Origin of the sequence: Melaminivora jejuensis (assembly GCF_017811175.1) — a bacterium.
GTDB classification, from domain to species: Bacteria; Pseudomonadota; Gammaproteobacteria; order Burkholderiales; family Burkholderiaceae_C; genus Melaminivora; species Melaminivora jejuensis.
Genome location: NZ_JACWIJ010000002.1, coordinates 3,282,501 through 3,340,171, shown reverse-complemented (window position 1 = coordinate 3,340,171; position 57,671 = coordinate 3,282,501). Strand labels below are relative to the sequence as shown.

The following is a 57,671-nucleotide window of genomic DNA, read 5'->3' as shown; positions in this document are numbered from 1 at the left end:
CGGGTGCTGGTGGAGACGCCCACCTACCTGGGCGCGCTGCAGGCCTTCGCGCCCATGCAGCCGCGCATTGAGGCCGTGGCCAGCGATGAGGACGGCATCGATGCCGACGACCTGGCCGCCAAGGTGGGCAGCGGCGCAGACAAGGCACGTTTTCTGTACGTCCTGCCCAACTTCCAGAACCCCACGGGCCGCACCATGACCGAGGCGCGCCGCCAGCAACTGGTCGAGCGCGCCGCGCAGCTGGGCCTGCCCCTCCTGGAGGACAACCCCTATGGCGACCTGTGGTTCGACCAGCCGCCGCCGGCGCCGCTGTCGGCACGCAACCCCGAGGGCTGCATCTATATGGGCTCGTTTTCCAAGGTGCTGGCGCCGGGCCTGCGCCTGGGCTTCGTGGTGGCGCCGGCGCACATCTACCCCAAGCTCCTGCAGGCCAAGCAGGCAGCCGACCTGCACACGCCCAGCTTCAACCAGCGCCTGGTGGCCGAGGTGCTGCAACACGGCTTTCTGGAGCGCCATGTGCCCACCATCCGCCAGCTCTACCAGCGCCAGTGCCAGGCCATGCTGGCCGCGCTGGAGCAGCACCTGGCGCCGCTGGGCGTGAGCTGGAGCCGGCCAGCGGGCGGCATGTTCCTGTGGCTGCGCCTGCCCGCCGGCCTGGATGCGCTGGAGCTGCTGCCACGCGCCGTGCAGCGCGGCGTGGCCTTCGTGCCCGGCGCAGCCTTCTACGCCGAGGATGCCGACGCGCGCACGCTGCGCCTGTCGTTCGTCACCGCCAGCGAGGAGCAGATCGGCACGGCGATTGCCGCGCTGGCCGATGCCATCCGCAGCGGGTGCGCCTGAGATTTTTCCCCGCCCCACACCCACCCGCAGGAGTTGCCCATGCGCCAGCGCCCCTTCAGCCAAGTCGATGTCTTCACCGCCACGCCCTACCTCGGCAACCCGCTGGCCGTGGTGCTGGACGGCGAGGGGCTGACCGACACGCAGATGCAGCAGTTCACCGACTGGACGAATCTGTCCGAGGCCACCTTCGTGCTGCCGCCCACCGAGGCGGGCCGCGCCGCCGGGGCCGACTACCGGGTGCGCATCTTCAGCCCCGGGCGCGAGCTGCCCTTTGCCGGCCACCCGACGCTGGGCACCTGCCACGCCTGGCTGGCCGCCGGGGGCGTGCCGCAGGCACAAGCGCACATCGTGCAGGAGTGCGGCGTCGGCCTGGTGCGCCTGCGCCGCGACGGCCCGCGCCTGGCCTTTGCCGCCCCGCCCCTGATCAGGAGTGGCCCGCTGCCCGAGGACGAGGTGCAGCGCATCGCACGCGGCCTGGGCCTGGCGCGCAGCGACATCGTGCGCCACGCCTGGTGCGACAACGGCCCGCGCTGGCGCGGCGTGCTGCTGGCCTCGGCCGAGCAGGTGCTGGCCCTGCAGCCCGACGCCGCCATGCTGGCCGGGCTGGACGTGGGCGTGGCCGGAGCGCGCGGCAAGGTCGGCGTCATCGGCGCGCAGGCGCCGGGCACGGGCACGGGCACGGGCACGGGCACAGATGCGGATACGGATATGGACACGCATTTCGAGGTGCGGGCGTTCTTCAGCACCGGCGCCGGGGTGCTCGAAGACCCGGTCACCGGCAGTCTGAACGCGGCCCTGGCGCAGTGGCTGATCGGCGCCGGCCTGGCGCCGCCGCGCTACGTGGCGGCGCAGGGCGCGGCGCTGGGCCGCGCCGGGCGCGTCCACGTCGAGCAGGCGCCGGACGGGCAGATCTGGATCGGCGGGCACACGGTGGCCTGCGTGCGCGGCGAGGTGCTGCTGTGAGCACGCCTGCCGCACCCCGCCTGCCCACCCTGGCCGAGATCGAGGCCGCCGCGCGCCTGGTGTACGGCCAGTTCCAGGCCACGCCGCAATACCGCTGGGGCTTGCTGGAGCAGCGCCTGGGCACCGAGTGCTGGCTCAAGCACGAGAACCACAACCCCGTGGGCGCCTTCAAGATACGCGGCGGGCTGGCCTACTTCGACGCCCTGGCGCGCAGCGGCCAATTGCCGCGCGAAGTCATCAGCGCCACGCGCGGCAACCACGGCCAGAGCATCGCCTGGGCGGCGCGCGGGCGCGGCGTGGCCTGCACCATCGTCGTGCCGCTGGGCAATTCGCTGGAAAAGAACGCCGCCATGCGCGCCCTGGGCGCGCAGCTGGTCGAGCACGGCGAGGACTTCCAGGAAGCGCGCGAGCACGCGCTGCAACTGGCCCGCGAACGCGGCGCGCACATGGTGCCCAGCTACCACCATGACCTGGTGTGCGGCGTGGCCACCTACTGGCTGGAGCTGCTGCGCGCCGCCCCGCACCTGGATGTGCTCTATGTGCCCATCGGCCTGGGTTCGGGCGCCTGCGCGGCGGTGGCTGCCAAGCTGGCACTGGGGCACCCGGCGCGCATCGTCGGCGTGGTCAGCCGCCATGCCACGACCTACGCCGACTCGCTGGCTGCCGGCCATGTCGTGGCGTCTGCCGTCAGCACGCAACTGGCCGACGGCATGGCCGTGCGCGTGGCCGACGCGGCTGCGCTGGCCGTGCTGGCGCAACACCTGGAGCGCATCGTGCAGGTGAGCGACGACGAGGTCGCCGCCGCCATGCGCGCGCTGTTTGCCGACACGCACAACGTGGCCGAGGGCGCCGGCGCCGCCGCCCTGGCTGGCGCCTTGCAGGAGCGCCAGCAACTGGCCGGGCAGGCCGTGGGGCTGGCGCTGACTGGCGGCAATGTCGATGCCGGGGTGTTCGCCCGCGTGTTGCTGGGGGGCTGCCAGGCAGGGCAATAGGCGCAGCAGCGGCCTGGGCAGGCAGGTGCCGGCGCTGCGCCAGGCCCGTCACACCTGCGACAAACGCGCCGCGCCGGCGTCCGCACAATCGCCGCGCATGGGAACCCTCTACCTTGTGCGCCACGGCCAGGCCTCGTTTGGCGCCGACGACTACGACCGCCTGAGCGAGCGCGGCCACGCGCAGGCGCTGCGCCTGGGCCAGTACTGGCGCGAGCGCGGCCTGCGCTTCGATGCCGTGCTGGCGGGCACGCTGCTGCGCCACACGCAGACACTGGACGGCATCGTGGCCGGCCTGGGGGCGATGTGCCCCAGGCCATCGCCCTGCCCCAGCTCAACGAGTACGACAGCCTGGCGCTGATCCGCAGCGTCCATCCCTCGCCGCTGCCGCCGCCTGCCACGCCCGAGCTGTACCGGCAGTACTTTCGCCTGCTGTGCGATGCGCTGGCGCAGTGGATGGGCGGCACCATCAGCCCGGCGGGGATGCCGGACTGGGAGACGTTTCGCGGCGGCGTGCGCGGCGTGCTGGAGCAGGTGCGCCAGCAGCACGTCGGCGCCAATGTGCTGCTGGTGTCCAGCGGCGGGCCGATCTCGGCGGCCATCGGCGAGGTGCTGTCCACCCCGCCCGAGGTGACGATTGCGCTGAACATGCGCATCAGAAACAGCGCCGTGAGCGAGTTCAGCGTCGCGCCGAAGCGGCTCATGCTGCAGACCTTCAACAGCCTGGCGCACCTGGATGCGCCGGAGTATGCGGACTGGACGACGCACGCCTGAGTTCAGCCTGTTTCCAGTGCGAGGGGAGGCAAATCCCCCAGCTCCTGCAGCAGCTTCGCCAACGCCTGCCCGGCGGCCTCGACCACGGCGCGGCCCGCGTCCGCCGTTGCCCCGGCAGCATTGCCCACGGCGCCTGCCGGGTGGTAGTCCTCGATGGCCCAGCCCATCTTGGCGCTGCGGCCATTGCCCAGGATGGCGTAGCGCTCGACCCGATCCTGCGATGACGAGCGCCAGTGCTGCGCGCACTCCATGCGCACCAGCTGCGGCGCCAGATGCAGCATCATGGACGTCTCGATCTCGCCGCCGTGGATGCCGAAGCGGTGCTCCTGCGCCGAAAACCGCTGCTGCACGGCGTCCGGCAGCGGCAGGCTGAACCAGCTGGCGCTGTAGGTCAGCAGGCCGCAGCGCTGGCGCAGCTCGCGTGCGGCAATGTCCATGGGCGCGACGTTGCCGCCGTGGCCGTTCAGCAGCAAGAGCTTTTTCACCCCGGCGCGCGCCACGCACGCGCCCAATTCCGTCCACAGCGCCAGCAGCGTCGCCGGCGCCAGCGTCAGCGTGCCGGGATACGACAGGTGCTCGGTGGACAGGCCGATGTCCTGCGGCGGCAGCACCAGCACTGGCAACGACTGCGGCAGCTGCGCCAGGGCCGCATCCAGCACGCCCTGCAGCAGCAGCGCATCCACATTCAGCGGCAGGTGCGGGCCGTGCTGCTCGATGGCCGTCACCGGCAGCACGGCCACGGTGCGCGCGGCCAGGCCCGCCTCGCGCGCAGCGGCGAACTCGCGCGTGGAGAGCTCCGCCCAGAAGCGGCTGGAGTAGCTGGAGCAGGGCGACGTGGAGGGCGGGAGAGGAGGCGACGAGGGAGGCTGCGGCATGGCGGCGATGGTAGTCGCGCCCACGGTCTTGGAAGGTTGTGCGTTGCACGTGAGCTTTGTGCTCCCCGGCGTGGTGCGCTCGACCGGCGCGGTGCTGGTGCCGCTGGCCATCCGGGCCGCAGCCGCAATTGGAGCCGGAGCCGGAGCCGGCCTGAGAGCGTTTTCACGATCCCCGCGCGGCTTGCCCGGCCCGGTGCAGGGTCGGCGCAGCTTTCACTACCATCGATGGCCATCTCCGCGCCGCACCCCGCCCGCGCCGGAACCATCCACGCCCGCCGCTCTCCATCACCCATCATGTTGGCCCGACTGCACCAGCGACTGCTCCAAGTCGCTCTTTTTTTGATAGCTGCCTGCGCGCTCCCGACAACGGCTTTTGCCCAATTTCAGCTCAAAAACCTGGGCGCTGGAGCGCCCGGCGCCAGCACGCTGGCCACGCCCTACGTCAGTGCCGAGCTGGTGGCGCACGCGCCCGACGGCATCGGCCCGGGCAAGGCGCTGACGCTGGGCCTGCTGATCCGCCATCAGCCCGACTGGCACACCTACTGGAAGAACCCCGGCGATTCGGGCCTGCCAACCGAGCTGGCCTGGCAGTTGCCGCAGGGCATGGATGCCGGCGAGATCGCCTGGCCGGTGCCGCGCAAGTTCCCCCTCGGCAGCCTGGCCAACTACGGCTACGACGGCCAGGTGCTGCTGCCCGTGCCCATCACTGTCTCGCCCGCCTGGCAGCCGGCGCCACTGGCCAAGGAGGCCACCTTCCAGCTGCGCGCCTCGTGGCTGGTGTGCCGCCAGGAGTGCATTCCCGAGGACGGCGAATTCACCCTGCAGGTACCCATCGAGGGCACGACGGCGCTGCACGCTGCGGCCTTCCAGGCGGCCGCCGAGGCCCAGCCGCAGCCGTTGGCCGTGGGCGCAGGCAGCCAGGCGCGCGTCGTGGAGGGCGCTGGCGCACAGGCCGCGCATGGCGACGCTGGCGCGGCAGGTGCCGGTGATGCGCTGGAGCTGCGCGTGGCCGGCCTGCCCGCCGCCTGGCAGGGCGCCGAGCTGGGCGTCTTTGCCGAAACCCCAGACGTGGTGCAGACCGCTGCCACGCCCGTGCAGCAATGGCACGGCGGCGGCATCTGGACGGCGCGCGTGCCGCTGTCGCCCGACCGCGCGGCCTCGCCCGAGCCGCTGCCACTGGTGCTGACGCACGCGGGCGGCGGCGTGCAGATCGCCCTGCCGGTGCCGGGCGGCTGGCCGGCGCTGGAGCTGCGCGCCGGCGTCTCGCCCGCGCTGGCGGCGGCGCTGGCAGCCAATGCCGCGCAGGCACAGACGGCACCCACGGGGCCGGCACCGGCCAGCATCAGTCCGGCGCCGCTGCCGGTGTGGCTGGCCGCGCTGGGTGCTGCCGTGCTCGGCGGGCTGCTGCTGAACCTGATGCCCTGCGTGTTCCCGGTGCTGGCCATCAAGGTGGTGGGCTTTGCCCGCCACGGGCAGGACTTGCGCGCCCAGCGCCTGGGCGGCCTGGCCTATGCCGCTGGCGTGCTGCTGTCGTTCATGCTGCTGGGTGCGCTGATGCTGGCGCTGCGCGCGGCGGGCGAGGCCGTGGGCTGGGGCTTTCAGCTGCAGTCGCCGGTGGTGGTGGCGGGGCTGGCCGCGCTGTTCACGCTGATCGGGCTGAACCTGGCCGGCCTGTTCGAGTTCGGCCACCTGCTGCCGTCCTCGGTGGCCAGCGTGCAGGCGCGCCATCCGGTGCTGGACGCCTTTCTGACCGGCGTGCTGGCCGTGGCCGTGGCCTCGCCGTGTACGGCGCCCTTCATGGGTGCATCGCTGGGCCTGACGGCCACGCTGCCGGCAGCCCAGGCGCTGGCCATCTTTGCCGCGCTGGGCATCGGCCTGGCCCTGCCCTATGTGCTGGCCGCCTGGCTGCCGGCAGTGGCACGCGCCCTGCCGCGCCCCGGCGCCTGGATGGACACGCTGCGCCGGCTGCTGGCCTTTCCGATGTTTGCCACCGTGGTCTGGCTGGTCTGGGTGCTGGGCCAGCAGACCGGCATCGACGGCGCGGCCATGCTGCTGGCGCTGCTGGTGGCGCTGGCGCTGGTGGCCTGGACGCTGGGCCTAGGCGGGCGGGCGCGGCTTGTATTTGCTCCTGTTTCGATAGCTGCCAGCGCTTGGCTGGTATGGGTTTGGGGCCAACACTCATACAAATCGAACCACTGCCCAACACTGTGGCGGCCAGCAGCGCGCCCCAGCAGCAGGCCTGGCAAGCCTGGGCGCCCGATTTGCCGCAGCAGCTGCTGGCGCAGGGCCGGCCCGTGTTCGTCGATTACACCGCCGCCTGGTGCGTGACCTGCCAATACAACAAGCAGACTGCGCTGGCCGACGAGCAGGTGCTGCAGGACTTTGCCGCCAAGGGCGTGGCCCTGCTGCGCGCCGACTGGACGCGGCACGACCCGGCCATCACCGCCTCGCTGGCGGCACTGGGGCGCTCGGGCGTGCCGGTCTATGTGCTGCACGCGCCGGGGCGCGCGCCGCTGGTGTTCAGCGAGATCCTGCGCGCCGGCGAACTGCGCGCGGCCATCGCCGGTCTGTGATGCCGGCGCTGCGCATCGTCGATTCCATCACCGAGCTGCGCCCGCAGGACGCCGGCTGCGTGGCCGTCAGCGGCTCGCACGGCGGCCACAGCGCCTCGCAGTACGCCATTGCCGCGCGGCCACTGCTGTCGGTGTTCAACGATGCCGGAATCGGCAAGGACGGCGCCGGCATCGCCGCGCTGGAGCTGCTGCAGGCGCAAGGCCTGGCCGCTGCCCTGGTCGGCCACGACAGCGCGCGCATCGGCGAGGCGCGCAGCACGCTCGAAGACGGCGTGATCCGCCACGCCAATGCCCTGGCGCGCACCCTGGGCGTGCTGCCGGGCATGAGCTGCCGCGAGGTAGTGCGGCGGCTGTGCGGCGCTGCGGCCGGCGCCTGAACAGCCGGCTTCAACCAGTGAAATTGTCCGGCAGTGGCGGGCCGATCTTGAATACGCCGCTCACGCGCGCGCAGGGCGTGCCATCGGCGCTCACCAGGCCTTGGGCGAACACCAGGGAGCGCGTGGCGCGCAGCAACTCGCCCGTGCCCTCCAGCCAGCAGCCCAGCGGCGAGGGCGCCAGGTAGTCGATCTGCAGGCTGATGGTGGGCAGGAAATGCCCCTTGACCGGCCCCGGCTGGCCCAGCACCGCCATGGGCAGCAGCATGTCGCAAAAGCTGGCCATCATGCCGCCATGCAGGATGCCCATGGGATTGCAGTGGCGCTGCTCGACGCGCAGGCCAAAGCGCACCGCAGCGCCATCGCGGCGCGCGTACAGCGGGCCGTTGACCTGCATGAAGGGGCCGCCGGCCTGCAGGAGCTCAAAGCCGGGCGGCGGCATTGGTGCATCGGTGGGCGCGGGTTGCGGGCTCATGGCTGGGCTTTCTCTTTCTCTTTCTGTGTCTCCTGGCGCACCTCGGCGGTGAAGTCCGCTGTCGCCAGTTGCGCGGCGTCTGCGGCATCCATCAGGCCGGGGTAGAGCCGGACAAAGTCCTGCACGATGTCAGCCAGCGGCAGATCATCGAAGCTGCCGCGCTGGTGGACGTACTCCATGTGGCGCTGGCCAGCGGCGTCGTAGGGGTGGTAGATCGAGTCGCTGACGCCGTCGAACTCCAGCGCCAGCAGGCCAAAGCGCTGGCACAGCTCCAGGTTGAAGGCTGGCGTGGCCTTGACCCATTGCCCGTCCAGCCACAACTCGGTGTAGCCATGCCAGTGGAAGACATCGGTCTGCATGGCACGGCGCATACGCTCGGTGCTCAGGTGGTTGCGCACGTCGGCAAAGCCCAGCCGCGCCGGGATACCGGCAGCACGGGCGGCGGCCGCCAGCAGCACGGCCTTGGGCACGCACCAGCCGTAGCCATTGGCCAGCACCTGGCTGGCCGACAGGCCACGCACCGACAGCTCGATGCGGTAGGGGTCGTAGCGAAAGCCGTCGCGCACGGCCAGGTACAGCGCCACGGCCTGCGCCCGGGCATCCCGGCCCTGGGCGTGCTGCCGCGCGAAATCGCGCACGGCGGGATGGTCGCAATCGATGGCCGGTGTGGCCTGCAGGTGCTGGGGGCGCGGCTGATCCATCGCCTGACCATAGCGCAAGCCGGCGCCCATCCCTAGAGGGCTGGCCCGCCGCACTGTCGTGCAGGCGACTGGCGAGGCGACAACCCTTTTGCCACGCCAGCCTATGCGCGCGCTGGCACACTGCGCCACAGCCGCCTTCGACGGTTTCCCAATGGTTTTTCGATGCTTCTTCGATGACTGCCATGCGCTTTTGCACCCGCCGCCCTCGCCTCCCTCTGGCCCTCGTGGCCGCTTCTACCCTGGCCACCTTGGCGCTGGGCCTGCCTCTGCCCGCCCAGGCCAGCCCACAGCCCGCCGGCGCACGCCTGGCTACCGAGCTGCAGGCCTCGCCCCAGGCGTCCGCCCAGGCCGTCGCCCCGCTGGCGCAGGAGCTGCGCTTCAAAATGCAGTCGCCCCAGGTGCGCGAATTGCAGGTGCGCCTGCGCCAGGCCAAGTTTCTGGCCGTGGTGGACGTGGAGGATCGCTTCGGCCAGCTCACGCGCGAGGCCGTGATCAAACTGCAAAAGGCCGCCAGCCTGCGCCCCACCGGCGTGGTCGATGCCGCCACCTGGGAGGCGCTGGCCACGCGCTCGCGCGCGCCGACCCAGGCCGAGCTGAACAACACCGACATCGGCACCTGGTTCGTCGCCCCCAGCGAGCCAGCTTTCATGATGGAGCTGCAGCACCGCCTGCGCCAGGCTGGCCTGTACCAGGGCGCGGTGGACGGCAGTTTCAGCGACGCCACGCGCCAGGCCATTGCCGCCTGGCGCTCGCGCATCGGCCTGCCGGCCAGCGAGGTCATGGACGAGCGCAGCTGGACGCCGCTCCTGCGCCGCACCCGGCTGCCGCGCTATGCCGATCTGTTCAAGGAGCCGCCGGCCAGCAGCAGCACCCAGGAGCTTGACCCGCGCTGTGCCACGGGGCGGGTGATCTGCATCTCGCGCCAGCAGAAAAAAATGTCCTTCGTGGACAACGGCCAGATCCGCTTCACGCGCGAGGCACGCTTTGCCATGCCGGGCTGGGAAAGCGACGAGGGCGAGTTCCGCATCTGGTACATGAACCACGAGACGGTCTCGAAGATCTTCGGCGAGCGCACGCCCATGCCGTATGCCATCTTCTACGACCGCAACGTCGCCGTGCATTACTCGCAGGACTTTGCCGACAAGGGCTATGCCGGCGGCTCGCACGGCTGCAGCCAGCTGCGCGACTACCAGGTTGCCAAGTGGCTGTACGAGCAGGTCAAGGTGGGCGATCGGGTCGTCGTCTATTGAACCAGCCCAGGCTGCGGGCGGCAGGGGACGGGTGGCGCTGCGACAATCGCCGCCCATGACTACCTCCAGCTCCTCCTTCGCTCCGCTGCACAACGACACCTTTTTGCGTGCCTGCCGCCGCCAGGCCACGGACTACACGCCACTGTGGCTGATGCGCCAGGCCGGGCGCTACCTGCCCGAGTACAAGGCCACGCGGGCGCGTGCCGGCAGCTTCATGGGGCTGGCAACCAATGTTGATTACGCCACCGAAGTCACACTCCAGCCCCTGGAGCGCTTCGCGCTGGATGCCTCCATCCTGTTTTCCGACATCCTGACGGTGCCCGACGCCATGGGCCTGGGCCTGTCGTTCGCCGAGGGTGAAGGCCCGCGCTTTGCCCGCACCGTGCGCACCGAGGATGACGTGGCGCGTCTCGCCGTGCCCGACATGGACAAGCTGCGCTACGTCTTCGACGCCGTGACCAGCATTCGCCGGGCGCTCAATGGCCGCGTGCCGCTGATCGGCTTTTCCGGCAGCCCCTGGACACTGGCGTGCTACATGGTCGAAGGCCGGGGCAGCGACGACTACCGCCAGGTCAAGAGCCTGATGTATGCGCGCCCGGATCTGATGCACCGCATCCTGGCCGTCAACGCCGACGCCGTGGCACGTTATCTGAACGCGCAGATCGACGCTGGCGCCCAGGCCGTTATGGTCTTCGACAGCTGGGGCGGCGTGCTGGCCGACGGGTGTTTCCAGACCTTCAGCCTGCAGTACACCCAGCGCGTGCTGGGCCAGCTCAAGCGCACCGGCGCCGACGGTCAGGACGTGCCGCGCATCGTCTTCACCAAGGGCGGCGGCATCTGGCTGGAAGACATGGACACGCTGGACTGCGAAGTGCTCGGCCTGGACTGGACGGCCAACCTGGGCCGCGCGCGCGCCGTCGTCGGCGGCCAGGCCGGCGAGCCGGGCAAGGCGCTGCAGGGCAACCTGGATCCGAACGTGCTGTTCGCCCCGCCCGAAGCAGTGGCCCGCGAAGCGCGCGCCGTGCTCGACAGCTTCGGCAAGCCGCACACCGACCCGGCGACCTGCGGCCCGACGCACATCTTCAACCTGGGCCACGGCATCAGCCAGTTCACCCCGCCCGAGCACGTCACGGCACTGGTCGAGGCCGTCCACAGCCATTCGCGCGCCCTGCGGCGCGGCTGAGGGGCGCAGGCAGCCCCGGCGGAGAGCTTGCGTAGCACGGCTACCGCTCCGGTCGGCAACTTATGCACAAAAACCCCAGGGCGTGGGGCGCCGATACGCTGTGCAACGGATTTCTGCCCGGGCTGCTGCGTCGGCTGTGACACTCACGCAAGTCGTTGATTTTCAAGGAAATTGAAAATTTGCCTTTTTCCTGGGCAACTCAAGCAAAGCACGCTGCGACAAGGCTTTGCGCCCGGTTGCCAAGGGCTGTCAACAAAGTTATCCACAGAAATTCTGGATTTCTTTGCAAACGCTTGCAAAATCAAGCACTTGCCCGCGAAAGTGGCGGTTGGCCCAGGGTTGCAGCGCCAGCCGCCTACCACAAAAAACCAGCACGCCAGCCATTGACAAGCCACTTGTTCACATGTTTGGCAAAGCAGGATGGATGCCGGCAGCGTTGGCCTACCTCCCCGGCACAGGCTGACAAGGTCAAATAGTGCCTTGATTTCATTGAATATTTTCAACACCCCTGAGCAACAGCGATAGCAGTACAGGCCCATGCCCCGGGGCTTGCGCGGGTTTTGCAGCCTGCTTTCCACAAAGTTATCCACAAGGCTGAAAGCCCCGGACGGCCTCGGCACAATGCAGGGCGCATCACACCCCGGCAAGGTCTGCCCCTATCACCCCACCAGCTTCACCGCCGCACATCCTTGAATCCCCCGACGCTCTGCCCACCATCTCCGGCCATGTGCTGCATGTGGCCGTCAGCACACCCATGCACAGCCAGCTGGGCGACTTGCTCAGCTATGCCAGCAGCACGCCACTGCCGCCGGGCACGCTGGTGCGTGTGCCGCTGGGCGCGCGCGAGGTGCTGGGGGTGGTCTGGGATGCGCCGTCGCAGCCGCAGCCGGTCGCGGCCCCAGGCCGGCCTGTACAACTGCGCGCCATCGCCGGCGTGCTGGAGGGTATCGCCCCGCTGGATCAGCACTGGCGGCGCCTGGTGGCGTTTGCCGCGCGCTACTACCAGCGCGCCCTGGGCGAGGTGGCCCTGGCCGCCCTGCCGCCGCAACTGCGCGATCTGGATGCTGGGCAGCTGCAGCGCCGCCTGCGCCGGATGCAGAGCGCGCCAGCACCCGAAAATGCTATTGAAAAAATAGCTTACAGCGCAGAACAGGCAAGGGCTATCGCCGAAATCGAGGCCCATCCAGGGCCATTTTTGCTGTTCGGCAGCACGGGCAGCGGCAAGACCGAGGTCTATCTGCACTGCATCGCCCAGGCGCTGATGGCCGAGCCGGCAGCGCAGGCGCTGATCCTGGTGCCCGAGATCAACCTGACGCCGCAGCTCGAAGCCCGGGTGCGTGCGCGCTTTGCCCCGGCGCTGGGGGACGCGGCGCTGGTCACTATGCACAGCGGCATGACGCCGGCGCAGCGCCTGAAAAGCTGGCTGGCCGCGCACAGCGGCGCGGCGCGCATCGTGCTGGGCACGCGCATGGCTATTTTTGCCAGCTTCGCCAGCCTGGCACTGATCGTGGTCGATGAGGAACACGACGCCAGCTACAAGCAGCAAGAGGGCGCGCGCTACAACGCCCGCGACCTGGCGCTATGGCGCGGGCGCGAGCAAGGCGCGAAAGTCCTGCTGGGCAGCGCCACGCCATCGCTGGAGAGCTGGCACGCCAGCCGTCCACCCACGGCAGATGACCCGCAGGGCGGGCGCTACCAGCGCCTGCACATGCCCAGCCGCATCGGCGCCGGCGCACTGCCGCGCGTGCGCATCGTGGACATGGGCCAGCAGCCGCGCCGGGCCATCTTTGCCCCGCCGCTGCTGGCCGCCATCACCGAGCGCGTGCAGCGCGGCGAGCAGTGTCTGGTGCTGCTCAACCGCCGGGGCTTTGCGCCGGTGCTGCACTGCCACGCCTGCAGCTGGAAAAGCGACTGCCCGCATTGCAGCGCGCACCAAGTCTTCCACAAGATGGATCGCAGCCTGCGCTGCCACCACTGCGGCGCGGCCAGCCGCGTGCCGCGTGCCTGCCCGGCCTGCGGCAACCCCGACATCGCCCCTATTGGCCGGGGCACGGAGCAGCTCGAAGAGCACCTAGCCGCGCTGCTGCGCAACGTCATCGTGGAACCTCAGGGCCGGGCGGCGCGCGTGGCGCGCATCGACGCCGACACCACGCGCGCGCGCGGCGCGCTGGAGGAGCAACTGGCCCAGGTACATGCCGGCGAGGTCGATGTGCTGGTGGGCACGCAGATGATTGCCAAGGGGCACGACTTCCGGCGCATCACGCTGGTGGCCGCAGTGCAGCCCGACGGGGCGCTGTTTTCCAGCGACTTTCGCGCGCCCGAGCGGCTGTTTGCCCTGCTCATGCAGGCGGCGGGCCGGGCCGGGCGCGATGCCGGCTACGTCGCCGCCCAGGGCCAGCCGCCCGAAATGTGGCTGCAGACCTGGCACCCGGAGCACCCGCTGTATGCCGCGCTGCGCCGCCACGACTGGCCGGCCTTTGCCGCCCAGCAATTGGCCGAGCGCCTGGGCGCCGGGATGCCGCCTTTTGCCCACCAGGCGCTGATACGCGCCGATGCGAAAAGTCAGGAAGTGGCCCAGGCTTTTCTGAGCGCCGCAGCCGACGCGGCACGCACTGCCGCCTTGCCAGGGCTGGAGCTAGTCCACCTGTACCCGCCCGTGCCGCTGGCGGTGCAGCGCGTGGCCGGCGTGGAGCGTGCGCAGATGCTGCTGGAGAGCGCCTCGCGCCCGGCGCTGCAGGCCTTTTTGGCGGCCTGGCAGGCGCTATTGCACGCCGAACGCCCACGCCACAGGGGCCTGGTGCGCTGGCTGGTGGACGTCGATCCGCAGGCCATCTGAGCCTGGCCCGGGGGCGCGTGCCTTAGAGCGTGTTTACGATCCCCGCGCGGGTGCGCGGGCGCGGCCTCGGGCGGTCTGCGGCGTTGCAAATCCTCGCGATAGCACGGGCTATCGCTGCGGTTTGCGCCTGGCAGCCCATCCCGATCCGCACCCGCGCCCCTGCGCGCGGAGATCGTAAACACGCTCTTACGCCAGGGCGTCTGGCGCTGCACAACGCAAAAAGCCTCCGGCACTGGCGGAGGCTTTGCCTGAGCGCCGCAGGCCGCAGGGCCGGCCCGGCGCTGATGGTCTTTTCGCTTACTTCACTATCTTGCTGGCGTTGTCCGCGTACTTGAACTGCGGCAGCTGGCGCAGGGCGTCCTTGGTGGCGCCGGGCAGCGTGATGCGGTTGTTCTCGATGGTGAACTGCTCCACTGGGATCAGCACGTCGTGCGAGGACAGGCCCAGGAACTTGCTAGCGTTGACGATGGCATACGACACCGAGCCTTTGGGGTTGATGATGATGTCGTCCACCTTGCCGACTACTTCGGGCTTGGCGTCGTTGTTGTAGACGTCCTTGCCCAGGATGGCCTTCTTGACACTCCAGCCGTTGGCCACCGAGGCATGGACGGTTTCAGTCACGCCCAGCACAGTGCCGCCGGCGACCTGTGCCGTGGCGGCCAGCGGCAGGGCGGCGCTGGCCGCCAGCAAGACGGCGGGAAAGAGCGAACGGATGGTCTTGGTCATGGCATTTTTCTCCTGTGAATGGCTGTGGATATCAGGCGGAGCACTGCAAGCAGTGCGCCTGAATCCAATGGTGCGCCGCAGCACACAGCCAGGCCGTGCGGCCCGACCGTCCATGCCTGTAGGAGAGGGCTGCCCCGGCCTGCCGGCTGGCCGGGCCTGTCAGGTCAGCCAGGCCACCGCCACCGAGAAGGTGCCGAAGGCCAGCGCCGTGCTGACCAGGATGATGCGGGCGATGCGCCCGCCGTGCGCCTCGAAGCGCTCGGCCAGCAGCGAGACATTGCTGGCGCTGGGCAGCGCCGCCACCAGCACCAGCGTGGTCTCGGCCAGCGGCGGCAGCGGCCAGCCGGCCAGCCGCAGCGCCTGGCAGCCCAGCCAGACCAGCAGCGGATGCGCCAGCAACTTGGCCAGCGCCAGCGGCACGTAGTCGCGCGCCGGCACCTGCTCGTGCAGACTCATCTGCGAGCGCGCCAGCACCGCGCCGATGGTGAACAGGGCCACCGGCGAGGCAGCGGCGGCCAGCATGGCCACGGTCTGATCCAGCGGCCCGGGCAGCTCGAAGGAGCTGGCGGACGCCAGCCCGCCCAGGGCGATGGCCCAGGGCAGCGGATTGGCCAGTACGCCGCGCAGTGCCAGGCGCAGCGCGCGGGCGGCGCTGCCCCCGCCCAGCGACAGGCGCGACAGCGCCACGCACAGCGAGGAGGTCACGATCATGTCCAGCGCCATGGTCGGGATCACCGTGCCGGCGCTGTCCTCGCCCAGCAGCGCCACCAGCAGCGGCACGCCCATGAAGCCCGAGTTCGGAAAGGCAGCCACCAGCGCGCCGAAGGCGGCATCGTTCCAGCCCCAGCGCGCGCGCGTGGCCGCCACCGCGCCCAGCACCATGAGCAGGCCGCTGGCCAGATAGACGGCGGCCACGCGCGCATCGAGCAGCTGCGCCACGGGCGTATGCGCGCCGAAGCGATACAACATGCACGGCAGGGCAAAGTACAGCACGAAGCTGTTCAGGCCGGCGATGGCAGGCAGCGGCAGCAGCCCCCGGCGCGTGGCGCCATAGCCGGCCAGCACCAGGGCGAAGAAGGGAAAAGTGACGGACAGGATGGACAGCACCGGCGCGATTGTGGCAGCCGGAACACGGCCAAAGCCGCCCATGCAGGCCAGCCATGCCGGGTTGCGCCGGCCTCGCTATCATCGCGGGCTTGGCCGCCGCTGCCAGGCCCGTGCGGGCTGCGCCACCCCCTCCCAGCCCCCTGAAATACAGGAAAAAGCGGCCCAAACCCACGCCCTGTCTGCGCTGGCAGCTATCAAAAAAGCGAACACTCGCCTGCTGCTGCCCCATCCTTCCAGCCTTTGCTGCGCTTTGCGCGATTTCGCATTTCCATGTCCGGTCTGAACCTGGCCCAGCTGCAAGCCGTCCACCACACCCAAGGCCCCTGCCTGGTGCTGGCCGGAGCCGGCTCGGGCAAGACGCGCGTCATCACGCACAAGATCGCCCGGCTGATCGAGACCGGCCTGCAGCCCCGGCGCATCGCCGCCATCACCTTCACCAACAAGGCCGCCGCCGAGATGCGCGAGCGCGCATCCGGCCTGATCGGGCGCGCCGCCCGGGACGTGCTGGTATGCACCTTCCACGCCCTGGGCGTGCGCCTGGTGCGCGAGGACGGCCACGTGCTGGGGCTCAAGCCCAATTTCAGCATCCTGGATCAGGACGATGTGACCAGCATCCTCAAGGACTGCGCCGGCGGCACCGCCGACGCGGCTACCGCGCGCCAGTGGCAATGGGCCATCAGCGGCTGGAAGAACCAGGGCTGGGACGCGCGCCGGGCGCTGGCCATGGCCCAGGACGACCACGAGCGCAACATCGCTCTGATCATGCAGCGCTACGAAGAGCGCCTGGCCGCCTATCAGAGCGTGGACTTCGACGACCTGATCGGCCTGCCCATGCGCCTGCTCAAGCACCACTCCGAGGTGCGCCAGAAGTGGCAGCGCCTGCTGGGTCATGTGCTGGTCGATGAATACCAGGACACCAACGCCACGCAGTACGAGCTGCTCAAGCTGCTGGTGGGCGAGCGGGCGCACTTCACCGCCGTGGGCGACGACGACCAGAGCATCTACGGCTGGCGCGGCGCCACGCTGGACAACCTCAAAAAACTGCCGGTGGACTTCCCGCAGCTCAAGGTCATCAAGCTGGAGCAGAACTACCGCTCGACCAGCGCCATCCTGCGCGCGGCCAACCACGTCATCGGGCCGAATCCCAAGCTGTTTCCGAAGACGCTGTTTTCCGAGCTGGGCGAGGGCGAGCCGGTGCGCGTGCTGGACTGCAACAACGAGGAGCACGAGGCCGAGCGTGCCGTGGCGCGCATCCTGTCCTTGCGCGCCGGCGCCAACCCGCCGCCGGCCTGGAAGAGCTTTGCCATCCTCTACCGCGCCAACCACCAGGCCAAGCCGTTCGAAAAAGCGCTGCGCCGCGCCAGCATTCCCTACAAGGTCTCGGGCGGCACGTCGTTTTTCGACCGCGCCGAGATCCGCGACCTGTGCGCCTGGTTCCGGCTGTGGATCAACAACGACGACGACCCGGCCTTTTTGCGCGCCGTGGCCACGCCCAGACGCGGCATCGGCCACACCACGCTGGGCGCCCTGGGCCAGTTCGCCGCGCAGCACCGCACCAGCCTGTTCGGCGCGCTGTTCAACGCCATGCTGGCCGCAGCACTCCCCAAGCGCGCGCTCGACGGCCTGGCCGAGTTCGGCCGCCTCATCAACGAGCTGGAATACCGCGCCCGCCACACCCACGGGGCCGAGGCGGCGCGCACGTTTCTCGCCGACTGGCTGCAGGACATCGGCTACGAGCAGTACCTGCACGACAGCGAGGACAGCGAAAAAGTCGCCGCCGCGCGCTGGAGCAACGTGCTGGAGTTCTGCGACTGGATGGCCCAGCGCGCCGGCGGGCAGGAGGGCGACGCCGCCGGCGCCAGCACGCAGCGCGAGACCAAAAGCCTGCTGGAAGTCGCGCAGACCATTGCCCTGCTGTCCACCATCTCCGAACGCGAACAGGAGCAGGACATGGTAGTGCTCTCGACCCTGCACGCCAGCAAGGGCCTGGAGTGGCCGCACGTCATCCTGGCCGGCGCCACCGAGGGCATGTTGCCCTTCAAGCTGGACGACGACGAAGGCCGCCAGCAGCAGCTGGCCGAAGACGTGGCCGCCCGGCTGCAGGAGGAGCGCCGGCTGATGTACGTCGGCATCACCCGCGCGCAGCGCACCCTGGCCGTGAGCTGGACGAAAAAGCGCAAGAAAGGCCGCGAGATGGTGGCCTGCCAGCCCAGCCGCTTCATCGCCGAGATGAAACTCGACGCCGCCACCGCGCGCGAAGACCCGCGCGAGAAACTGCGCCAGTTGCGCGCCGAGTTCGCCGCCCGGGCGGTGGGAGAGGTTGGGCGTTGAGCGCGAGCAGCCGCAAAACGCAAAACGCAAAACGCAAAATTGATAGCTGTCAGCGCTTGTCCAGCAAGGGCAAAACCCGAAAAACACCCAAAATCCGCCATGACTACCCTGACCCGCATTGCCCTGAGCTGCGCCCTGTCCGCCGCAGCACTGCCGACCCTGGCCCAGCCCAGTCCCGCCGCCCCGGACATGGGCAGCAGCGCCCAGGCCGGCTGGCGCCAGTGTGCCGCCCTGGACGCGGATCAGGCGCGCCTGGCCTGCTTCGACCAGTGGGCTGGCGGGCAGCCGGCGCCGACCGCGCCGGGCGTCCCGCAGGCATCCTCCTGGAATGCCGACCCCGGCGCCGCTACACCCGTGCTCACGCTGGCCCCGGCTGCCGTACCGCCGGCCCCGCCCATCGAGATCACCCTGGCCGACGGCTGCCGCGACGAGCAGCACAGCACGCTGGCGCGCTTTTGGGAGCTGGAAGATGCCACCGACTGCGGCAAGCTGCGCTTTCGCGGCTACCGGCCCATGAGCGTGTCGGTGGTGGCGGCCAGCAGCGTCAACCGCCAGCCCCTGTCGGAAAACCCCATCAACAGCGCCGGCTCCAGCGTGGACTACCGCAGCACCGAAATGCGCGTGCAGCTGTCGGTGCGCACCAAGCTGGCCACCGGCCTGCTGCCCACGCGCGGCGGCCTGCGCGACTCGCTGTGGGCCGGCTACACCCAGCAGTCGTACTGGCAGCTGTTCTCGCCCGGCATCTCGCGCCCGTTTCGCAACACCGACCACGAGCCAGAGGTCATGTACGTCTATCCGACCGACGCCAAATTGCCCTTTGGCTGGCGCTGGCGCTACAGCGGCATCGGCCTGGTACACCAGTCCAACGGCCAGAGCGACCCGCTGTCGCGCAGCTGGAACCGCACCTACCTGATGACCGGCCTGGAGCTCGATGACCGCTTCAGCCTCACGGCCCGCGTGTGGAAGCGCATCAAGGAAGGCGGCGACAAGGACAACAACCCGGGCATCGTCGAGCACATCGGCCGCGCCGAGTTCGCCCTGGGCTGGAACGTCAACCGCGACCACCGCCTGACGCTGACCACACGCCACGCCCTGGCCGGCAGCGCGCGCGGCTCGGTGCGGCTGGACTGGATGCAGGTGCTGGGCGGACAGCTGGTCGGCCCGCGCAGCAACCTGCGGCTGCACACGCAGCTGTTTTCGGGCTATGGCGACAGCCTGGTGGACTACAACAGGAAGCGCACCGTCTTCAGCGTCGGCCTGAGCCTGGTCGATTTCTGAGGGCCAGCCCCTTCAACGCATAACCTCCCAGCGCCCTGACGCTGGTTACGCCTTGCCCGGCCCCGCGCCTTGCGCGCAGGCGGCAGGGCTTTCACAATCGTTTGCGCTGCTACGATAGCCATTGCCTGGTGCGGGCAAATGCCCTGCACATCGGGCGTTGTTCGGGCCTTGGCAGCCCGGCAGCGCCCGGACAATGCCCCCCGGAGACGATCGACCATGGACTTGCAATACCAGCTCAAGGCCGGCAGCTACTACCTCTACGACCTGCGCGACCAACCCAGCACCGTGACCGGCGAGCGACGCTTTCGCCTGAAGACCGACACCGTGGCGATTGCCTTCGACCGGCACACCGGCGAGATGCACCAGCACGGCAGCCCGGCGCGCATCCAGTCCTGGGCCGCGCACGCGCGCCGGCGCCTGCGCGCCGCCGGGCGCATCGACGACGCCAACGACCTGGTCGTGGTCTCCGGCCCGCTGCCCGTCGATGAGTTGAACAAATGCCTGTGGGTCGCGGGCTATTGCCGGCGCATGTTTGCCCGCCTGGCCAGCCTGCCGCATGGCAAGCTGCAGCGCCCAGCCGACGCAAAATATTGGCGAAAAGCGGCTTGAGGCCTTGTGTAGAAAGCGCTGACAGCTATATTTAGGATTTATCCGTAAATAATATTAACGGGCAGGTGGATTTTCCGCAGCGCGATGATGGCGGCGGCGAGATGGTTGAGTGCGAGGAACGTGTGCTCCAGCTTCTCGTAGCGCACCAGTAATTTCCTGAACCGGTTGAACCAGCCATGGCAAGGCTCCACAACCCAACGGCGCGCTTTTTTCTTCGGATCACGCTTTTTGTGCTCTGCCTCGCTTTTGCGGCCCACCACATGCGGGATATAGCCGTGGGCCAGAATGATCTTCATGGCGTTCTTGCCCGGGTAGCCCGCATCAGCACATAGGTGCTTGCTGCGCCGCTGCTTGGGCGTGGGGCGTTTGACCATGCAGCAAGACAACACGGCCTCAAGTTGCGTCACGTCGTGCGCGTTCGCCCCGGTCACGACGAGCGACAACGGGACGCCACGCCCGTCCACCAGCAGGTGACGCTTGCTGCCTTTTTTTTCCCCGATCCGTCGGGTTGCGCCCCACAGCTTCCTGCGCCAAGGGCGCCTTGAACATGGCGCCGTCGATGCTCTGCCAGCGCCAGGCGATGCCTTCACAGTCGTCGTATTCGGCCAGCCCTGCCTTCCACAGGTTCTCGAAGAACCCGGCCTTGGACCACAGCATGAACTTGTGATGGATCGCGCTGGCGCTGCCAAAGCGTTCAGCCGGCAGCGCCTTCCACTGGCAGCCTGTGCGCAGCACATACATGATGGCCTCGAACACCAGCCGTGGCGGTTTTGCGGGGCGGCCCGCCCCGGCTGCGCGTTCGTAGTGCTTGCCTGGATCGCGCACTGGCTGTGGCACCAGCGGCTCTACCAGTTTCCAGAACTCGTCCGTTACCTCCCACGAATTGGCATGCGCCTTGGCCATTTATCGCTCCTTCTTCGCATCACGGGCGACTCGGGGGAATTTTAATTTACGGACAAATCCTTAGAGTAGCAAAACCAGTAGCAGACAAACGAAACGCCGGCCTTGCCGGCGTTTCTTCATGGGCGCGGGGCGCGCTCAGAGCGCGTTTACGATCTCCGCGCGCAGGGGCGCGGGTGCGGATCGGGATGGGCTGCCAGGCGCAAACCGCAGCGATAGCCCGTGCTATCGCGAGGATTTGCAACGCCGCAGACCGCCCGAGGCCGCGCTCGCGCACCCGCGCGGGGATCGTAAACACGCTCTCAGAGCGTGTTTACGATCTCAGGCCATGTCCGAGTCTTCGGCCTCGTCGTGCACCGCCTCGCCATGCTTGACCACCGTGACCGGCACCGTGCTGAGGTGTACCAGCTGCTGCGACACCGAACCCAGCAGCGCTCCGCGCAGCCCGCCCAGGCCGCGCGCGCCGATGATCAGCGCGTCGCAGCCGCAGCGCTCGGCCATGTCCACCAGCGTGGCCGCCACCGGCCCCAGGCCGACCTCGGTCTCGTGCGGCACGCCGGCGGCCTGCACCAGCGCCTGCGCCGAGGCCATCAGGTGCTCGGCCGCCTCGACGCTGGCACGCGCCACGGCGTCCGCGCCCTGGGTGGCCAGCTCCAGCAGCGTGGCTTCCTCCTGCACGTGGCCCAGCACCAGCGTGGCCTGCAGGCCGCCACGGCGCACCAGATCCAGCGCGTGGGCCACGGCGTCCAGCGCCAGCGGCGAGCCATCGACGGCAATCATGATCCTGAGCATCTTTTCTTCTCCTTGGGTTTGAACAGGTTGCTGTGATGCGGCCAGTGTAGGCGCGGGCGCTCTGGGACAATCCGCCCCCTATGCTGCAATTCGACCTGCTCGCCACCGACCCCGCTAGCCACGCCCGCCGGGGCCGCCTGGCACTGCGCCACGGCGTGGTGCAAACGCCCATCTTCATGCCCGTGGGCACCTATGGCACCGTCAAGGGCGTGCTGCCGCGCAGCCTGCACGAGATGGGCGCGCAGATCATCCTGGGCAACACCTTCCACCTGTGGATGCGCCCGGGCCTGGACGTGGTGCAAAGCTTCGGCGGCCTGCACGCCTTCGAGCAGTGGGACAAGCCCATCCTCACCGACTCGGGCGGCTTTCAGGTCTGGAGCCTGGGCGCCATGCGCAAGATCACCGAGGAAGGCGTGCATTTCCGCAGCCCGGTCAATGGCGACAAGCTGTTCATGTCGCCCGAAGTCAGTATGCAGATCCAGACAGTGCTGAACTCCGACATCGTCATGCAGCTCGACGAATGCACGCCGTATGAGACCAACGGCCAGCTGACCACCGAGGCCGAGGCGCGCAAGAGCATGGAGATGAGCCGGCGCTGGGCCGTGCGCTCCAAGGCCGAGTTCGAGCGCCTGGGCAACCCCAACGCGCTGTTCGGCATCGTGCAGGGCGGCATGTTCGAGCACCTGCGCCAGGAGTCGCTGCAGGCGCTGGTCGAGCTGGACTTTCCCGGCTACGCCATCGGCGGCGTCAGCGTGGGCGAGCCCAAGCAGGAGATGCTGCGCATCATGGCGCACACACCGCACCGCCTGCCGCAGGCCAAGCCGCGCTATCTGATGGGCGTGGGCACGCCCGAGGATCTGGTCGAGGGCGTGGCGCAGGGCGTGGACATGTTCGACTGCGTCATGCCCACGCGCAATGCGAGGAACGGCACCATCTTCACGCGCTTTGGCGACCTGAAGATCAGGAACGCCCGCCACAAGGACGACCACCGCCCGCTGGACACCAGCTGCACCTGCCACGCCTGCGCCGGCACGGCGGGCGTGAGCTGGGACGCGGGCGGGCGCGGGGCTTCTCGCGCGCCTACCTGCACCACCTGGATCGCTGCGGCGAGATGCTCGGGCCGATGCTGACCACCATCCACAACCTGCACTACTACCTGCAGCTCATGCAGGACATCCGGGATGCGCTGGACGCCGGCAGCTTCGCGCAGCTGCGCGCACAGTTCAGGGCCGAGCGGGCGCGCGGCATCTGAAGCACTGCGGCAGCGCGCCGGCAGGCGCCAGCCGCAGCCCGCCGGGGGCGGGCAATTTCCTCTTGCCTGGCGGGTGCGGCCTGTGCAGTAATCCGGCACGCCTCCCATGCGGGTGGCATCGCCGCCCCACTGCCGCCGTCGCCGCTGCGGGGCTTTCGCCGTCCCCGGCGCTCTGACCCAGGCCCACCATGTCTGCATCCCGCTTCTCTTTTCCGCTGCAACCCCTGCCGCGCCGCGTGCGCGGCGTGGCGCTGGCAGCCAGCCTTGCCGGCTCCTGCCTGCTGGCCGGCAACGCCGCCGCCCAATCGCTGACCCTGCACTCCGACGCCCTGCCGGCCCCGCTGCTGCCCGCAGCGGACGTGCAGCGCCTGAGCGCCCTGATCGAAACCCAACACCTGTATTTCTTGTCCCCGCTGGCACCGGACGGGCGCAGCGCACTGGTCAACGCCGGCCAGCTCCGGGCTTTTGTCGATCTGCTGGATTATTCCGCGATGCCGCTGGACGCCGAGGCTGCCCAGGCATTCGAGGCCCGTTCGGGCCGGGCCGTCTGGGTCGATGCCCAACACCTGGCCTTTCCCATCGTGGATACCGACACGGACGATGGCGAGCCAGCCTGGCACATCGCCACCCTCGACCGGCGTACCGGCACCGTGACGGTGACCGACGAGTCTCTGCCCGTCGGCCAGATCGTGGCACTCGCGCCGGGCGGGCGCTGGGCGTTGACGCTGACGCGCGCCGACGCCAGTGGCAGCAGCGCCGGCAGTCCCGCTGGCCGTACCGCCGGCGCGCGCACCAGCCGGGCCGTGCCGACCATCCGCACCCGTCTGGACTTCGCCCCGCCGCGCCCCGGCTCCGGCCCGCAGCGCACGCCGCGCGTGCTGGAGGCCACCACAGCCGAGTCCCGCCTGGAGCTGTTCGACCTGCACTCGGGCGCGCGGCGCCTGGTGGCCAGCCTGCCCAGCGGCTCGATCCTGCCCGAGGCCCGCTTCGACCCTGCCGGACGGCGCTTCGCGCTGCTGACCAATTGGCTGGAAAAAGCTCCGCGCACCGAGGAAACCCTGGCCAGCATGACCGTGCGCGAGGCCATGGGCCAGTACTCGCTGGCCGACAACCCCTTCCATCGCAACAGCCGGCTGGCCATCCACGACACGGCCAGCGCGCAACTGGCGGCCCGCGAGGTGCGCGCCGCCAGCTTCCCCGAGCTGGCCTTCGGCTTTCAATCCACGTTGAGCTGGAACCCCTCAGGCACGCGCTTGCTGGCCAAGGTCGGCATGGCCGCGCAGTTGGCAGGCCGCGCCCATGCCACCTTCTACAAGCCCCAATCGACGCATCTGCTGGCCTTCGATGTCGCAAGCACTGCCGACGCCGGCACCAGCCTGCAGCCCTCGGCTGTGCTTAACGAGCCTGTGCTGACAGCCCCGGGCGACGATGGCCTGGAAGTGACCTGGCTGTCCGACGACGAGCTGATCCTGGCGCCGCTGGCCGGCATGGATCGGCAACTGCACAAATACGATTTTTCCCAAGCACGCCTGACACCGCTGGCCGGCACCCCGGCAGGCAGCATCGTCACCCCGCTGGCCCTGCCGGCGCAGCGTGAGCTGCTGTATTTCAACTCCTCGGCCAGCCGTGCGCCCGAGCTGTGGCGCCACCAGGCCGACAGCGGCGCAGCGCATGTGCAGACCAGCATCAACCAGGCCGCGCAAGGCGCTGCCGGCGTCCGCGAGCAGCGCGTGAGCTTCACCCTGGCCAGCGGCGAGCAGCGCCAGGGCTACTGGTTCGCCCCGGGCAATGCGCCCTGGCCGCCGGTCAACCAGCGCGTGGTGCTGTGGCAGGCCGGTGGCCCGGGCGGCGAGATGGGCAATCGCTGGGGCGTGAACGTGGAGTCCCCGCACACGCTGCTGCCCAGCTTCGGCATCGGCGTGCTGATGGTGCCGCTGCAGCAGCGCCCCGGCCTGGACAGCCGGCTGTGGAACCAGCTGGCCGACGGCGACAACTTCGGGGCGGTGGACATCGACGAGCTGGCCGAGATCGCCGGCCAGGTCGTGGCACACGGCTGGGCGCGGGCCGACCAGGTGGGCATCAGCGGCTGCTCCTATGGCGGCTACATGACGGCGCAAAGCATCGTGCGCCACCCGCAGCGCTACGCTGCCGCCAACCCGCAGTGCAGCCTGCTGGATCTGGTGAGCGAATTCCAGACCGGCTATGCCAGCCACATCGGCTATCTGCAAGGCGCCAGTCCTGGGACGCGCTGGAGCGAGTACCTGGCCGACTCGCCCGGCTTCCACGGCGCCAGCGTGCGCACGCCGACGCTGATCTTCCACGGCACCCAGGACTTCCTGCCGGTCGGCATCGCGGAAAACTTCTATGCCGACATCCGCAGCACCGGCACCGACGCGCGCATCCTGCGCTTTGTCGGCGAGCCGCACGGCCTGCGCAACAGCGCCAACCAGCTCTATGCCGCGCAGGAGCAGATCACCTGGTTTCGCCGCTACCTGAAGCCGCCGGCCCAGCAGCAGTAGCGCTGGCAGCGGCGACGGCGGGAGCCGCCGCCGGCGTGCCGCAGGCCGGGCAAAAGCGCGCAAAGGCGCTCTTGCGCGTGCCGCAGGCGCCGCAGCGGTCGAACAGGCCGATGCCGCAGTGCGGGCAGAAATCGATGGCCGTGTCCTTCAGATCGACCGCCCGCTCGCAGCCCGGGCACACGCCCTTGGCCAGGCGCGTCAGCGCCGCGTCGTAGCCCAGCTCCAGACGCCGCTGGGCGTCGGGCTTGGCTTCCGCCTGGCGCTGGCGCTCCAGGTAGCGATTCAAAGCCAGGATGACCCAGCGCCCCACCAGCACCGTGAGCACGATGCCCACCGCATAGCGCACGTAGCCGCCATAGCTGGGCAGATAGGGCACGAGTTCGACGAAGAAGGCGAACAGCGCAAAGAAAATGAAACCCCAGACGAAGGGCCACCAGGTGCTGTGGCGCTTTCTGGCGAACAGCCAGCCGGCCAGCGCCAGCAGCGGCAGCGTCAGCGCCAGGCGGTACAGGAAGACGCGCAGCTCCACCCGGCGCTGCTCGGCGCGCAGACGCTGCCAGCCGGCCTCTTCCAGCGTCGCCAGACGCGCCTGGGCGCCTTGCGCGCTCTGGCGCGCGTCCAGCAGCACCTGCTGTTGCGCCTGCACGGCCTGCTGCGCGCGCCGCTCCTGCGCCACCAGCGCATCGAGCTGCTGGGTGCGCGCCAGCACCTGTGGATCATGCTCGGAGCGCTGCGTGACGCTGCGCGTGGCCAGCCAGTTGTCGAAGGTCTCGCGCTCGGCGCGCGTGGCGCCTGCAGCCTTGGTCTGCTGAAGCTGCGCCTGCTCCAGCGCCTTTTGCGCCTGCTGCGAGCGTTCGCTCGCCAGCCGCTCCTGATCGCGCAGGGGCTGCACTTGCGCCATGTCGAGGAAGTCGTCCAGCACCAGCGCCCGCTCGACCTTGGGCAGATCGCCGACGACTGCGCCTCCCAGCCCGATCAGGAAGCTGGCGAAGATCAGCGCCACCAGCCACAGGCCACGGCGAAACCATTTCTCGGACAGGCGCAGGGCTTTGCTCATGGGTGGTCTCCAAACGATTTTTGCTATTTCAAATAGAGCTGCACACGCTTGACAGGCAAGGCTTAGGCGGCTGCTCCTGAATCTTCAAGCGATTCGGCAGATGGCCCGTGCGTGACACCTGCTCACAAGATTTTGCACACGCACAACCTCCTCCGGCATGGCGCTTGACGCAGGCACCCGAGCATGGATGGCGTTTCCTCTTGCACAACGGAGCACTTCATGACACACGCCACGCTTGACTACGCCCGCCGGGCTGCCCTGGCGCTTATCTTCGGCTTGGCGGGAGCCGCTGCCGCCCAAGCGGCGCCCAGCGCCACCGTCGTCATCCAGACCGGCCCGCAGCACGCGGCCCTGCCGAGGCACGTCATGCCGCCCCCGCCAGCACCACGCTACGAGCGCATACCGGCACCGCGCCGGGGCATGGTCTGGTCGCAGGGCCATTGGGAATGGCGCGGCCAGCGCTACGTCTGGGTGCCCGGCCAATGGCTGCGCGTGCGCCAGGCCCAGCACTACCGCCAGCCGCAATGGCGCCAGCATGGCGGACGCTGGGAATTCGAGGGGGGCGCTGGGATCGCGACCGCGACGGCGTACCCAACCGCCATGATCGCCACCCGAACAACCCGCATCGGCGTTGAGCGCCGCCGAAGACTATCGTTTCAATAGCTGCCAGCGCTTGTCCAGCAAGGGGAAAAGCCACTTTTCATGCTTTTTTCCTGGCAGCAGGCTTGGGTGCCTGCGCCTTTGCCGCAGCGGGCGCTGGGGCACGCTTGGCTGCTCGCTTGGCGGGCGCATCGCCGGGCGCCGCCTGGGCCTGAGTCCATTGCGCTGCCATGTCGCTGGCGGTCTTGAGTGCGCCACTGGCCATGTCCCGGGTGGCGTCGAAGGCCGCCTGCTGCGTGGCCGCGTCCTGCATGGCGCGGGCGGCGATCTGCTGGAACTGGCTGGTCAGCGCACCCCACCACTGCAGTGGATCGGCCATGGCCATGGCAGCGCCGCCGGTCTGAGCCGCCTCGGCACCGGCGGGCGCAGCCTCGGCGGCGGTCTTTTCCGGGGCTGCGCTGGCGCTGGCCGCGCCGGCAGGGGCCGCAGCACCCATGGCGCCGCCAAAGGCGGCCGCCATGTCGCCCACGGCGACGTTCATGCCGGCCAGTGTGGCCAGCGTCATCTTCTGCACTTCCAGCGCCTGCACCGTAGCCGAGAGAGCGCGCGCGTTCTGCTCCAGCCAGAACTGCACGGCCTTGAGCTCCTGGATGCGCTTGTCCAGTTCCTGCACGTTGGCCGTGGGCGCCACCCAGCCGGACAGCGCGCCCATGCCCGGCACGCCGGACAGGCCTGGCATACCGCTGGCAGCGCCCTTGGCCAGGCTCTGCAGGAAATCGAAACCCGGGACGAAGCGTCCGAAACCAAAGGGTGAGTTGTCGTTCATGTGGCTAACCTCCTCGTCGATATGTGTAGCTGCTGCTCTGTGGCCGTGCCGCCCCGGCATTCGGCGCGGCACTGCAGGCAGCTTAACGCCGAAGCGTGGCGACGCCCATCGATTGCGGCATCCAGCGATGCCCGAGGCGGGTCAGGAGGCGGGCTGCAGGTACAGCTGCGCCAGCCGCGCGCGCGCTGCGTCTGCGATCTGCAGGCGCTGTGCCAGATAGCGCTCGAAGCCCCCGTGGTCGCGCTCGACGACATCGAAGGCGGCTTGCAGGAAGTCCGTCTGCACGCGCCAGATCACGTCCAGCGCCTCTTGCGGCGCCGTGCCGGCGACGGCCTGCGGCCGGCGGTACAGGTCGTTGGTCAGCAGATAGTCCTGCAGCACCGTGTCCTCGGCCACACCCAGCGCACGCAGGATCAGCGCGGCGGCAAAGCCGGTGCGATCCTTGCCGGCGGTGCAGTGGAAGACCAGCGGCGTGTCCTCATCCAGCAAATGGGCGAACAGCGCGGCGAACTGCTCCGTGTTGTCCGAGACGAAGGCGCGGTAGGTTTCCTGCATCAGCTGGCGGGCGATGTCAGCGCTCATCTGCTGGCCGGTGCGCGCCATCTCCTGGGCGCGCTGCACCACAGTGGGCTCGATCGGCAGGGCGTGGTAGCGCACCTGCGGCAGGGCGTAGGACTGGGCGGCGCTCTCCAGCTGGCCGCGCAGATCGAAGGCGCGCGCCAGGCCGATCTCGCCCAGCGCCTGGGTGTCCTGCGGCGTCAGGCCGGCCAGGTGGTCGGAGCGAAACAGCCGGCGCCAGCGCACGGGCCGCCCCTGCTGGCCCACATAGCCGCCCAGATCGCGGAAATTGGAAGCCCCTGACAGGGGGAGGCTGCGGGTGGGAAGTTCAGTCATGCGGTGCCCTGCAATGCAAAGCCGCGCGGGTGGCTGCGGCTGGCACCGCTGGCGCACGGCGCAGGCGCACGGGGCGCGGCACAAGAGAGAGACGGGAGAGGTGGCGCGGCTGGCGGGGATCGAACCCACGACCCTTGGCTTCGGAGGCCAATACTCTATCCACTGAGCTACAGCCGCTTGGTCTGTCATGACCGGTGGGTCTGCTGGCAGCAGCAGCCCGGTCAAGCGGCGCATTATCGCACGGGCCTCAGGCCTCCAGGGCGAGTGCGAAGCCCAGGCCGCACAGGTACACATCGATCACTTGCCGCCCAGTGGCGCGCAGCGCAAACGGCGCGCCATTGAGGATCCAGGTCTGCAGCAGGCCATCGAACAGCGCCCACAGGCCGGTGGCAGCGGCAGGCACCGGCAGCGGCAGGGCCACGCCGTGCTCGTGCGCCGCAGCCGTCAGGTCGCGCGCCAGCAGGGCATGGAAGCGCGCCTGCGAGTCCCGATGCCGCTCGCGCACGCTGCTCAGCTCGCTGACGTATTCGATGCGGTACATGGCGATCTCGAACACCCGGCGCGTGTGCTCGTCGCTTTCGATGCAACCCAGCAGGTGATCGACCAGCGCCCGCAGCCGCTGCAGCGGTGCCTGGACGGCACAGGCCGCCTCGCCGGCATTGCAGGCCAGCTCCAGCGGCAGCGTGACCCGATCCATCATGGCGTTGAACAGATCCACCTTGTCCTTGAAGTGCCAGTAGATCGCCCCGCGCGTGGCACCCGCAGCCTGCGCGATCTCGCCCAGCGAGGCGCGCGCCACGCCCTTGTCGTAGAACACGCGCTCGGCCGCATCCAGCAGGCCGTTGCGCGTGGCGTCAGCGTCCTCCTTGGTGCGTCGTGCCATGCCTTCCCATCCTCGAAACAGTCGGCATTATACATTCACGCATGTATGTATAATCCGCCACCTTGCGAAAACGACAGAACCGGGTGCGGCATGGCGCGCCGGCAGCAGCCAGCGCTGCCCGCGCCCGCCTTGCGCCTGCACCAACGCACCCATTGCACTGCACTGAAGGACTCCCATGCCACGCCTGAACCACGTGAACCACGTGCCCGACCGCGCTGCTGCCGCCCATCGCCTGGCGCTGCTGCCCCTTGCCCTGGCGGCTGCCCTGGCCCTGGGTGCCTGCGGCAAGCAGGAGGGAGCGCCGGCAGCCTCGGCGGCGGCCAGCCAGCAGCGCCCCCCGAAGTCGGCGTGGTCACCGTGCAGCCGGGCGAGATCGGCCTGGTCACCGAGCTGCCGGGCCGCCTGGAGGCTTCGCGCGTGGCGCAGGTGCGTGCGCGCGCCGCCGGCATCGTGCAAAAGCGCCTGTTCACCGAGGGCAGCGAGGTCAAGGCCGGCCAGAAGCTGTTCCTGATCGACAGCGCTCCCTATGAGGCCACGCTGGCCCAGGCACGCGCCAGCGTGGCCCAGGCCGAGGCGGTGCTGGGCCAGAGCCGCGCCCTGGCCGAGCGCTACAAGCCGCTGGTCGAGGAAAACGCCATCAGCCGCCAGGAATACGACAACGCCGTAGCGGCGCAAAAGACCGCCGAGGCCAACGTCGCCGCTGCCCGCGCTGCCGTGACCTCGGCCAGCATCAACCTGGGCTACGCCACGGTCACCGCGCCGATCTCCGGGCGCATCGGGCGGGCGCTGGTCACGGAAGGTGCGCTGGTCGGCCAGGGCGCGGCCACCGAGCTGGCCGTGATCCAGCAGATCGACCCGCTCTACATCAACTTCACCCAGTCGGCTGCCGAGGCGCTCAAGCTGCGCGCCGACGTGGCCAGCGGCAAGTACCAGCAGGCCGGCAAGGGCGGCGCCCAGGTCAGCGTGCTGCTGGAAGATGGCAGCGAGTACGGCCAGAAAGGCCGGCTGCTGTTTTCCGACCTCACGGTGGACGCCACCAGCGGCCAGGTCACGCTGCGCGCCGAGGTGCCCAACCCGGGCCACACTTTGCTGCCCGGCCTGTACGTGCGCGTACGCCTGGAGCAGGCCCAGGTGCAGGGCGGCGTGCTGCTGCCGCAGCAGGCGGTCACGCGCTCATCGCGCGGCGACACGGTGATGGTGGTGGGCGAAGGCAACCGGCTGGCGCCGCGCGTGATCAGGCTCGGCCCGGCCCAGGGCAGCAACTGGGTGGTCACCGAGGGGCTGCAGGCCGGCGAGAAGGTCATGGTCGATGGCTTCCAGAAACTGCCGCGCGGCAAGCCGGGCGACCCCATCTTGGTCACGCCCGTGCCGTGGCAGACGCCTGGCCAGCCGGCTGCCGCCGCACCGACGGCCTCGGCCAATGCCAACGCCAGCCCCAGCGCCGCAGCTGCGGCGCAGCAATGAACGCATAAGAGTCAGGAGCGCGGCACATGGCCAAGTTTTTCATCGAGCGCCCCATCTTTGCGTGGGTGATCGCCATTTTCATCATGGTGCTCGGCGCTGTGTCCATCACCCGGCTGCCGATCGCGCAGTACCCGGCAGTGGCGCCACCGACCATTCAAATCACCGTCGCCTACCCCGGCGCCACGGCGCAGACGCTGGAAGACAGCGTGCTGTCCGTGATCGAGCGCGAGATGAACGGCGCGCCCGGCCTGGCCTACATGGAGGCCACCGCCCAGGCCAACGGCACAGGCTCCATCACACTGAGTTTCGAGCCCGGCACCAATGACGATCTGGCGCAGGTGGATGTGCAAAACCGCCTCTCGCGTGCCACGCCGCGCCTGCCGCCGGTGGTGACCCAGCAGGGCGTGCGCGTGGACAAGTCGCGCTCGAACTTCCTGCTGTTTTCCGTGCTGACTTCGGACAACCCGGACATCGACATCGCCGCGCTCAACGACTATGCAGCGCGCAACGTCGTCCCCGAGCTGCAACGCCTGCCCGGGGTGGGTTCGGTCACACAGTTCGGCAGCGAGCGCGCCATGCGCATCTGGGTCGATCCGGCCAGGCTCAAGGGCTTCAACCTGGCGCTCGACCAGGTCAATGCTGCCATCCGCGCACAGAACGTGCAGGTATCTGCCGGCAACCTGGGCGATCTGCCCAGTGCGCAAGGCCAGACCATGACCGCGACCATCGTCGTGCGTGGCCAGCTCAGCACGCCCGAGCAGTTCGGCAACATCGCCCTGCGCGCCAACACCGATGGCTCCACGGTGCGCCTGCGCGACGTGGCGCGCATCGAGCTGGGCGAGCAGAACTACAGCACCAGCGCCCGCCTGAACGGCAGCCCCTCGGTAGGCATGGGCGTGCAGCTGACCTCCTCGGCCAACGCCCTGGCCACGGCCGAGGCGGTCAAGGCCAAGCTGGCCGATCTGCAGCAGTACTTCCCACAGGGCGTGAAATACACCATCCCCTACGACACATCCACCTTCATCGCCGTGTCCATTGAGAAGGTGGTGCATACCCTGCTGGAGGCGGTGGCGCTGGTGTTCCTGGTGATGTTCCTGTTCCTGCAGAACCTGCGCTACACCATCATCCCGACCATCGTCGTGCCGGTCGCCCTGCTGGGCACCTTCGCCACGCTGCTGGCGCTGGGTTTTTCCATCAACGTGCTGACCATGTTCGGCATGGTGCTGGTCATCGGCATCGTGGTGGACGACGCCATCGTGGTGGTGGAGAACGTCGAGCGCATCATGAGCGAGGAAGGCCTGCCGCCGCTGGCCGCCACGCGCAAGGCCATGGGCCAGATCTCCGGCGCCATCATCGGCGTGACCGTGGTGCTGATCTCGGTGTTCGTGCCGCTGGCCTTCTTTGCCGGCGCCACGGGCAATATCTACCGCCAGTTCGCCGTGACCATGGGCGCCTCGATCGCGTTCTCGGCCTTCATGGCGCTGTCGCTCACGCCGGCGCTGTGCGGCACGCTGCTCAAGCCGGTGGCCGAGGGCCACAGCCAGCGCACGGGCTTCTTCGGCTGGTTCAACCGCAGCTTCAAGCGCACCACGCACCGCTACGAGGCGGGCCTGGCACGGATGGTGCGCCGGGGCGGACGCATGATGGTCATCTACGCCGCCCTGATCGGTGCCGTGGCGGTGGTCTACATGCGCCTGCCGACCTCGTTCCTGCCCAATGAAGACCAGGGCTTCGTCATCACCAACGTGCAACTGCCCCCGGGCGCCTCGCTGGCGCGCACGCAGGAAGCCATGGCAAAGGTCGAGGAGTTCATGCTGGCCCAGCCCGAAGTGGCCAACATCGTGACCGTGGCCGGCTTCTCGTTTTCCGGCCAGGGGCAGAACGCCGGCCTGGCCTTCGTCTCGCTCAAGGACTGGAGCGAGCGTCCCGGCCCCGGGCAGTCCGCCGAGGCACTGGCAGGCCGTGCCACGGGGGCGCTGTACGGTTTTCGCGATGCCTTCATCTTCGCCATCAGCCCGCCGCCCATCCCCGAGCTGGGCGTGGCCGCCGGCTTCACCTTCCGCCTGCAGGATCGCGGCAGCAAGGGGCATGACGCACTGGTGGCGGCACGCAACCAGCTGCTGGGCATGGCCGCGCAGAGCAAGGTGCTGGCCGGCATGCGCCCGGACGGTATGGAAGACGCCCCGCAGATGCACATCGAGATCGACCGCGACCGCGCCAGCGCCCTGGGCGTGAGCTTCGACAGCATCAGCAGCGCCCTGTCCACGGCCCTGGGTTCGTCCTACATCAACGACTTTCCCAACCAAGGCCGGCTGCAGCGCGTGGTGGTGCAGGCCGACGCCCGCGCCCGTATGCAGCCCGAGGACGTGCTCGACCTGCCGGTCATGAACAGCCGGGGCCAGCTCATGCCGCTGTCCACCTTTGCCACGACGCGCTGGGTCACCGGCGCCATGCAGACCGTGCGCTACAACGGCTATCCAGCCATGAAGATCGCCGGCGGCGCAGCGCCCGGCTACAGCACCGGCGAGGCCATGCAGGAGATGGAGCGCCTGGCCGCGCAACTGCCCGAGGGCTTTGGCTTCGAGTGGACTGGCCAGTCACGCGAGGAAAAACTCGCTGGCGGCCAGGCCGGCGTGCTGTATGCCTTCTCGCTGCTGGCGGTGTTCCTGTGCCTGGCGGCGCTGTACGAGAGCTGGTCGATCCCGTTCTCGGTGCTGCTGGTGGTGCCGCTGGGCGTGCTGGGCGTGCTGCTGGCGACGCTGGCACGCGGCCTGTCCAACGACGTGTATTTCCAGATCGGCCTGGTGACCATCATCGGCCTGTCGGCCAAGAACGCCATCCTGATCATCGAATTCGCCAAGGATCTGCAGGCCCAGGGCAAGAGCGTCATCGATGCGGCCCTGACTGCGGCGCATCTGCGCTTCAGGCCCATCGTCATGACCTCGCTGGCCTTCACGCTGGGTGTGCTGCCGCTGTTCCTGGCCACGGGCGCCAGCTCGGCCAGCCAGCGCGCCATCGGCACCGGCGTGATCGGCGGCATGGTCACCGGCACTGTTCTGGCCGTGCTGTTCGTGCCAGTGTTCTTCGTGCTGGTGCGCAGCTTCTTCAAGGGCAGCCAGCGCCAGCGCGAGCACGATGCCCGGATGGCCCAGCAACACCGCGCCGATGCCGAGGCTTGAGCGAAAGACCCACCCATGAAGCAAGATCCCTCCTTTCTGCAACCGCGCTGCGGCGCCCGGCCTGCTGCTGCCTTCGCCCGAACCACGGCGGCAGCCCTGGCAGCCCTGACCGTGGCCGGCTGCAGCTTCATCCCCTCCTACGAGCGCCCGGCGCCGGTACTGCCCGCCGGCTACGCACTGGCCGACACCAGCGCTGCGCAGCAGGCTCCCAGCGCCGCCGACATCGACTGGCGCGACTATTTCACCGATCCACGCCTGCAACGCCTGATCGGCATGGCGCTGGGCAACAACCGCGACCTGCGCCTGGCCATGCTCAACGTCGAGCAGGCACGCGCGCAGTTCCAGATCCGGCGCGCCGACGAATACCCGACGCTGGCCGGCATGGCCAACGCCGCGCGCCAGCCCAACGCCAGCAACGGCCAGTACGGCAACCTGTTCCAGGTCGGTCTGGGCGTGACGGCCTGGGAGATCGACTTCTTCGGTCGCATCGCCGCGCTGCGCGAGCAGGCCCTGGCGCAGTACCTGGCCAGCACCGAGGCGCGCAAGTCGGCGCAGATCAGCCTGGTGGCCGCCGTGGCCGCCGGCTGGCTGAATCTGATGGCCGACGAGGAACTGCTGGACATCTCGCGCCGCACCCTGGCCACGCGCGAGGAATCGGTGCGCCTGACCCAGCTGCGCCTGGAAAACGGCGTCAGCTCGGAGCTGGACAACCGCCAGGCGCAAAGCCTGGCCGAGGCCGCCCGCGCCACCTATGCCCAGCAGCAGCGCCAGCGCCTGCTCGACGAGAACGCCCTGGTGCTGCTGCTTGGCCAGCCCCTGCCCGACGACATCCGCGCCAGCCTGCCCGCGGCGCGCCTGGCAGATGCCGCGCCCATGCAGCCACTGCGCGCCGGCCTGCCCTCCGAGCTGCTGGAGCGCCGCCCGGACATCCGCCAGGCCGAGCAGCAGCTCATCGGCGCCAACGCCAACATCGGCGCCGCGCGCGCGGCCTTCTTCCCGCGCATCGCCCTCACCGCCTCGGTGGGCACGGTCAGCAACGAGCTGTCGGGCCTGTTCAAGGGGGGGTCGTGGGCCTTCTCGCTGGCACCGCAATTGGCCGTGCCGCTGTTCGATGCAGGGCGCAACGAAGCCAACCTGCAGGCCGCCCAGGTCGGGCGCGAGATGGCCGTGGCGCAATACGACAAGGCCATCCAGACGGCCTTCCGTGAGGTCTCCGACGCCCTGGCCGGACGCGCCACGCTGGGTGAGCAGCTGCAGGCGCAAAACGCCCAGGCGGCTGCCGACGCGCGGCGGCTGGAGCTGTCGGAGCTGCGCTATCGCAACGGCATCGCCAGCTACATGGATGTGCTGGACGCCCAGCGCTCGCTGTTCGCCACCCAGCAAGGCTTGGTGCTGACACGGCTGCAGCAGCTGCACAACCAGGTCGCGCTGTACAAGGTGCTGGGCGGCGGCTGGAGCGATGTCTCGCTGGCCGCCGCCGACGGCGCCGCCGCTCCAGCCCAGCCGGCCAGCCGCTGAAGCCCTGCGCCACGGCACGGCAGCGCCGCCTGGACTGCAAGGCTGGCAAAAGGACGGCTCTTATAATGAAAAGCTGTTTTCTGTCCCAGCCCCACACCACAAGCCTTTCGAGGAAACCGCATGAGCGCCCCCACGACGCAGCCCATACCGGGCCGATCCAGACCCCGAAACAACTGCTCAACACCGTCATCCTGGCCTTTGTGCTGCCGGTGTTCGCCATCATCGGACTGGTGATGTTCGTGACTTCGGGCGACAAGCCCGGCGCCGGGGTGGCCAACCCTGAGCAGGCCGTGGCCCAGCGCATCCAGAAGATCGGCCTGGTCGAGATCCGCGACGCCAACCGTCCGCTGCGCGCCGGCGAGGCGGTCTATCAGGGCCAGTGCGCCGCCTGCCACGCTACCGGTGCCGCCGGCGCCCCCAAGCTCGGCGACGCTGCCGCCTGGGCACCGCGCATCCAGACTGGCTTCGAAGCCCTGGTGCATTCCGCACTGAGCGGCAAGGGCGCCATGGCGCCCCAGGGCGGCGGCGAATTCAACGACCTGGAAATCGCCCGGGGCGTGGCCTACATGGCCAACGCCGCCGGCGCCAAGTTCGAAGAGCCGGCAGCCCCAGCCGCCGAAGGCGCATCCGAGGCAGCCTCGGGCAGCTGAGCCACAGCAGCGCGCAGCCTGCCCCAGCCGCCCAGAACCGGCCTGTCCCTCTTTGTGGGCAGGCCGGTTTTTTCATGCCTGGGAGTTTTTGCTGGACTCCCAAAACGATAGCTACCTGCGCTTGCCTAGCAAGGCTTTGCGGCACTTTTGGCTTGAAATGTGTAGTGAACAGACAAAGAAAAACCCCGCTGCCTATGCAACAGCGGGGTTTTTTTGTCTGGTGGCCTGGGACGGAATCGAACCGCCGACACAAGGATTTTCAATCCTCTGCTCTACCGACTGAGCTACCGGGCCTGAGCCTTGAATTCTAGCCTGAAAAACGGGCGGAAACTTGAAGGCGGCAAATTTTTCGTTCTCAGCCGCCGTTGCGGCGGCTGCGGCCCAGATCGACACCGAGCTGGCGCAGCTTGCGGTACAGATGGGTGCGCTCCAGCCCGGTCTTTTCCGCCACCCGGGTCATGGAGCCGCCCTCGCGCGCCAAGTGGAATTCGAAATAGGCTTTTTCGAACCTGTCGCGTGCCTCGCGCAGCGGCCGATCCAGATCGAAGCCTTGGTGCGCCTGCGGGCCGGCAGGCAGGCTGTGGGTTGCGCTGTGTACGGCCAGCGCGGATGGCGCCTCATCGCCGCTGGCGCCCGCCAGCGCAGGCTGGGGGTGGGCGGCGGTTGCCACTGCCGTGCTGGCGGTGCGACTCTCGGGCACATTGCTGGCCGCCTGCAGATTGATGGCGTTACGCAACAGGCCCTGCTCCACCGCCTTGAGCAGCTTTTGCAGGGTGATGGGCTTTTCCAGGAAGGAAAAGGCTCCGATGCGCGTGGCCTCGACCGCCGTCTCGATGGTGGCGTGTCCGCTCATCATGATCACCGGCATGGTCAGGGCGCCGCTCATCGCCCACTCCTTGAGCAGGGAGACGCCATCGGTGTCGGGCATCCAGATGTCGAGCAGCACCAGATCGTAGGTGCCGGCCTGCCGTGCCATGCGGGCCTGGGTGGCGTTTTCCGCCAAATCGACACTGTGCCCTTCGTCGTTGAGGATCTCGGAGAGCAGGTCGCGTATGCCCAGCTCGTCATCGACCACCAGAATATTTGCCATGTATTGGAAGCACCGTTGCTGTTGCAGGCAGAGGTGTTGCTATCACGCCACCGCCGTCCCAGGGGCGAATGATAGCGACACTTGTGCGCCGACTGCCGCGCCGTCCTCCACCCGATTGCTCAGCTCTATGCGAGCGCCATGCTCGTCGGCGATTTTTTTCACCACCGCCAGGCCCAGGCCGGTGCCGCGCGCCTTGGTGGTTACATAAGGCTCGAAAGCGCGCTGCAGGATGTGTGGCGCAAAGCCGGCGCCGCTGTCGGCGATGGTCAGCCGCACACGCTGCGTCTGCTCGCTCCAGCGGGTGCTCAGCTGCACGGCAGGCACGTCGGCGCGCCCCGCCTCCTGCGCCGCCAGCAAGGTGGCATCCTGGGCGTTTTGCAGCAGGTTGTGCAGGATCTGGCGCAGCTGCTGTGCGTCGCCGGCAATGGGTGGGCAGCGCGCATCGAGCTGGGCCTGCACCGGCACCTGGGCGTTTTCCGCGTCGTACAGGTGCAGCACGTCCTGCACCAGCGCGTTCAGATCCAGGGGCTGCAGCTGAGCCGCCGGCAAGCGCGCGTAGTCGCGGAACTCGTTGACCAGGCGCTTCATGGCATCGACCTGCTCGACGATGGTCTTGACCGACCTGGCCAGCAGCGCCTGCTCGGTGGCCGGCAGCTTGCCATCCAGCTTGAGCGCCAGCCGCTCGGCAGACAGCTGGATGGGCGTGAGCGGATTCTTGATCTCGTGCGCCAGGCGCCGCGCCACCTCGCCCCAGGCCTTGGCGCGCTGCGCCGAGACCAGCTCGGAGATGTCGTCGAAGACCAGCAGGCGCGTGTTGTCGGGCAGCTCGGCACCACGCATGACCAGACTGGTGCCCTGCTGGCCCAGGCCGCCGCCGCTGCAGGCGTGCAGCTCGAAGGCATGCTGCCAGTGATCGGGGCCGTGCTGGTCGGCGCGGTCTGCTGTGAAGGCGTCGAACTGCTGCTGCACCACGGCGGCAAACTCCTCCAGCCCGGGCGCCTGCGCCAGTGGCCGCCCGGTGCAGGCCGCCAGGGGCGCGCGCAGGATGCGCGTGGCGCCGGGGTTGCTCGACAGCACCTGGCCGTGCGTGTCCAGCACGATCACGCCTGCCGTCAGGTTGTCCAGGATGGCCTGCAGGTTGCCGCGCGCCGCATCCAGCGCCGCCATGCTGCGCTCGGCGGTGCTGCGCGCCTCGGCCAGCTGCTGCGTCATCAGGGCAAAGTCGCGCGTCAGACCGCCCAGCTCGTCGCGCCCTTGCAATGCCGCCTTGGGCGCCAGGTTGCCAGCCGCCACCTCGCGCACGCCTTCGGCCAGTACCAGCAGCGGGCGCACCAGCTGGTTGCCCAACACGCCAGCCAGCAGCACGGCGCCGAACACCGCCAGAAACAGGCTCAGTGTCAATGTGCCGATGTACATGCGCCGCAGGCCGCCGCGCGCCAGGGCGCGCTCCTGGTATTCGCGGTTGGCCTCCTGCACCGCCACGGCATTGGCCACCAGCGCCTGGGGCAGAGGCATGGTGGCCTGCACGTAGCGCGGCTCGGCCAGCAAACGGCCCACGCCAGGGCTGGCCACGGCCACCAGCACCCGCACCCGCGCCTCTTCGGGCGCTGCCGGATGCGCCGGCTCGTCCAGCCCCTCGATCACGAAGATGTCGCGCCCCTGGCGGGCCGCGCGCAGTTGCTGCGCGCCCGGGCGCTCCGGGTTGAGCGAGAACTGCGACGTGCCGCTGCTGGCGACGGGCTGGCCGGCAGCGCTCCACAGCACGATGTCGGAAGCACCCAGCTGGTCACGCATTCGCTCCAGCACCAGGCCGGCCGCCGCATCCGGCACCTGCGCCAATTGCACGCTGGCGGTGCGCGTCTTGGCGGCCATGTCGGCAGCAATGGTGTCCAGGGTGACACGGCCCAGATTGACCCCGGCACTCAGGGCCCCTCGACCTTGACATCGAACCAGCTCTCGATGGAGCGCGAGACGAATTGGTAGGACACCACATAGATCAGCAGCCCCGGCACGACCCCGACCATGGCGAAGACAGCAGCCAGCTTGACCAGCAGCCGCGCGCCAAAGCGCCCCCGGCGCAACCGCACCGCCAGGCGCAGCGCGCCCCAGGCCAGCGCCGCCAGCAGCAGGCCGGCCACCAGCACATTGACCCACAGCAGCCAGGTGAAATGGCGCTCGTACAGCACGCGGTTGTTGGTCGCCTGCGTCAGCAAAAACAGCAGCAGCAGACCGATGGCGCACATCAGCCCGGCGCCCAGTCCCAGCACCCAGCGCACCACCCGGGCGCGGCTGGCCGCCCTGCGCGCCGAACCAGCGGGACGTGTCGGCAATTCGCTCATGACCGCCCGCTCACGGCAGCTCCTGCATCGGCGTCCAGTCCATGCGCCGACTCAGCGCCAAGTTCCAGCCCGAGCGCCCCACGGCGCCGAACTGCAGGGGACGCGGCATCTGCGAGATGTCCAGGCGGAACTGGAACTGCACCTGATAAGTCACGCCCTCCTCGACAGCCGAGGCATCGGCGATCTTCCAGCCCGCCAGGCGCTGCAAGGCCGCCAGCGCATCGTCGAGCGCATCGAAGCTCTGCCCCAGGGCCAGGCCGGGCTGGCCGGCCGCCTCATCGCGGCCCGAAGTCTGGGTCAGGCGCCAGCGCCGCGTCAGCGGCTGATAGCTCAGGCGCAGGTGGCGCGTGGCCTGGGCCACGGTTTTGTCCGACCAGTACCAGCGCGGGCGCACCACCTGGGCCTCGGCCACGAAGTGCATGGCAATGCCCTGGTAGAGCGCGCTTTCCACCACCGGCGCCAGCTCCATGCGCCAGGCGGCGCTGAGCAGCACGGCGGCAGGCGTGTACTCCAGGCGCAGCTCGGTCACGTCGCCGCGCGGCTGCGCCCGAGCCGCCGGCAACCAGGCCGCCAGGGTCAGCAACCCGGCCAGCAGCCAGGCGATACGCCGCACATGCCGGCTGCGCTGCGGCGGCCAGGATGCACAAGGGACAGAAGCAAAAACAGTCACGGGCCGTATTCTCAGCCAGCCAGCAGGGCCGACCGGGCAAGCCGGCGGCGACGCCGCCCGAAAAAAATCCCGACCGGCCTGACGGCGGGTCGGGATTCGGCGCTGCGGCCCGCCCATCAGGCACGGGCGGCGCGGCCAGTGCGGCTCAGGCCTCAGTCGGCCAGATCGGCGCCGCCTTCCGCATGGGCGGCGTCAGCCTGGCCGGCTTCGGCCAGCTCGGCAGCCTCGGCCTCGGCGATGGCACGGCGCTCGGCCTCGTCCATGGCGTCCTTGGCGCGGCGCGCCTGGTGGTAGGCCAGGCCGGTGCCGGCGGGAATCAGGCGACCGACGATGACGTTTTCCTTCAGGCCGCGCAACTCGTCGCGCTTGCCCATGATGGCAGCCTCGGTCAGCACGCGCGTCGTCTCCTGGAACGACGCCGCCGAGATGAACGAGTCCGTGGACAGCGAAGCCTTGGTGATGCCCAGCAGGATGTTGGCGTAGGTCGCAGGGATCTTGCCCTCGGCCTGCAGCGCCTCGTTGGTGTTGAGGATCTCGCTGCGCTCGACCTGCTCGCCGGCGATGTAGCTGGACTCGCCGGGGTTTTCGACCACGACGCGGCGCAGCATCTGGCGCACGATGACCTCGATGTGCTTGTCGTTGATCTTCACACCCTGCAGGCGATAGACGTCCTGCACCTCATCGACGATGTAGCGCGACAGCTCCTCGATGCCCAGCAGACGCAGGATGTCCTGCGGATCGGCCGGGCCATCGACGATCAGCTCGCCCTTGTTGACCACCTGGCCCTCGTGTACCAGCACGTTCTTTTCCTTGGGCACCAGCTCGCTCCACAGCTCGCCTTCCGGGTCGGTGATCTGCACGCGCACCTTGCCCTTGGTCTCCTTGCCGAAGGACACCGTGCCGGTCATCTCGGCCAGCATCCCCTTGTCCTTGGGGCTGCGCGCTTCGAACAGCTCGGCCACGCGCGGCAGACCGCCGGTGATGTCGCGCGTCTTCTGGCCTTCCATGGGAATGCGCGCCAGCACCTCGCCGGGGCCGACATCCTGGCCGTCGCGCACCTGGATCAGCGCGCCGACCTGGAAGCCGATGGCCACCGAGTGATCGGTGCCGGGGATCTTGACTTCCTTGCCCTCAGCGTCGATCAGCTTGACCAGCGGACGCACCACCTTGGCCGAGCCGCGGCGCTTGGGGTCGATCACCACGAGTGTGGACAGGCCGGTGACCTCGTCCACCTGCTTGGCCACCGTCAGGCCTTCCTCGATGTTCTCGAACTTCACCTGGCCGGCGAACTCCGTGATGATCGGGCGCGTCAGCGGATCCCAGTTGGCCAGGATGGTGCCGGCCTTGATCTGCTGGTCGGGCTGCACCGTGAGCGTGGCGCCGTAGGGCACCTTGTGGCGCTCGCGCTCGCGGCCGTGCTCGTCCTGGATGACGATCTCGCCCGAGCGCGCAATCACCACCAGCTCGCCGCGCGTGTTGGTCACGTAGCGCATGGTGGCGTTGAAGCCGATGATGCCGTTGGACTTGGCTTCCACGCTGGACGCCACCGCCGCACGCGACGCAGCGCCGCCGATGTGGAAGGTGCGCATGGTCAGCTGCGTGCCCGGCTCGCCGATGGACTGGGCTGCAATCACGCCCACGGCCTCGCCGAGGTTGATCAGGCCGCCACGGCCCAGGTCGCGGCCATAGCACTTGGCGCACAGGCCGTAGCGCGTCTCGCAGGTCAGCGCGGTGCGCACCTTGACCTCATCGACGCCGGCGGCCTCCAGCCCATCGAGCACGTCCTCGCCCAGCAGCGTGCCCGCCGGGGCCAGCACGGCGCGGGTTTCCGGGTGCAGCACTTCCTCGGCGGCGACGCGGCCGAGCACGCGATCGCGCAGCGACTCGATGACCTCGCCGCCCTCGACGATGGCGCGCATCAGCGAGCCATGCACCGTGCCGCAATCGTCCTCGGTGACCACCAGATCCTGCGTCACATCCACCAGACGGCGCGTCAGATAGCCCGAGTTGGCCGTCTTGAGCGCCGTGTCCGCCAGGCCCTTGCGCGCGCCGTGCGTGGAGATGAAGTACTGCAGCACGTTCAGGCCTTCACGGAAGTTGGCCGTGATGGGTGTCTCGATGATGGAGCCGTCGGGCTTGGCCATCAGGCCGCGCATACCGGCCAGCTGGCGGATCTGCGCGGCAGAACCCCGCGCGCCCGAATCGGCCATCATGTAGATGGAGTTGAACGACTCTTGGTTGACTTCCTTGCCGTGGCGGTCGATGGTCTTTTCGACCTTGAGCTGATCCATCATGACCTTGGACACGTCGTCGCCGGCCTTGCCCCAGATATCCACCACCTTGTTGTAGCGCTCGCCCGAGGTGACCAGGCCGGAGACGTACTGCTGCTCGATCTCTTTGACCTCGCTCTCGGCGCGCGCCAGGATGTCGGCCTTTTGCGGCGGCACCAGCATATCGTCGATGGCGATCGAGATGCCGGCGCGCGTGGCCAGGCGAAAGCCGTTTTGCAGCAGCTTGTCGGCAAACACCACGGTCTCCTTGAGGCCGCACTTGCGGAAACTTGCGTTGATCAGGCGCGAGATTTCCTTTTTCTTGAGCGTCTTGTTCAGGTTGGAGAACGCCAAGCCGCGCGGCAGGATTTCCGACAGCAGGGCGCGGCCCACGGTGGTCTCCACCAGGCCGGTGGAGCTGTGCCACTCGCCGCTGTCCTTGCCCCGGCTCCACTCGGTCATGCGCACGGTGATCTTGGTGGTCAGCTCGACCTCGCCGGCATCGAGCGCGCGCTGCACTTCCAGGATGTCGGTGAAGACCATGCCTTCGCCGCGTCCGTTGATCTTCTCGCGCGTGGCGTGGTACAGGCCCAGCACCACGTCCTGCGAGGGCACGATGGACGGCTCGCCCGAGGCCGGGAACAGCACGTTGTTGGACGCCAGCATCAGCGTGCGCGCTTCGAGCTGCGCCTCCACCGACAGCGGCACGTGAACCGCCATCTGGTCGCCGTCGAAGTCGGCGTTGAAGGCGGCGCACACCAGCGGGTGCAGCTGGATGGCCTTGCCTTCGATCAGGATGGGCTCGAACGCCTGGATGCCCAGGCGGTGCAGCGTGGGCGCGCGGTTGAGCATCACCGGGTGCTCGCGAATCACCTCTTCCAGGATGTCCCAGACCACGGGCGTGCCGGACTCGACTTCCTTCTTGGCAGCCTTGATGGTCGTGGCGATGCCCATGGCCTCCAGGCGCGAGAAGATGAAGGGCTTGAACAGCTCCAGCGCCATCAGCTTGGGCAGGCCGCACTGGTGCAGCTTGAGCGTCGGGCCCACGGTGATGACCGAGCGGCCCGAGTAGTCCACGCGCTTGCCCAGCAGGTTCTGGCGGAAGCGCCCGCCCTTGCCCTTGATCATGTCGGCCAGCGACTTCAGGGCGCGCTTGTTGGCGCCCGTCATGGCCTTGCCGCGGCGGCCGTTGTCCAGCAGCGAGTCCACGGCTTCCTGCAACATGCGCTTTTCGTTGCGCGCGATGATCTCCGGGGCCTTCAGCTCCAGCAGGCGCTTGAGGCGCGAGTTGCGGTTGATGACGCGGCGGTACAGGTCGTTGAGGTCGGACGTGGCAAAGCGCCCGCCATCGAGCGGCACCAGCGGGCGCAGATCGGGCGGCAGCACCGGCAGCACGTCCAGGATCATCCACTCGGGCTTGATGCCGGACTTGCGGAAGGCCTCCAGCACCTTGAGGCGCTTGGCATTTTTCTTGACCTTGACCTCGGAGCCCGTGAGGTCGCCGCGCAGGCGCTCGATCTCGATCTCCAGGTCGATGCCCTCCAGCAGCTCCTTGATGCCCTCGGCGCCCATGCGCGCGACGAACTCATCGCCGTGCTCGGCGCGCTGCTTGTCGTGCTCGTCCTCGCTCATGATGGAGAACTTCTTGAGCGGCGTCATGCCCGGGTCGGTGACCACGTAGGCCTCGAAGTACAGCACGCGCTCGATGTCGCGCAGCGTCATGTCCAGCACCAGGCCCAGGCGCGAGGGCAGCGACTTCAGGAACCAGATGTGCGCGCACGGCGCGGCCAGGTCGATGTGGCCCATGCGGTCGCGGCGCACCTTGGTCTGGGTGACCTCGACGCCGCACTTCTCGCAGATCACGCCGCGATGCTTGAGGCGCTTGTACTTACCGCACAGACACTCGTAGTCCTTGATGGGCCCGAAGATCTTGGCGCAGAACAGGCCATCGCGCTCGGGCTTGAAGGTGCGGTAGTTGATGGTCTCGGGCTTCTTCACCTCGCCGAACGACCAGGAACGGATCTTCTCGGGCGAGGCCATGCCGATCTTGATGGCATCGAAATGCTCATCCGGCGTGAATTGCTTGAACAGGTCGAGTAGCGATTTCATGTGACTCTTTCCCTTGTCTTCAAAATTCATAGCTGGTTGCGCTTGCCCAGCAAGGCTTTGCGATAGAAAACACTCGCAAAACGTTGCCTGACAAGCGCTGGCAGCTCACTTTTTTGCAGTCAGCCTGCGCCCGCTCAGGAGCGCTCCAGCTCGATGTCCAGGCCCAGCGAACGGATTTCCTTGACCAGCACGTTGAACGACTCGGGCATACCCGCTTCGATGGCGTGTTCGCCCTTGACGATGTTTTCGTACACCTTGGTGCGGCCCTGCACGTCGTCGGACTTCACCGTCAGCATCTCCTGCAGCACGTAGGCGGCGCCGTAGGCTTCGAGCGCCCACACTTCCATCTCGCCGAAGCGCTGGCCGCCGAACTGCGCCTTGCCGCCCAGGGGCTGCTGCGTGACCAGCGAGTACGGGCCAGTGGAGCGCGCGTGCATCTTGTCGTCCACCAGGTGGTGCAGCTTGAGGTAGTGCATGTAGCCGATGGTCGTCGGGCGCTCGAAGCGCTCGCCGGTGCGGCCGTCGTACAGAAAGGCCTGGGTGCGCGTCTCGGTCAGGCCCTTGCGCTCCTTGAGCTCATCGGGATAGGCCAGCTTGAGCATGTCCTTGATCTCGGCCTCCGACGCACCGTCGAACACCGGCGAGGCGAACGGCACGCCGCTGGTCAGCTCCTGCGCCATGGCCAGCAGCTCGTCGTCGGACAGCTGCTTGAGCTCTTCCTTCTTGCCGCGCGAGTTGTAGACCTCTTCGAGGAACTTGCGCACCTCGGCCGCCTTGGCCTGGCGCTGCAGCATGTCGCCGATGCGCTGGCCCAGGCCCTTGCCGGCCCAGCCCAGGTGGACTTCCAGCACCTGGCCGATGTTCATGCGCGAGGGCACGCCCAGCGGGTTGAGCACGATGTCGGCAGGCGTGCCGTCGGCCATGTAGGGCATGTCCTCGACGGGCACGATCTTCGACACCACACCCTTGTTGCCGTGGCGACCGGCCATCTTGTCGCCGGGCTGCAGGCGGCGCTTGACGGCCAGATAGACCTTGACCATCTTCAGCACGCCAGCGGGCAGCTCGTCGCCCTGCGTGAGCTTCTTCCTCTTTTCCTCGAACGCCAGGTCGAAGCTGTGGCGCGTCTGCTCCATGGCGTTCTTCATGGATTCGAGCTGCGCGGCTACCGATTCGTCCGCCGGGCGGATGTCGAACCAGTGGAATTTCTCCACGCCGGCGAGGTATTCCTTGTCGATGGTCGCGCCCTTGGGCAGCTTTTGCGGGCCGCCGTTGGCCTTCTTGCCCACCAGGAGCTTTTCGATACGGTCGAAGGCGTCGGCCTCGACGATGCGCAGCTGGTCGTTCAAGTCCAGGCGGAAGCGCTTGAGTTCGTCGTCGATGATCTGCTGCGCGCGCTTGTCGCGCTGGATGCCCTCGCGGGTGAAGACCTGCACGTCGATCACCGTGCCCGAGCTGCCTTGATCCACGCGCAGCGAGGTGTCCTTCACGTCGCTGGCCTTCTCGCCGAAGATGGCGCGCAGCAGCTTTTCCTCGGGCGTCAGCGTGGTCTCGCCCTTGGGCGTGACCTTGCCCACCAGCGTGTCGCCCGGCTGCACCTCGGCGCCCACGTAGATGATGCCGGACTCGTCCAGGCGGCCCAGTTGCTGCTCGGACAGGTTGGGGATGTCGCGGGTGATTTCCTCAGCGCCCAGCTTGGTGTCGCGGGCCATCACCACCAGCTCCTCGATGTGGATGCTGGTGTAGCGGTCTTCGGCCACCACGCGCTCGGAAATCAGGATCGAGTCCTCGAAGTTGTAGCCGTTCCAGGGCATGAACGCGATCAGCATGTTCTGGCCGATGGCGATCTCGCCCAGGTCGGTCGAGGCGCCGTCGGCAATCACGTCGCCCTTGGCCAGCACGTCGCCGCGCTTGACGATGGGACGCTGGTGGATGTTGGTGTTCTGGTTGGAGCGCTGGTACTTGATCAGGTTGTAGATGTCCACGCCGACTTCGCCGGCCACGGCCTCGGCGTCATGCACGCGCACCACGATGCGGGTGGCGTCCACGTGGTCTACCACACCGCCACGGCGCGCCGTGACCACGGTGCCGGAGTCCACTGCCGCCACGCGCTCGATGCCGGTGCCGACCATGGGCTTTTCCGGGCGCAGCACGGGCACGGCCTGGCGCGACATGTTGGCGCCCATCAGCGCGCGGTTGGCGTCGTCGTGCTCCAGGAAGGGCACGAGCGAGGCCGCCACCGAGACGATCTGCGCTGGCGACACGTCCATGTACTCCACGCGGTCGGCGGACACCAGGGTCGATTCGCCCTGCTCGCGCGCGCTCACCAGGTCGCCCGTCAGGCGGCCCTCGTCGTCCAGCGCGGCGTTGGCCTGGGCGATGATGTACTTGCCTTCCTCAATGGCCGACAGGTAGTCGATCTGGTCGGTCACCTGACCCTCCACCACGCGGCGGTAGGGCGTCTCGATGAAGCCGTACTCGTTCAGGCGCGCGTACAGGGCCAGCGAGTTGATCAGGCCGATGTTGGGGCCTTCCGGCGTCTCGATCGGGCACACCCGGCCATAGTGCGTGACGTGAACGTCGCGCACTTCGAAGCCGGCGCGCTCGCGCGTCAGGCCGCCCGGGCCAAGGGCCGAGACGCGGCGCTTGTGCGTGATCTCCGCCAGCGGGTTGGTCTGATCCATGAACTGGCTCAGCTGCGAGGCGCCGAAGAACTCCTTGAGCGCCGCGGAAATCGGCTTGGAGTTGATCAGATCATGCGGCATCAAGGGGTCGTTCTCGGCCTGGCCCAGACGCTCCTTGACGGCTTTCTCGATGCGCGCGAGGCCCGTGCGGTACTGGTTCTCGGCCAACTCGCCCACGCAGCGCACGCGGCGGTTGCCCAGGTGGTCGATGTCGTCCACCTCGCCACGGCCATTGCGCAGATCAACCAGGATCTTGACCACGGCCAGGATGTCGTCGTTGGACAGCACCATGGGGCCGGTGGACTCGTCGCGGCCTACCTTGGCGTTGAACTTCATGCGGCCCACGCGCGACAGGTCGTAGGTGTCGGGGTTGTAGAACAGGCGCTGGAACAGAGCCTGCACGGCGTCCTCGGTCGGCGGCTCGCCGGGGCGCATCATGCGGTAGATGGCCACGCGGGCGGCGAACTCGTCGGTGGTCTCGTCGATGCGCAGGGTCTGCGAGATATAGGCGCCCTGGTCGAGTTCATTGGTGAACAGCACCTGCAGATCCTGCACGCCAGCCGAGCGCAGCTTCTTGAGCAGCGCCTCGGTCAGCTCCTCGTTGGCCTTGGCCAGGATTTCGCCGGTGTCGGGATCGACGACATTGCGCGCCACCACGCGGCCCAGCAGGAAGTCCTCGGGCACGCTCACGTGCGTGGTGCCCGACTGCTCCAGCTCGCGCGTATGGCGGGCGGTGATGCGCTTGTCCTTGGCGACGATGACCTTGCCGCCCTTGTCGGTGATGTCGAAGCGCGCCACCTCGCCCTTGAGCCGCTCGGCGACGAATTCCATCTGCGCGCCGCTGTCCATCAGGCGGAAGTTGTCGTTGACGAAGAAGTTCGCCAGGATAGCTTCCGGATTCAGGCCGATGGCCTTGAGCAAGATGGTCACCGGCATCTTGCGCCGACGATCGACACGGAAGTACAGGATGTCCTTGGGGTCGAACTCGAAGTCCAGCCAGGAGCCGCGATACGGAATGATGCGCGCCGAGAACAAGAGCTTGCCGGAGCTGTGCGTCTTGCCCTTGTCGTGCTCGAAGAACACGCCGGGTGAGCGGTGCAGCTGGCTGACGATGACGCGCTCGGTGCCGTTGATGATGAACGAGCCCTTGTCGGTCATCAGCGGCACTTCGCCCATGTAGACCTCCTGCTCCTTGACCTCCTTGACCACCTTGTTCTGGCTGGTCGAGGATTCGCGGTCATAGATGATGAGCTGCACGCGCGCGCGCACAGCGGAGGCGAAGGTCAGGCCGCGCGTCTGGCACTCGCGCACGTCGAAGGCCGGCTTGGCCAGGTTGTATTCGACGAATTTCATCTCGACAAAACCATTGTGCGAGACGATGGGAAAGGCGGAATTGAACGCCGCCTGCAAGCCTTCGGTCAGGCGCTTTTGCGGCGGCACGTCGGCCTGCAGAAAGGCGGTGTAGGCGTCGCGCTGCATCTGCAGCAGGTACGGGACGGTGAGCACGCTGTCGCGGGTGCCGAAACTCTTGCGGATGCGCTTGCGTTCGGTGAAGCTGTACGTGGATGCTTGGGCCATGAGATCTCCGGGCAAAGACATGTGGAGGGGGTCTTCGACGACTGCCCTGCAAGGCGGCCACCTGTGCAGGCTTGGTGGGTTGGCCACTACCAACCATGGCGGACGGCGATGCGTTGCACATCGCCCGAACCAAGGCGTCTTCCGCTGTCGGCTGTTGTCAGAAGACACTAGCAAGCAGTCCTGCCGACCGCTTGCTGGTGTGCTCTGCAGGGCGCCGCGTGGACACCCCTCATAAGCACCAAAGGCTGGAGGCCTTTTGCGAAGACCTCCAGCCCCGGGCCACTGGCAGGAATTACTTCAGCTCAGCCTTGGCGCCAGCTTCCGTCAGCTTCTTGACAGCAGCTTCGGCGTCGGCCTTGGGCAGGGCCTCCTTGACGTTCTTGGGAGCACCGTCCACCAGATCCTTGGCTTCCTTGAGGCCCAGGCCGGTGATTTCGCGCACGGCCTTGATGACCGACACCTTGTTGGCGCCGGCTTCGAGCAGCACGACGTTGAACTCGGTCTTCTCTTCGGCAGCCGGGGCAGCGGCGCCGCCGCCAGCAGCCGGAGCAGCCATGGCGGCAGCGCTCACGCCAAACTTCTCTTCGATGGCCTTGACCAGGTCGTTCAGCTCCAGCACGGTCATGCTGTCCAGGGCGGTCAGGAATGCGTCTTTATCGAATGCCATTTTGATTTCCTCAACAATTGGGGTGATTCGGTTGAATCGGTTGGTCGGCAGGGCCTGTGCAGCTGCGCGCCATCAGGCGGCAACAGCCTCGCCCTCGCCCTTCTTTGCGGCCAGCGCGCCAAGCACCACGGCGGTGCGCGACACGGGCGACATCAACAAGCCACACAGCTGGGCCAGCAGCACTTCCTTGGAAGGGATGTTGGCCAGCTCTTTCACGCCGTTCACGTCCAGGGCCTTGCCCCCGAAGGCACCGCCGCGAATGACCAGCTTGTCGTTGGTCTTCGCGAAATCGGCCACCACCTTGGCGGCGGCCACAGCGTCTTCGGAGAAGCCATAGATCAGCGGGCCGGTCATCTGGTCGGCGACGACTTCAAACGGGCTGCCAGCCACAGCACGGCGTGCCAGGGTGTTCTTCAGAACACTCAGGGAAACACCTTTGCTGCGGGCATCGACGCGCAGTTTGGTCATGTCGGCCACCGTGATGCCACGGTATTCCGCGATCACGAGCGTTTGAGCTTTAGCGGCGAGGCTGGTCACGTCGTTGATGACCGCTTCTTTCTCACTGCGATTAAGACTCAAGGTCTACTCCTTCGTATGCACGCTTCGGAGCCAGGCTCCGTTGCGCGCGCTCTTGGTTGCAGCGACCAACTGTTTCGGAAAAAAGTCTCTCAACCATTCCATCTGCAGCGGGATCGCCATCTGCGTTGGCCTCAAAGGGTTTAAGCGCCGCCGGATCGGCGCACCAACGGTCTTGGATGGCCCGGTGCAGGCTGCACGCCTGCACCGGCCCACCACTGGAGCCCGCCCGAAACCAGGGCGCGCTCCAAGATTTCCAGCAATTACGCCGAGATGGTTTGCGTATCGACGCGAACGCCCACGCCCATGGTCGAGGACAGCGCCACCTTGCGCAGGTACAGCCCTTTGCTGGTGGCCGGTTTGGCCTTGTTCAGCGCTTCGATCAGTGCAGCCAGATTGCCTTGCAGCTTGTCGTTGTCGAACGAGCGGCGACCAATGGTCGAGTGAATGATGCCGGCCTTGTCCACGCGGAACTGCACCTGACCGGCCTTGGCGTTCTTTACCGCCGTGGCCACGTCGGGCGTCACCGTGCCGACCTTGGGGTTGGGCATCAGGCCGCGCGGGCCCAGGATCTGGCCCAGCGTGCCGACCACGCGCATGGCGTCGGGGGCGGCGATGACCACATCAAAGGGCATGTCGCCAGCCTTGACCTGGGCAGCCAGGTCGTCCATGCCAACGATGTCGGCGCCAGCAGCCTTGGCTTCCTCGGCCTTGGCACCCTGGGCGAATACGGCCACGCGGGTGGTCTTGCCGATGCCGTGAGGCAGCACCACGGCGCCGCGCACCACTTGGTCGGATTTCTTGGCATCGACACCGAGTTGCACGGCCACATCGATGGACTCATCGAACTTGGCGGTGGCGGCGTCCTTCACCAGCACCATGGCTTCGGCGAAGGGGTACAGCTTGGTCGAATCGACCTTGCCCTGCAGGGCCTTTTGCTTCTTGGTCAGCTTTGCCATGATTACAGGCCCTCCACCGTCACGCCCATGGAACGGGCGGAGCCGGCCAACGTGCGCACGGCGGCGTCCACGCTGGCAGCGTTCATGTCCTTGAGCTTGGTCTTGGCGATTTCTTCCAGCTGCTCGCGGGTGATCTTGCCGACCTTGGCCTTGAGTGGGTTGGCCGAACCCTTGTCCAGCTTGACGGCCTTCTTGATCAGCACAGTGGCTGGAGGCGTCTTGATGACAAAGGTGAAGCTCTTGTCAGCAAAGGCCGTGATGACCACGGGCAACGGCAGACCCGGCTCGACACCCTGGGTCTGGGCGTTGAAGGCCTTGCAGAATTCCATGATGTTGAGGCCGCGCTGACCCAGTGCCGGGCCGATCGGGGGGATGGATTGGCCTTGCCGGCCGGCACTTGCAGCTTGATGAAACCGACGATTTTTTTCGCCATGGTTGCTCCTTGCGGGTGTTGACGCCTGAGCGGACGATGTGTCGCGCATAGGCTCCCCGGGGTTGAAGGCTCTATTTGTTTGCTGCGCCGAGCCGCAAAAAGCGCAGATGCTCAAAATCGTGACAGCCAGGAACTCAGGTTTTTTCCACTTGACCGAATTCAAGCTCCACCGGTGTGGAGCGACCGAAGATCATGACCGAGACGCGCAGGCGGCTCTTTTCGTAGTTCACCTCTTCGACCGTGCCGTTGAAGTCGGTGAATGGGCCTTCCTTGACCCGCACCAGCTCGCCCACCATGAACTCGATCTTGTGACGCGGCTTGTCCGTGCCTTCTTCCATCTGGCTGACGATCTTCTGGACTTCTTCCTCGGAAATCGGCGCCGGGCGGTTCTTGGCCCCGCCAACGAAGCCTGTGACCTTGCTGGTGTGCTTAACCAGGTGCCAGGTGTCGTCATCCATGGCCATCTCGACGAAGACATAGCCCGGAAACAGGCGGCGCTCGGTCGTCTTGCGCTGACCGTTCTTCATCTCCACGACTTCCTCGGTCGGCACCAGGATGCGGCCAAACTTGTCCTGCATGCCCGCACGCATGATGCGCTCCTGGATGTTGCGCTCCACCGCCTTTTCCATACCGGAGTAGGCATGGACGATGTACCAGCGCAGATCCGGCGAGGCGGCCTGTTGCCCTGTGGCCTGTGTGCCACTCGAATCCATCGCGTTCACCATCACTTCCTCCAACCCAGGATCAGGTCATACAAAACCCATTCCAAGGTCTTGTCTGTGAACCAGAGAAACAGCGCCATCACGACCACAAACGCAAAGACGTAGCCCGTCATCTGCAAGCTTTCCTTGCGCGTTGGCCAGACAACCTTCTTGACCTCTCGCCAGGCATCCTGAGCGAATCCAGTCAAACGCCGGCCTTGCTCGGACACCAAGAACAGGGCTGCGGCCAGCACCAGACCAGCCAGCAGCGCACCCCACTGGGCCAGGGCACCCTGCTTGCTCAGCGCGTAAAACCCTGCGATGGCCGCAATGACAAGAACCACCGACCCCAGGAGCTTCGCCTTGTCTGCGGGTGTGGTGACGGTCTCAACCGGAGGAGTGGCCATGACAACGAAACTTTTTGCTTGATGCTTGGCATCGTTCAAGACGCCGAAGCCCGCCATGGGTGGCGGGCTTGGTGATTACCACCTCAAATGGTGGCAGGGGCAGTAGGAATCGAACCTACAACCTTCGGTTTTGGAGACCGACGCTCTGCCAATTGAGCTATACCCCTTCAACCCTTGCTTACTCGATGATCTTGGCCACGACGCCGGCGCCGACGGTGCGACCGCCCTCGCGGATGGCAAAGCGCAGGCCTTCTTCCATGGCGATGGGGGCGATCAGCTTGACGGTGATCGACACGTTGTCGCCGGGCATGACCATTTCCTTGTCAGCGGGCAGCTCGATGGAGCCGGTGACGTCGGTCGTGCGGAAGTAGAACTGGGGGCGGTAGTTGTTGAAGAACGGCGTGTGGCGGCCGCCCTCGTCCTTGCTCAGCACGTACACCTCGGCGGTGAAGTGCGTGTGCGGCTTGATGGAGCCGGGCTTGCACAGCACCTGGCCGCGCTCGACGTCTTCGCGCTTGGTGCCGCGCAGCAGCAGGCCCACGTTGTCGCCGGCCTGGCCCTGATCCAGGAGCTTACGGAACATCTCGACGCCGGTGACGGTGGTCTTGACGGTGTCCTTGATGCCGACGATTTCGATTTCCTCGCCGACCTTGATGATGCCGCGCTCGACGCGGCCCGTGACCACAGTGCCGCGCCCGGAGATGGAGAACACGTCTTCCACGGGCATCAGGAAGGCGCCGTCGATGGCGCGCTCGGGTGTGGGGATGTAGCTGTCCAGTGCTTCAGCCAGGCGCAGGATGGCCGGCTCGCCCTTTTCGGACTGGTCGCCCTCCAGGGCCAGCTTGGCCGAGCCGCGGATGATGGGGGTGTCGTCGCCGGGGAATTCGTACTTGTCCAGCAGCTCGCGCACTTCCATCTCGACGAGCTCCAGCAGCTCCTCGTCATCCACCATGTCGCACTTGTTCAGGAACACGATGATGTAGGGCACGCCCACCTGGCGGGCCAGCAGGATGTGCTCGCGCGTCTGGGGCATGGGGCCGTCGGCGGCCGAGCACACAAGAATAGCGCCGTCCATCTGGGCGGCGCCGGTGATCATGTTCTTCACATAGTCGGCGTGGCCGGGGCAGTCCACGTGGGCGTAGTGGCGGTTGGCCGTCTCGTACTCGACGTGCGAGGTGTTGATGGTGATGCCGCGCGCCTTTTCTTCCGGGGCGTTGTCGATCTGGTCGTAGCTCTTGACCTCGCCGCCGAAGGCTTTGCCCAGCACCGTGGCGATCGCTGCCGTGAGCGTCGTCTTGCCGTGATCCACGTGACCGATGGTGCCCACGTTCACGTGGGGCTTGGTCCGCTCGAATTTACCTTTTGCCATCTTTTCGACTCCGAAAAAATTACATCAACGCCACAAATGTGGGCGCGCCCCACCACTGGGGCGCGCCGTATATATTGGTGCCCATGGGCAGGATCGAACTGCCGACCTCTCCCTTACCAAGGGAGTGCTCTACCACTGAGCCACATGGGCATTGAGGATTCTCACCCTCAAGATAACTTGCAAAAACTGTGGAGCGGGAGACGGGAATCGAACCCGCGTCATCAGCTTGGAAGGCTGGGGTTCTACCATTGAACTACTCCCGCAGCAGATGGCACAACAACCATCGCGCGGCGCAACTCATGCCTGCAGCGCTCACAATTTTGGTGGAGGGAACTGGATTCGAACCAGTGTAGGCGCAAGCCAACAGATTTACAGTCTGCCCCCTTTAACCACTCGGGCATCCCTCCGAAGAATTCAAGAGTATAGCAGATTTTTCAGGGACGGAAGGTGTTTTGTAGATTTTTTTGTACCTGGCTCACTCCCCCTGAAGTACGACATCGGCGTGGACGGAGAAGGAGCCGGGCACGCTCCAAGCCGCTACAGGGCCTGCAACAGTAGGGCCCCGGCAGGGGCAGCCATCTCGCCTTCCAAGGCGCTCCACCCTGACAGTCCAGCCCCCACCCCAGATTAAAGCAGTCAGCCCAGGGAGAGGACGCACAACAGACACGCTCGACGAACCGAATAGGCTGTTGACGCAGCAACAACCTGAAAGCTTGTCAAGCCTGTGCATCATACTCCCAAGCCCGCCCCGGCCTTTCCTGGCCTACGCCCATGCTCATGCCCATCTCTCCTGATCAAGATGGAGTCTTTTGGGCACGACAGCTTTGCTTCACCTGCCTCGAAAATACAAATACACCAAACGCACCAACGCCCTTCAATCGCGAGACTGAAGGGCGTGTTGTGTTGGTGAGTTGTGGGTTAGCCTGACGATGACCTACTTTCACACGGGTATCCGCACTATCATTGGCGCGAAGTCGTTTCACGGTCCTGTTCGGGATGGGAAGGGGTGGTTCCGACTTGCTATGGTCGTCAGGCTTTAAAGGGTAGCGTGCGGCTGATGTGGAGGTCAGTGGGCACGCGAGATTCACAGAAAGTCGGTTTGTCTCTGTTGAGGGAGACGTCAGCGTTTGTCTGGCTTGATTGCGTTGGCACAACTTGTGTGTGTTGTGGTCTTTGCTTGTGTTGATGTGCTGTGCTCATCAAAGTTATAGGGTCAAGCCGCACGGGCAATTAGTACTGGTTAGCTGCGTGCATTGCTGCACTTGCACACCCAGCCTATCAACGTCGTGGTCTACAACGACCCTTCAGGGGCTCGGGGGCCCCGGCAGATCTCATCTTGAAACGAGTTTCCCGCTTAGATGCTTTCAGCGGTTATCTCTTCCACACTTAGCTACTCGGCGATGCCACTGGCGTGACAACCGATACACCAGAGGTGTGTCCACTCCGGTCCTCTCGTACTAGGAGCAGGCTTCCTCAAATCTGCAGCGCCCACGGAAGATAGGGACCAAACTGTCTCACGACGTTTTAAACCCAGCTCACGTACCTCTTTAAATGGCGAACAGCCATACCCTTGGGACCGACTACAGCCCCAGGATGAGATGAGCCGACATCGAGGTGCCAAACACCGCCGTCGATATGAACTCTTGGGCGGTATCAGCCTGTTATCCCCAGAGTACCTTTTATCCGTTGAGCGATGGCCCTTCCATACAGAACCACCGGATCACTATGTCCTGCTTTCGCATCTGCTCGACTTGTCAGTCTCGCAGTTAAGCACGCTTATGCCATTGCACTATCGCCACGATGTCCGACCGTAGCTAGCGTACCTTCGAACTCCTCCGTTACGCTTTAGGAGGAGACCGCCCCAGTCAAACTGCCCACCATGCACTGTCCCCGATCCCGATAAGGGACCTGGGTTAGAACCTCAAACGCACCAGGGTGGTATTTCAAGGATGGCTCCATGTGAACTGGCGTCCACACTTCAAAGCCTCCCACCTATCCTACACAGATCCGTTCAAAGTCCAATACAAAGCTACAGTAAAGGTTCATGGGGTCTTTCCGTCTTTCCGCGGGGAGATTGCATCATCACAAACATTTCAACTTCGCTGAGTCTCAGGAGGAGACAGCGTGGCCATCGTTACGCCATTCGTGCAGGTCGGAACTTACCCGACAAGGAATTTCGCTACCTTAGGACCGTTATAGTTACGGCCGCCGTTTACTGGGACTTCAATCAAGAGCTTGCACCCCATCATTTAATCTTCCAGCACCGGGCAGGCGTCACACCCTATACGTCCACTTTCGTGTTTGCAGAGTGCTGTGTTTTTATTAAACAGTCGCAGCCACCGATTTATTGCAACCGCTTTGGGCTCCCCTTGTACAGGTTCACCTACTTGCGGCATACCTTCTCCCGAAGTTACGGTATCAATTTGCCGAGTTCCTTCTCCTGAGTTCTCTCAAGCGCCTTAGAATACTCATCTCGCGCACCAGTGTCGGTTTGCGGTACGGTCGTCAATAGCTGAAGCTTAGTGGCTTTTCCTGGAAGCAGGGTATCACTCACTTCGGCAGCAAGCTGCCTCGTTATCACCCCTCATCTCAGCCCGGCGGATTTGCCTACCAGGCACGACTACAGGCTTGAACCACCTATTCCAACAGGTGGCTGAGCTAACCTTCTCCGTCCCCACATCGCACTATTGAGCGGTACAGGAATATTGACCTGTTTCCCATCAGCTACGCATCTCTGCCTCGCCTTAGGGGCCGACTCACCCTACGCCGATGAACGTTGCGTAGGAAACCTTGCGCTTACGGCGAGCGGGCTTTTCACCCGCTTTAACGCTACTCATGTCAGCATTCGCACTTGTGATACCTCCAGCAGCCTTCCCAGGCCACCTTCACAGGCTTACACAACGCTCTCCTACCACACACAGTAAACTGTGCATCCGCAGCTTCGGTAACTGGCTTGAGCCCCGTTACATCTTCCGCGCAGGACGACTCGATCAGTGAGCTATTACGCTTTCTTTAAATGATGGCTGCTTCTAAGCCAACATCCTGACTGTTTTAGCCTTCCCACTTCGTTTCCCACTTAGCCAATTTTAGGGACCTTAGCTGGCGGTCTGGGTTGTTTCCCTCTTGAGTCCGGACGTTAGCACCCGGTGCTCTGTCTCCCGCGCTGTACTCTTCGGTATTCGGAGTTTGCCTTGGTTTGGTAAGTCGCCATGACCCCCTAGCCAAAACAGTGCTCTACCCCCGAAGGTAATACGCGAGGCACTACCTAAATAGTTTTCGGAGAGAACCAGCTATTTCCAAGTTTGTTTAGCCTTTCACCCCTATCCACAGCTCATCCGCTACTTTTGCAACAGTAGTCGGTTCGGACCTCCAGTACCTGTTACGGCACCTTCATCCTGGCCATG

The 57,671-nt window shown here is 67.2% G+C and carries 37 protein-coding genes, 6 tRNA genes, 2 rRNA genes and 6 pseudogenes (2 of these 51 cut by a window edge); 19 read left to right on the top strand and 32 right to left on the bottom strand.

The features are described 5' to 3' along the window. The 4 genes and pseudogenes from IDM45_RS15660 to IDM45_RS15645 all read left to right on the top strand — a co-directional run. Positions 1-840, top strand: partial view of an aminotransferase-like domain-containing protein gene (locus IDM45_RS15660; protein ID WP_209423655.1) — the 3' portion only. It extends 342 nt beyond the left edge of the window; 840 of the gene's 1,182 nt are visible here — the last part of the coding sequence; its start codon lies off the left edge, out of view; the stop codon is at positions 838-840. A 39-nt stretch (positions 841-879) separates the two neighbouring features. Next, on the top strand, positions 880-1,803 hold the full coding sequence (locus IDM45_RS15655; RefSeq protein WP_209423654.1) for a PhzF family phenazine biosynthesis protein: 924 nt from the start codon (positions 880-882) through the stop codon (positions 1,801-1,803). Further along, positions 1,800-2,795, top strand: coding sequence for a threonine dehydratase (locus IDM45_RS15650; RefSeq protein WP_209423653.1), 996 nt, complete (start codon positions 1,800-1,802; stop codon positions 2,793-2,795). Before IDM45_RS15655 ends, IDM45_RS15650 begins: the two co-directional genes overlap by 4 nt. 97 nt (positions 2,796-2,892) lie before the next feature. Further along, a pseudogene (locus tag IDM45_RS15645) lies at positions 2,893-3,566 on the top strand (histidine phosphatase family protein). 2 nt (positions 3,567-3,568) lie between these two features. Here the strand turns inward: IDM45_RS15645 and IDM45_RS15640 are convergent. Beyond that, positions 3,569-4,441 (bottom strand): creatininase family protein, encoded by an 873-nt coding sequence (locus tag IDM45_RS15640; RefSeq protein ID WP_209423652.1) that lies wholly within the window; start codon positions 4,439-4,441, stop codon positions 3,569-3,571. A 294-nt stretch (positions 4,442-4,735) separates the two neighbouring features. On the opposite strand from IDM45_RS15640, the pseudogene IDM45_RS15635 reads away from it, so the two are divergent. Then, positions 4,736-7,014: pseudogene (locus IDM45_RS15635) on the top strand (protein-disulfide reductase DsbD family protein). After that, positions 7,014-7,391, top strand: a complete 378-nt coding sequence (locus IDM45_RS15630) for a hypothetical protein (RefSeq protein ID WP_209423651.1) — start codon at positions 7,014-7,016, stop codon at positions 7,389-7,391. The pseudogene IDM45_RS15635 and the gene IDM45_RS15630 overlap by 1 nt, the downstream one beginning before the upstream one ends. Positions 7,392-7,401: 10 nt before the next feature. Here IDM45_RS15630 and IDM45_RS15625 read toward each other — a convergent pair whose 3' ends face one another. Both IDM45_RS15625 and IDM45_RS15620 read right to left on the bottom strand, forming a co-directional pair. After that, positions 7,402-7,863, bottom strand: a complete 462-nt coding sequence (locus IDM45_RS15625) for a PaaI family thioesterase (RefSeq protein WP_209423650.1) — start codon at positions 7,861-7,863, stop codon at positions 7,402-7,404. Further along, positions 7,860-8,564, bottom strand: a complete 705-nt coding sequence (locus IDM45_RS15620; protein ID WP_209423649.1) for a transglutaminase-like domain-containing protein — start codon at positions 8,562-8,564, stop codon at positions 7,860-7,862. Before IDM45_RS15620 ends, IDM45_RS15625 begins: the two co-directional genes overlap by 4 nt. A gap of 224 nt (positions 8,565-8,788) precedes the next feature. Here IDM45_RS15620 and IDM45_RS15615 point away from each other — a divergent pair, with 224 nt between their 5' ends. Both IDM45_RS15615 and hemE read left to right on the top strand, forming a co-directional pair. Next, the gene (locus tag IDM45_RS15615; RefSeq protein ID WP_232653762.1) at positions 8,789-9,814 is read left to right on the top strand and encodes a L,D-transpeptidase family protein; all 1,026 of its coding nucleotides are present in this window, start codon (positions 8,789-8,791) and stop codon (positions 9,812-9,814) included. Positions 9,815-9,869: 55 nt separating this feature from the next. Beyond that, entirely contained in the window at positions 9,870-10,997 is a 1,128-nt protein-coding gene (hemE, locus tag IDM45_RS15610; protein ID WP_209423648.1) for a uroporphyrinogen decarboxylase, read from the top strand. Positions 10,998-11,140: 143 nt separating this feature from the next. Here hemE and IDM45_RS15605 read toward each other — a convergent pair whose 3' ends face one another. After that, positions 11,141-11,587: a hypothetical protein gene (locus tag IDM45_RS15605; protein ID WP_209423647.1), complete on the bottom strand. Its 447-nt coding sequence runs from the start codon at positions 11,585-11,587 to the stop codon at positions 11,141-11,143. 164 nt (positions 11,588-11,751) lie between these two features. Between IDM45_RS15605 and priA the strand changes: the two genes are divergently transcribed. Continuing rightward, the gene (gene priA, locus IDM45_RS15600; protein ID WP_232654402.1) at positions 11,752-13,833 is read left to right on the top strand and encodes a replication restart helicase PriA; all 2,082 of its coding nucleotides are present in this window, start codon (positions 11,752-11,754) and stop codon (positions 13,831-13,833) included. A gap of 297 nt (positions 13,834-14,130) precedes the next feature. On the opposite strand, the gene IDM45_RS15595 is transcribed toward priA, so the two are convergent. Further along, positions 14,131-14,559: a PRC-barrel domain-containing protein gene (locus tag IDM45_RS15595; protein ID WP_209423646.1), complete on the bottom strand. Its 429-nt coding sequence runs from the start codon at positions 14,557-14,559 to the stop codon at positions 14,131-14,133. Positions 14,560-14,718: 159 nt separating this feature from the next. Continuing rightward, positions 14,719-15,666, bottom strand: a complete 948-nt coding sequence (locus tag IDM45_RS15590) for an AEC family transporter (protein ID WP_209423645.1) — start codon at positions 15,664-15,666, stop codon at positions 14,719-14,721. Between the two features lie 270 nt (positions 15,667-15,936). On the opposite strand from IDM45_RS15590, the gene IDM45_RS15585 reads away from it, so the two are divergent. The 3 genes from IDM45_RS15585 (at position 15,937) to IDM45_RS15575 (ending at position 19,884) form a co-directional block, all read left to right on the top strand. Continuing rightward, positions 15,937-17,997 carry an ATP-dependent helicase gene (locus IDM45_RS15585; protein ID WP_209423644.1) on the top strand — a complete coding sequence of 687 codons (2,061 nt, stop codon included), beginning with the start codon at positions 15,937-15,939 and terminating at the stop codon, positions 17,995-17,997. A gap of 99 nt (positions 17,998-18,096) precedes the next feature. After that, a complete protein-coding gene (locus IDM45_RS15580) occupies positions 18,097-19,275 on the top strand; it encodes a phospholipase A (RefSeq protein ID WP_209423643.1) in 1,179 nt (392 codons plus the stop codon). A 216-nt stretch (positions 19,276-19,491) separates the two neighbouring features. Then, complete coding sequence (locus tag IDM45_RS15575; protein ID WP_209423642.1) at positions 19,492-19,884, top strand: hypothetical protein; 393 nt, start codon at positions 19,492-19,494, stop codon at positions 19,882-19,884. A gap of 38 nt (positions 19,885-19,922) precedes the next feature. Here the strand turns inward: IDM45_RS15575 and IDM45_RS15570 are convergent. Both IDM45_RS15570 and IDM45_RS15565 read right to left on the bottom strand, forming a co-directional pair. After that, positions 19,923-20,787, bottom strand: a protein-coding gene (locus tag IDM45_RS15570) for an IS5 family transposase (protein ID WP_209421843.1) whose coding sequence is annotated in 2 segments (ribosomal slippage) — positions 19,923-20,370 and positions 20,369-20,787 — 867 coding nt in all. Because the reading frame shifts where the segments join, the coding sequence is not laid out codon by codon here. A 318-nt stretch (positions 20,788-21,105) separates the two neighbouring features. Further along, positions 21,106-21,576, bottom strand: a complete 471-nt coding sequence (locus tag IDM45_RS15565) for a universal stress protein (protein WP_209423641.1) — start codon at positions 21,574-21,576, stop codon at positions 21,106-21,108. A gap of 80 nt (positions 21,577-21,656) precedes the next feature. Here IDM45_RS15565 and tgt point away from each other — a divergent pair. Both tgt and IDM45_RS15555 read left to right on the top strand, forming a co-directional pair. Beyond that, positions 21,657-22,828, top strand: a pseudogene (gene tgt / locus IDM45_RS15560) (tRNA guanosine(34) transglycosylase Tgt). Between the two features lie 188 nt (positions 22,829-23,016). Beyond that, the gene (locus IDM45_RS15555; protein ID WP_209423640.1) at positions 23,017-25,347 is read left to right on the top strand and encodes an alpha/beta hydrolase family protein; all 2,331 of its coding nucleotides are present in this window, start codon (positions 23,017-23,019) and stop codon (positions 25,345-25,347) included. Here IDM45_RS15555 and IDM45_RS15550 read toward each other — a convergent pair. Beyond that, complete coding sequence (locus tag IDM45_RS15550) at positions 25,301-26,404, bottom strand: zinc ribbon domain-containing protein (protein ID WP_209423639.1); 1,104 nt, start codon at positions 26,402-26,404, stop codon at positions 25,301-25,303. The genes IDM45_RS15555 and IDM45_RS15550 overlap by 47 nt on opposite strands. Positions 26,405-26,623: 219 nt before the next feature. Here IDM45_RS15550 and IDM45_RS15545 point away from each other — a divergent pair. Beyond that, positions 26,624-27,039, top strand: a pseudogene (locus IDM45_RS15545) (YXWGXW repeat-containing protein). Between the two features lie 65 nt (positions 27,040-27,104). Here the strand turns inward: IDM45_RS15545 and IDM45_RS15540 are convergent. The 4 genes from IDM45_RS15540 to IDM45_RS15525 all read right to left on the bottom strand — a co-directional run bounded on the left by IDM45_RS15540 (position 27,105) and on the right by IDM45_RS15525 (position 29,607). Beyond that, on the bottom strand, positions 27,105-27,830 hold the full coding sequence (locus tag IDM45_RS15540) for a PhaM family polyhydroxyalkanoate granule multifunctional regulatory protein (RefSeq protein ID WP_209423638.1): 726 nt from the start codon (positions 27,828-27,830) through the stop codon (positions 27,105-27,107). Between the two features lie 141 nt (positions 27,831-27,971). After that, on the bottom strand, positions 27,972-28,724 hold the full coding sequence (locus IDM45_RS15535) for a tyrosine-protein phosphatase (RefSeq protein WP_209423637.1): 753 nt from the start codon (positions 28,722-28,724) through the stop codon (positions 27,972-27,974). Between the two features lie 101 nt (positions 28,725-28,825). Continuing rightward, a tRNA-Arg gene (locus tag IDM45_RS15530) sits at positions 28,826-28,901 on the bottom strand. A 70-nt stretch (positions 28,902-28,971) separates the two neighbouring features. After that, positions 28,972-29,607: a TetR family transcriptional regulator gene (locus tag IDM45_RS15525; protein WP_209423636.1), complete on the bottom strand. Its 636-nt coding sequence runs from the start codon at positions 29,605-29,607 to the stop codon at positions 28,972-28,974. Between the two features lie 348 nt (positions 29,608-29,955). Between IDM45_RS15525 and IDM45_RS15520 the strand changes: the two genes are divergently transcribed. From IDM45_RS15520 to IDM45_RS15505, 4 genes are all read left to right on the top strand, one after another. After that, a complete protein-coding gene (locus IDM45_RS15520; protein WP_411828429.1) occupies positions 29,956-31,071 on the top strand; it encodes an efflux RND transporter periplasmic adaptor subunit in 1,116 nt (371 codons plus the stop codon). 26 nt (positions 31,072-31,097) lie between these two features. Continuing rightward, on the top strand, positions 31,098-34,250 hold the full coding sequence (locus IDM45_RS15515) for an efflux RND transporter permease subunit (protein WP_209423635.1): 3,153 nt from the start codon (positions 31,098-31,100) through the stop codon (positions 34,248-34,250). A 15-nt stretch (positions 34,251-34,265) separates the two neighbouring features. Further along, positions 34,266-35,768 (top strand): efflux transporter outer membrane subunit, encoded by a 1,503-nt coding sequence (locus IDM45_RS15510; protein WP_209423634.1) that lies wholly within the window; start codon positions 34,266-34,268, stop codon positions 35,766-35,768. A gap of 65 nt (positions 35,769-35,833) precedes the next feature. Then, positions 35,834-36,418: a c-type cytochrome gene (locus IDM45_RS15505; RefSeq protein WP_209423633.1), complete on the top strand. Its 585-nt coding sequence runs from the start codon at positions 35,834-35,836 to the stop codon at positions 36,416-36,418. Between the two features lie 218 nt (positions 36,419-36,636). Here the strand turns inward: IDM45_RS15505 and IDM45_RS15500 are convergent. The 19 genes and pseudogenes from IDM45_RS15500 to IDM45_RS15410 all read right to left on the bottom strand — a co-directional run. Beyond that, positions 36,637-36,712, bottom strand: a tRNA-Phe gene (locus IDM45_RS15500). A gap of 61 nt (positions 36,713-36,773) precedes the next feature. Beyond that, positions 36,774-37,508, bottom strand: a complete 735-nt coding sequence (locus IDM45_RS15495; RefSeq protein ID WP_209423632.1) for a response regulator — start codon at positions 37,506-37,508, stop codon at positions 36,774-36,776. A gap of 42 nt (positions 37,509-37,550) precedes the next feature. Beyond that, positions 37,551-39,847: pseudogene (locus IDM45_RS15490) on the bottom strand (sensor histidine kinase). 10 nt (positions 39,848-39,857) lie between these two features. Next, positions 39,858-40,460 (bottom strand): DUF4390 domain-containing protein, encoded by a 603-nt coding sequence (locus IDM45_RS15485; RefSeq protein WP_232653774.1) that lies wholly within the window; start codon positions 40,458-40,460, stop codon positions 39,858-39,860. A 209-nt stretch (positions 40,461-40,669) separates the two neighbouring features. Beyond that, complete coding sequence (gene rpoC, locus IDM45_RS15480) at positions 40,670-44,896, bottom strand: DNA-directed RNA polymerase subunit beta' (protein ID WP_209423630.1); 4,227 nt, start codon at positions 44,894-44,896, stop codon at positions 40,670-40,672. Positions 44,897-45,030: 134 nt separating this feature from the next. Beyond that, positions 45,031-49,155 (bottom strand): DNA-directed RNA polymerase subunit beta, encoded by a 4,125-nt coding sequence (gene rpoB / locus IDM45_RS15475; RefSeq protein WP_209423629.1) that lies wholly within the window; start codon positions 49,153-49,155, stop codon positions 45,031-45,033. A 292-nt stretch (positions 49,156-49,447) separates the two neighbouring features. Then, positions 49,448-49,822 (bottom strand): 50S ribosomal protein L7/L12, encoded by a 375-nt coding sequence (gene rplL / locus IDM45_RS15470; RefSeq protein ID WP_209423628.1) that lies wholly within the window; start codon positions 49,820-49,822, stop codon positions 49,448-49,450. A 72-nt stretch (positions 49,823-49,894) separates the two neighbouring features. After that, positions 49,895-50,401, bottom strand: a complete 507-nt coding sequence (gene rplJ, locus IDM45_RS15465) for a 50S ribosomal protein L10 (RefSeq protein ID WP_209423627.1) — start codon at positions 50,399-50,401, stop codon at positions 49,895-49,897. 260 nt (positions 50,402-50,661) lie between these two features. Further along, positions 50,662-51,357, bottom strand: coding sequence for a 50S ribosomal protein L1 (rplA, locus tag IDM45_RS15460; RefSeq protein ID WP_209423626.1), 696 nt, complete (start codon positions 51,355-51,357; stop codon positions 50,662-50,664). 2 nt (positions 51,358-51,359) lie between these two features. After that, positions 51,360-51,790 (bottom strand): annotated as a pseudogene (rplK, locus tag IDM45_RS15455) (50S ribosomal protein L11). 134 nt (positions 51,791-51,924) lie between these two features. Next, on the bottom strand, positions 51,925-52,515 hold the full coding sequence (nusG, locus tag IDM45_RS15450) for a transcription termination/antitermination protein NusG (RefSeq protein ID WP_209423625.1): 591 nt from the start codon (positions 52,513-52,515) through the stop codon (positions 51,925-51,927). Beyond that, entirely contained in the window at positions 52,515-52,898 is a 384-nt protein-coding gene (secE, locus tag IDM45_RS15445; protein WP_209424167.1) for a preprotein translocase subunit SecE, read from the bottom strand. The genes nusG and secE overlap by 1 nt, the downstream gene beginning before the upstream one ends. Positions 52,899-52,989: 91 nt before the next feature. Beyond that, a tRNA-Trp gene (locus tag IDM45_RS15440) sits at positions 52,990-53,065 on the bottom strand. An 11-nt stretch (positions 53,066-53,076) separates the two neighbouring features. Continuing rightward, complete coding sequence (gene tuf / locus IDM45_RS15435; protein WP_209423174.1) at positions 53,077-54,267, bottom strand: elongation factor Tu; 1,191 nt, start codon at positions 54,265-54,267, stop codon at positions 53,077-53,079. Positions 54,268-54,342: 75 nt separating this feature from the next. Beyond that, a tRNA-Thr gene (locus tag IDM45_RS15430) sits at positions 54,343-54,417 on the bottom strand. 39 nt (positions 54,418-54,456) lie between these two features. Next, a tRNA-Gly gene (locus IDM45_RS15425) sits at positions 54,457-54,530 on the bottom strand. 58 nt (positions 54,531-54,588) lie between these two features. Continuing rightward, a tRNA-Tyr gene (locus tag IDM45_RS15420) sits at positions 54,589-54,674 on the bottom strand. A gap of 514 nt (positions 54,675-55,188) precedes the next feature. Then, positions 55,189-55,301, bottom strand: a 5S ribosomal RNA gene (gene rrf, locus IDM45_RS15415). 175 nt (positions 55,302-55,476) lie between these two features. After that, positions 55,477-57,671, bottom strand: a 23S ribosomal RNA gene (locus tag IDM45_RS15410) (it continues 685 nt past the right edge of the window).

Bases quoted from the DNA above. Each gene is read 5' to 3' on its own strand.
- rplA (WP_209423626.1), bottom strand. From the start codon at position 51,357: ATGGCAAAGCTGACCAAGAAGCAAAAGGCCCTGCAGGGCAAGGTCGAT.
- IDM45_RS15580 (WP_209423643.1), top strand. From the start codon at position 18,097: ATGACTACCCTGACCCGCATTGCCCTGAGCTGCGCCCTGTCCGCCGCA.
- IDM45_RS15515 (WP_209423635.1), top strand. From the start codon at position 31,098: ATGGCCAAGTTTTTCATCGAGCGCCCCATCTTTGCGTGGGTGATCGCC.
- IDM45_RS15630 (WP_209423651.1), top strand. From the start codon at position 7,014: ATGCCGGCGCTGCGCATCGTCGATTCCATCACCGAGCTGCGCCCGCAG.
- IDM45_RS15535 (WP_209423637.1), bottom strand. From the start codon at position 28,724: ATGACTGAACTTCCCACCCGCAGCCTCCCCCTGTCAGGGGCTTCCAAT.
- rplL (WP_209423628.1), bottom strand. From the start codon at position 49,822: ATGGCATTCGATAAAGACGCATTCCTGACCGCCCTGGACAGCATGACC.
- hemE (WP_209423648.1), top strand. From the start codon at position 9,870: ATGACTACCTCCAGCTCCTCCTTCGCTCCGCTGCACAACGACACCTTT.
- IDM45_RS15505 (WP_209423633.1), top strand. From the start codon at position 35,834: ATGAAAAGCTGTTTTCTGTCCCAGCCCCACACCACAAGCCTTTCGAGG.
- secE (WP_209424167.1), bottom strand. From the start codon at position 52,898: ATGGCCACTCCTCCGGTTGAGACCGTCACCACACCCGCAGACAAGGCG.
- IDM45_RS15625 (WP_209423650.1), bottom strand. From the start codon at position 7,863: ATGAGCCCGCAACCCGCGCCCACCGATGCACCAATGCCGCCGCCCGGC.
- rpoB (WP_209423629.1), bottom strand. From the start codon at position 49,155: ATGGCCCAAGCATCCACGTACAGCTTCACCGAACGCAAGCGCATCCGC.
- IDM45_RS15655 (WP_209423654.1), top strand. From the start codon at position 880: ATGCGCCAGCGCCCCTTCAGCCAAGTCGATGTCTTCACCGCCACGCCC.
- IDM45_RS15585 (WP_209423644.1), top strand. From the start codon at position 15,937: ATGTCCGGTCTGAACCTGGCCCAGCTGCAAGCCGTCCACCACACCCAA.
- IDM45_RS15575 (WP_209423642.1), top strand. From the start codon at position 19,492: ATGGACTTGCAATACCAGCTCAAGGCCGGCAGCTACTACCTCTACGAC.
- rpoC (WP_209423630.1), bottom strand. From the start codon at position 44,896: ATGAAATCGCTACTCGACCTGTTCAAGCAATTCACGCCGGATGAGCAT.
- priA (WP_232654402.1), top strand. From the start codon at position 11,752: ATGCACAGCCAGCTGGGCGACTTGCTCAGCTATGCCAGCAGCACGCCA.
- IDM45_RS15540 (WP_209423638.1), bottom strand. From the start codon at position 27,830: ATGAACGACAACTCACCCTTTGGTTTCGGACGCTTCGTCCCGGGTTTC.
- IDM45_RS15640 (WP_209423652.1), bottom strand. From the start codon at position 4,441: ATGCCGCAGCCTCCCTCGTCGCCTCCTCTCCCGCCCTCCACGTCGCCC.
- IDM45_RS15495 (WP_209423632.1), bottom strand. From the start codon at position 37,508: ATGGCAAATATTCTGGTGGTCGATGACGAGCTGGGCATACGCGACCTG.
- IDM45_RS15550 (WP_209423639.1), bottom strand. From the start codon at position 26,404: ATGAGCAAAGCCCTGCGCCTGTCCGAGAAATGGTTTCGCCGTGGCCTG.
- IDM45_RS15510 (WP_209423634.1), top strand. From the start codon at position 34,266: ATGAAGCAAGATCCCTCCTTTCTGCAACCGCGCTGCGGCGCCCGGCCT.
- tuf (WP_209423174.1), bottom strand. From the start codon at position 54,267: ATGGCAAAAGGTAAATTCGAGCGGACCAAGCCCCACGTGAACGTGGGC.
- IDM45_RS15555 (WP_209423640.1), top strand. From the start codon at position 23,017: ATGTCTGCATCCCGCTTCTCTTTTCCGCTGCAACCCCTGCCGCGCCGC.
- IDM45_RS15525 (WP_209423636.1), bottom strand. From the start codon at position 29,607: ATGGCACGACGCACCAAGGAGGACGCTGACGCCACGCGCAACGGCCTG.
- IDM45_RS15620 (WP_209423649.1), bottom strand. From the start codon at position 8,564: ATGGATCAGCCGCGCCCCCAGCACCTGCAGGCCACACCGGCCATCGAT.
- IDM45_RS15565 (WP_209423641.1), bottom strand. From the start codon at position 21,576: ATGCTCAGGATCATGATTGCCGTCGATGGCTCGCCGCTGGCGCTGGAC.
- nusG (WP_209423625.1), bottom strand. From the start codon at position 52,515: ATGGTGAACGCGATGGATTCGAGTGGCACACAGGCCACAGGGCAACAG.
- IDM45_RS15595 (WP_209423646.1), bottom strand. From the start codon at position 14,559: ATGACCAAGACCATCCGTTCGCTCTTTCCCGCCGTCTTGCTGGCGGCC.